Source organism: Rhodohalobacter sp. (genome assembly GCF_041686455.1).
Taxonomy (GTDB): Bacteria; Bacteroidota; Rhodothermia; order Balneolales; family Balneolaceae; genus Rhodohalobacter.
This window is the reverse complement of the sequence record NZ_JAWLDW010000002.1, coordinates 7,359-65,029: the sequence shown is the minus strand read 5'-3', so window position 1 is coordinate 65,029 and position 57,671 is coordinate 7,359. Positions and strand designations below refer to the sequence as shown.

The 57,671-nt window shown below is 41.2% G+C and carries 47 protein-coding genes and 1 pseudogene (1 of these 48 only partly in view); 27 read left to right on the top strand and 21 right to left on the bottom strand.

All coding sequences use genetic code 11. The annotated features are described in order from the left end of the window. Positions 1 to 1,530, top strand: partial view of a glutamine-hydrolyzing GMP synthase gene (gene guaA / locus ACESM0_RS00590; protein ID WP_372902591.1) — the 3' portion only. It extends 21 nt beyond the left edge of the window; 1,530 of the gene's 1,551 nt are visible here — the last part of the coding sequence; its start codon lies beyond the left edge, outside the window; its stop codon occupies positions 1,528 to 1,530. A 66-nt stretch (positions 1,531 to 1,596) separates the two neighbouring features. Then, on the top strand, positions 1,597 to 3,330 hold the full coding sequence (locus ACESM0_RS00585; RefSeq protein ID WP_372902589.1) for an ABC transporter substrate-binding protein: 1,734 nt from the start codon (positions 1,597 to 1,599) through the stop codon (positions 3,328 to 3,330). 15 nt (positions 3,331 to 3,345) lie between these two features. On the opposite strand, the gene mltG is transcribed toward ACESM0_RS00585, so the two are convergent. From mltG to ACESM0_RS00550, 7 genes are all read right to left on the bottom strand, one after another. Then, the gene (gene mltG / locus ACESM0_RS00580; RefSeq protein WP_372902587.1) at positions 3,346 to 4,410 is read right to left on the bottom strand and encodes an endolytic transglycosylase MltG; all 1,065 of its coding nucleotides are present in this window, start codon (positions 4,408 to 4,410) and stop codon (positions 3,346 to 3,348) included. 286 nt (positions 4,411 to 4,696) lie between these two features. Then, positions 4,697 to 6,100 (bottom strand): hypothetical protein, encoded by a 1,404-nt coding sequence (locus tag ACESM0_RS00575; protein ID WP_372902585.1) that lies wholly within the window; start codon positions 6,098 to 6,100, stop codon positions 4,697 to 4,699. Between the two features lie 32 nt (positions 6,101 to 6,132). Further along, positions 6,133 to 8,214, bottom strand: a complete 2,082-nt coding sequence (locus ACESM0_RS00570) for a PP2C family protein-serine/threonine phosphatase (protein WP_372902584.1) — start codon at positions 8,212 to 8,214, stop codon at positions 6,133 to 6,135. 4 nt (positions 8,215 to 8,218) lie between these two features. After that, complete coding sequence (locus ACESM0_RS00565) at positions 8,219 to 9,160, bottom strand: DUF4097 family beta strand repeat-containing protein (RefSeq protein ID WP_372902582.1); 942 nt, start codon at positions 9,158 to 9,160, stop codon at positions 8,219 to 8,221. A gap of 124 nt (positions 9,161 to 9,284) precedes the next feature. Beyond that, complete coding sequence (locus ACESM0_RS00560) at positions 9,285 to 9,833, bottom strand: HD domain-containing protein (protein WP_372902580.1); 549 nt, start codon at positions 9,831 to 9,833, stop codon at positions 9,285 to 9,287. Next, positions 9,830 to 10,174, bottom strand: a complete 345-nt coding sequence (locus ACESM0_RS00555; RefSeq protein ID WP_372902578.1) for a TM2 domain-containing protein — start codon at positions 10,172 to 10,174, stop codon at positions 9,830 to 9,832. The genes ACESM0_RS00560 and ACESM0_RS00555 overlap by 4 nt, the downstream gene beginning before the upstream one ends. Beyond that, positions 10,171 to 10,401, bottom strand: coding sequence for a DUF2752 domain-containing protein (locus ACESM0_RS00550; protein ID WP_372902613.1), 231 nt, complete (start codon positions 10,399 to 10,401; stop codon positions 10,171 to 10,173). The genes ACESM0_RS00555 and ACESM0_RS00550 overlap by 4 nt, the downstream gene beginning before the upstream one ends. A 149-nt stretch (positions 10,402 to 10,550) precedes the next feature. Between ACESM0_RS00550 and ACESM0_RS00545 the strand changes: the two genes are divergently transcribed. From ACESM0_RS00545 to ACESM0_RS00500, 10 genes and pseudogenes are all read left to right on the top strand, one after another. Next, positions 10,551 to 12,584 carry a TonB-dependent receptor family protein gene (locus ACESM0_RS00545; protein WP_372902576.1) on the top strand — a complete coding sequence of 678 codons (2,034 nt, stop codon included), beginning with the start codon at positions 10,551 to 10,553 and terminating at the stop codon, positions 12,582 to 12,584. Positions 12,585 to 12,839: 255 nt separating this feature from the next. Beyond that, positions 12,840 to 13,427 (top strand): hypothetical protein, encoded by a 588-nt coding sequence (locus ACESM0_RS00540; protein WP_372902574.1) that lies wholly within the window; start codon positions 12,840 to 12,842, stop codon positions 13,425 to 13,427. A gap of 127 nt (positions 13,428 to 13,554) precedes the next feature. After that, a complete protein-coding gene (locus tag ACESM0_RS00535; RefSeq protein ID WP_322572228.1) occupies positions 13,555 to 13,767 on the top strand; it encodes a cold-shock protein in 213 nt (70 codons plus the stop codon). Between the two features lie 54 nt (positions 13,768 to 13,821). After that, positions 13,822 to 14,148 (top strand): hypothetical protein, encoded by a 327-nt coding sequence (locus ACESM0_RS00530; protein ID WP_372902572.1) that lies wholly within the window; start codon positions 13,822 to 13,824, stop codon positions 14,146 to 14,148. Positions 14,149 to 14,162: 14 nt separating this feature from the next. Beyond that, positions 14,163 to 14,780, top strand: a complete 618-nt coding sequence (locus ACESM0_RS00525) for an acyloxyacyl hydrolase (protein WP_372902570.1) — start codon at positions 14,163 to 14,165, stop codon at positions 14,778 to 14,780. A gap of 42 nt (positions 14,781 to 14,822) precedes the next feature. After that, a pseudogene (locus ACESM0_RS00520) lies at positions 14,823 to 14,957 on the top strand (DUF3095 family protein); the annotation flags it as partial. 50 nt (positions 14,958 to 15,007) lie between these two features. Next, positions 15,008 to 15,334: a DUF3095 family protein gene (locus tag ACESM0_RS00515; protein ID WP_372902611.1), complete on the top strand. Its 327-nt coding sequence runs from the start codon at positions 15,008 to 15,010 to the stop codon at positions 15,332 to 15,334. Further along, positions 15,316 to 15,456: a DUF3095 family protein gene (locus ACESM0_RS00510; protein ID WP_372902609.1), complete on the top strand. Its 141-nt coding sequence runs from the start codon at positions 15,316 to 15,318 to the stop codon at positions 15,454 to 15,456. The genes ACESM0_RS00515 and ACESM0_RS00510 overlap by 19 nt, the downstream gene beginning before the upstream one ends. Positions 15,457 to 15,499: 43 nt before the next feature. Then, positions 15,500 to 16,060 carry a peptide-methionine (R)-S-oxide reductase MsrB gene (gene msrB / locus ACESM0_RS00505; RefSeq protein ID WP_372902568.1) on the top strand — a complete coding sequence of 187 codons (561 nt, stop codon included), beginning with the start codon at positions 15,500 to 15,502 and terminating at the stop codon, positions 16,058 to 16,060. Between the two features lie 95 nt (positions 16,061 to 16,155). After that, positions 16,156 to 16,722: a PH domain-containing protein gene (locus ACESM0_RS00500; RefSeq protein WP_372902566.1), complete on the top strand. Its 567-nt coding sequence runs from the start codon at positions 16,156 to 16,158 to the stop codon at positions 16,720 to 16,722. Positions 16,723 to 16,775: 53 nt separating this feature from the next. On the opposite strand, the gene ACESM0_RS00495 is transcribed toward ACESM0_RS00500, so the two are convergent. Beyond that, positions 16,776 to 18,272 (bottom strand): sodium-dependent transporter, encoded by a 1,497-nt coding sequence (locus tag ACESM0_RS00495; RefSeq protein WP_372902564.1) that lies wholly within the window; start codon positions 18,270 to 18,272, stop codon positions 16,776 to 16,778. Between the two features lie 398 nt (positions 18,273 to 18,670). Here ACESM0_RS00495 and ACESM0_RS00490 point away from each other — a divergent pair, with 398 nt between their 5' ends. The 5 genes from ACESM0_RS00490 to ACESM0_RS00470 all read left to right on the top strand — a co-directional run bounded on the left by ACESM0_RS00490 (position 18,671) and on the right by ACESM0_RS00470 (position 25,246). Next, the gene (locus tag ACESM0_RS00490; protein ID WP_372902562.1) at positions 18,671 to 21,700 is read left to right on the top strand and encodes a DUF2723 domain-containing protein; all 3,030 of its coding nucleotides are present in this window, start codon (positions 18,671 to 18,673) and stop codon (positions 21,698 to 21,700) included. 84 nt (positions 21,701 to 21,784) lie between these two features. Continuing rightward, positions 21,785 to 22,252: a hypothetical protein gene (locus tag ACESM0_RS00485; RefSeq protein ID WP_372902560.1), complete on the top strand. Its 468-nt coding sequence runs from the start codon at positions 21,785 to 21,787 to the stop codon at positions 22,250 to 22,252. After that, complete coding sequence (ybeY, locus tag ACESM0_RS00480) at positions 22,233 to 22,700, top strand: rRNA maturation RNase YbeY (RefSeq protein WP_372902559.1); 468 nt, start codon at positions 22,233 to 22,235, stop codon at positions 22,698 to 22,700. Before ACESM0_RS00485 ends, ybeY begins: the two co-directional genes overlap by 20 nt. Beyond that, positions 22,697 to 24,061, top strand: a complete 1,365-nt coding sequence (locus ACESM0_RS00475) for a toprim domain-containing protein (RefSeq protein WP_372902557.1) — start codon at positions 22,697 to 22,699, stop codon at positions 24,059 to 24,061. Before ybeY ends, ACESM0_RS00475 begins: the two co-directional genes overlap by 4 nt. A gap of 45 nt (positions 24,062 to 24,106) precedes the next feature. Further along, entirely contained in the window at positions 24,107 to 25,246 is a 1,140-nt protein-coding gene (locus ACESM0_RS00470; RefSeq protein ID WP_372902555.1) for a DUF445 domain-containing protein, read from the top strand. On the opposite strand, the gene ACESM0_RS00465 is transcribed toward ACESM0_RS00470, so the two are convergent. Continuing rightward, positions 25,233 to 26,318 (bottom strand): WD40/YVTN/BNR-like repeat-containing protein, encoded by a 1,086-nt coding sequence (locus ACESM0_RS00465; protein ID WP_372902553.1) that lies wholly within the window; start codon positions 26,316 to 26,318, stop codon positions 25,233 to 25,235. The genes ACESM0_RS00470 and ACESM0_RS00465 overlap by 14 nt on opposite strands. 185 nt (positions 26,319 to 26,503) lie before the next feature. Here ACESM0_RS00465 and ACESM0_RS00460 point away from each other — a divergent pair, with 185 nt between their 5' ends. Beyond that, a complete protein-coding gene (locus ACESM0_RS00460; protein WP_372902607.1) occupies positions 26,504 to 28,006 on the top strand; it encodes a S8 family serine peptidase in 1,503 nt (500 codons plus the stop codon). A 470-nt stretch (positions 28,007 to 28,476) separates the two neighbouring features. Here ACESM0_RS00460 and speE read toward each other — a convergent pair whose 3' ends face one another. From speE to speD, 3 genes are all read right to left on the bottom strand, one after another. Continuing rightward, positions 28,477 to 29,325 (bottom strand): polyamine aminopropyltransferase, encoded by an 849-nt coding sequence (speE, locus tag ACESM0_RS00455; protein WP_372902552.1) that lies wholly within the window; start codon positions 29,323 to 29,325, stop codon positions 28,477 to 28,479. Positions 29,326 to 29,483: 158 nt separating this feature from the next. Continuing rightward, positions 29,484 to 29,960 carry a pyruvoyl-dependent arginine decarboxylase gene (locus ACESM0_RS00450; protein WP_372902551.1) on the bottom strand — a complete coding sequence of 159 codons (477 nt, stop codon included), beginning with the start codon at positions 29,958 to 29,960 and terminating at the stop codon, positions 29,484 to 29,486. 225 nt (positions 29,961 to 30,185) lie between these two features. Continuing rightward, on the bottom strand, positions 30,186 to 30,590 hold the full coding sequence (gene speD, locus ACESM0_RS00445) for an adenosylmethionine decarboxylase (RefSeq protein WP_372902549.1): 405 nt from the start codon (positions 30,588 to 30,590) through the stop codon (positions 30,186 to 30,188). A 158-nt stretch (positions 30,591 to 30,748) separates the two neighbouring features. Between speD and ACESM0_RS00440 the strand changes: the two genes are divergently transcribed. After that, positions 30,749 to 32,734 (top strand): thiamine pyrophosphate-dependent enzyme, encoded by a 1,986-nt coding sequence (locus ACESM0_RS00440; protein WP_372902547.1) that lies wholly within the window; start codon positions 30,749 to 30,751, stop codon positions 32,732 to 32,734. Between the two features lie 228 nt (positions 32,735 to 32,962). Here the strand turns inward: ACESM0_RS00440 and ACESM0_RS00435 are convergent, their stop codons facing one another. The 6 genes from ACESM0_RS00435 to ACESM0_RS00410 all read right to left on the bottom strand — a co-directional run bounded on the left by ACESM0_RS00435 (position 32,963) and on the right by ACESM0_RS00410 (position 37,719). Then, complete coding sequence (locus tag ACESM0_RS00435; RefSeq protein WP_372902545.1) at positions 32,963 to 33,154, bottom strand: hypothetical protein; 192 nt, start codon at positions 33,152 to 33,154, stop codon at positions 32,963 to 32,965. A gap of 488 nt (positions 33,155 to 33,642) precedes the next feature. Beyond that, the gene (locus ACESM0_RS00430; RefSeq protein ID WP_372902543.1) at positions 33,643 to 34,644 is read right to left on the bottom strand and encodes an LD-carboxypeptidase; all 1,002 of its coding nucleotides are present in this window, start codon (positions 34,642 to 34,644) and stop codon (positions 33,643 to 33,645) included. Beyond that, the gene (nadD, locus tag ACESM0_RS00425; protein ID WP_372902542.1) at positions 34,641 to 35,225 is read right to left on the bottom strand and encodes a nicotinate (nicotinamide) nucleotide adenylyltransferase; all 585 of its coding nucleotides are present in this window, start codon (positions 35,223 to 35,225) and stop codon (positions 34,641 to 34,643) included. Before nadD ends, ACESM0_RS00430 begins: the two co-directional genes overlap by 4 nt. 12 nt (positions 35,226 to 35,237) lie before the next feature. Further along, complete coding sequence (locus ACESM0_RS00420; RefSeq protein ID WP_372902540.1) at positions 35,238 to 36,053, bottom strand: outer membrane protein assembly factor BamD; 816 nt, start codon at positions 36,051 to 36,053, stop codon at positions 35,238 to 35,240. 4 nt (positions 36,054 to 36,057) lie between these two features. After that, complete coding sequence (locus tag ACESM0_RS00415) at positions 36,058 to 37,029, bottom strand: polyprenyl synthetase family protein (RefSeq protein WP_372902538.1); 972 nt, start codon at positions 37,027 to 37,029, stop codon at positions 36,058 to 36,060. Between the two features lie 108 nt (positions 37,030 to 37,137). Further along, a complete protein-coding gene (locus ACESM0_RS00410; protein WP_372902536.1) occupies positions 37,138 to 37,719 on the bottom strand; it encodes an RNA polymerase sigma factor in 582 nt (193 codons plus the stop codon). Between the two features lie 235 nt (positions 37,720 to 37,954). On the opposite strand from ACESM0_RS00410, the gene ACESM0_RS00405 reads away from it, so the two are divergent. The 7 genes from ACESM0_RS00405 (at position 37,955) to ACESM0_RS00375 (ending at position 49,413) form a co-directional block, all read left to right on the top strand. After that, entirely contained in the window at positions 37,955 to 39,268 is a 1,314-nt protein-coding gene (locus ACESM0_RS00405; RefSeq protein ID WP_372902534.1) for a glycerate kinase, read from the top strand. 93 nt (positions 39,269 to 39,361) lie between these two features. After that, a complete protein-coding gene (locus tag ACESM0_RS00400) occupies positions 39,362 to 41,650 on the top strand; it encodes an ATP-dependent helicase (protein ID WP_372902532.1) in 2,289 nt (762 codons plus the stop codon). Between the two features lie 14 nt (positions 41,651 to 41,664). Then, positions 41,665 to 43,188, top strand: coding sequence for a DUF5723 family protein (locus ACESM0_RS00395; protein ID WP_372902531.1), 1,524 nt, complete (start codon positions 41,665 to 41,667; stop codon positions 43,186 to 43,188). A 199-nt stretch (positions 43,189 to 43,387) separates the two neighbouring features. Further along, on the top strand, positions 43,388 to 45,928 hold the full coding sequence (lon, locus tag ACESM0_RS00390) for an endopeptidase La (protein ID WP_372902529.1): 2,541 nt from the start codon (positions 43,388 to 43,390) through the stop codon (positions 45,926 to 45,928). A 389-nt stretch (positions 45,929 to 46,317) separates the two neighbouring features. After that, on the top strand, positions 46,318 to 47,226 hold the full coding sequence (rsgA, locus tag ACESM0_RS00385; protein ID WP_372902527.1) for a ribosome small subunit-dependent GTPase A: 909 nt from the start codon (positions 46,318 to 46,320) through the stop codon (positions 47,224 to 47,226). A gap of 198 nt (positions 47,227 to 47,424) precedes the next feature. After that, the gene (locus tag ACESM0_RS00380; protein ID WP_372902525.1) at positions 47,425 to 48,552 is read left to right on the top strand and encodes a DUF6588 family protein; all 1,128 of its coding nucleotides are present in this window, start codon (positions 47,425 to 47,427) and stop codon (positions 48,550 to 48,552) included. 222 nt (positions 48,553 to 48,774) lie between these two features. Next, positions 48,775 to 49,413, top strand: a complete 639-nt coding sequence (locus ACESM0_RS00375) for a hypothetical protein (RefSeq protein ID WP_372902523.1) — start codon at positions 48,775 to 48,777, stop codon at positions 49,411 to 49,413. A 176-nt stretch (positions 49,414 to 49,589) separates the two neighbouring features. Here the strand turns inward: ACESM0_RS00375 and polA are convergent, their stop codons facing one another. Further along, positions 49,590 to 52,325, bottom strand: a complete 2,736-nt coding sequence (polA, locus tag ACESM0_RS00370; protein ID WP_372902521.1) for a DNA polymerase I — start codon at positions 52,323 to 52,325, stop codon at positions 49,590 to 49,592. Between the two features lie 100 nt (positions 52,326 to 52,425). On the opposite strand from polA, the gene ACESM0_RS00365 reads away from it, so the two are divergent. After that, positions 52,426 to 53,256: a universal stress protein gene (locus tag ACESM0_RS00365; protein ID WP_372902519.1), complete on the top strand. Its 831-nt coding sequence runs from the start codon at positions 52,426 to 52,428 to the stop codon at positions 53,254 to 53,256. A gap of 90 nt (positions 53,257 to 53,346) precedes the next feature. On the opposite strand, the gene ACESM0_RS00360 is transcribed toward ACESM0_RS00365, so the two are convergent. Together ACESM0_RS00360 and nfo are read right to left on the bottom strand one after the other, a co-directional pair. Beyond that, on the bottom strand, positions 53,347 to 56,028 hold the full coding sequence (locus ACESM0_RS00360; protein ID WP_372902517.1) for a BspA family leucine-rich repeat surface protein: 2,682 nt from the start codon (positions 56,026 to 56,028) through the stop codon (positions 53,347 to 53,349). Positions 56,029 to 56,367: 339 nt separating this feature from the next. Then, a complete protein-coding gene (gene nfo / locus ACESM0_RS00355) occupies positions 56,368 to 57,213 on the bottom strand; it encodes a deoxyribonuclease IV (RefSeq protein ID WP_372902515.1) in 846 nt (281 codons plus the stop codon). Between the last annotated feature and the right edge of the window lie 458 nt (positions 57,214 to 57,671).

The following is a 57,671-nucleotide window of genomic DNA, read 5'->3' as shown; positions in this document are numbered from 1 at the left end:
TGGATTCTCATCTTAGACTTTGGCTCACAATACACACAGCTCATTGCCAGAAGGCTCAGAGAACTCAATGTTTATTGCGAAATACATCCCTATAACTCTCCAAAATCAGAATTTGAGAATCATCCGCCTAAAGGTTTAATCCTTTCCGGTGGACCAAAAAGCGTGTATGATGAGGATGCTCCGGTTTTGAATCTGGAGTACTTCAAATTTGATGTTCCAGTTTTGGGAATTTGTTATGGACTTCAGTCCCTGGCTCACATTATTAAGCCCGGTAGTGTAGAAAAAGCTCACAAACGCGAATTTGGACGTGCAGAACTTTTAATCAATGATCACTCCAATATTTTTAAAGGAATTGATGACGGTTCAATTGTATGGATGAGTCACGGGGATCACATTAAAAAACTTCCCTCCCCCTACGAAGTTATTGCGCACACAAAAAATGCACCGGTTGCTGCCGTAAAACACAGTGATAAACCGATTTTTGGCGTTCAGTTTCATCCTGAGGTAGTCCACACGGAAGACGGTGCTAAAATGCTGGAGAACTTTGTCATCAACATTGCAGGGTGCTCCGGAGACTGGACGGCCGCTTCTTTTATTGAAACTGAAATTGAAGCAATAAGAGAAAAAGTTGGGAATGACAAAGTGATATGCGGCCTCTCAGGCGGGGTTGATTCTACCGTAGTTGCAACACTTTTGCATAAAGCTATCGGAGATCAGCTGCTCTGTATTTTTGTGGATAACGGTCTTTTGCGAAAAAATGAATTCGAAACGGTTCTGCAAACGTATAAAGATAACCTGCATCTTCCTGTTAAAGGAATTGATGCATCAGAACTTTTCCTGGATAAGCTGGAAGGAGTATCCGATCCTGAGGAAAAAAGAAAAATTATAGGAAATACGTTTATTGAGGTATTCGATAAAGCCATCGAAGATGAATCTGAGTACAAATATTTAGCTCAGGGCACCCTCTATCCTGATGTTATTGAAAGTGTCTCTTTCAAAGGCCCTTCTGCAACCATTAAGTCTCATCACAATGTTGGCGGATTACCCGAAAAGATGAATCTTGAACTTATCGAACCGGTCAGAGAACTTTTTAAGGATGAAGTTCGCAACGTTGGGCGTGAGCTGGAAATTCCTGAGAACTTACTCGGTCGTCACCCCTTTCCAGGTCCGGGAATGGGAATTCGCGTACTGGGTAAAATAAGCAGAGACAAACTAAGACTTTTACGCGACGCCGACGACATTTTCATTCAGTCACTCAGAGATCACAATCTGTACGATGACGTTTGGCAAGCACTTGCGGTACTCCTGCCCGTACAGTCTGTTGGGGTAATGGGGGATGAAAGAACATATGAATTTACGGTGGCACTACGTGCTGTTACAAGTCTGGACGGCATGACTGCCGACTGGGTACATCTTCCTTACAAATTTCTTGCAATGGTCAGTAACAGGATTATCAATGAAGTGCCCGGTGTAAATCGAGTGGTTTATGATATTAGTTCTAAACCGCCGGCAACCATTGAGTGGGAATAGAGAGGAACATTTTTATATCAAATCTCTTTATTTCAGTGACTTTAATTTGTACGACTATCAACCGATATGAAAAAATATTTAGTTTTACTCATCACTCTTCTTTTTTTAACTGAATATGCATCTGCTCAATCATTTCAGGATGGAGTTCAGCTCTATGAAAATGAACAGTATGAAGAGGCAATTGATATATTACGGGATGTAAACTCTGATGAGGCCTTACTGTTTATTGGTAAAAGCTATCTGGCTCTTGGCAACTATCCCCTAACCCGAAACTACCTGAATCAGCTGCAAAACAGTGAGAGAACAAGTATTCAACAAGAGGCTGAATACACAAAGGCAGTTCTCTATTTCAGAACTAAAGATTATTCATCGAGTCTTAATACACTTAGTAATCTTATAGAAAGCAATAACAGATCCGGTATTCAAATCGATGCAAGACGGCTTTATAATCAGATTATTCGATATCTGGATACCAGTGAACAATTTGAAGTTTTACAAAATGCCGATAGCCGTTCACTTCGAATGGACATTGCCCGGCAATCCAAAAGACAAATGGATGAGCCACTCTTTCGCTCTGTAGTAAACGAGCTTTTACGGCTTGAACCGGACACATCACTGCACGACCAAATTTTAGAAACACTTGACCTCAATCAAGTCAGCCAAAGCACAACATTCAGTTATCCAACAGCTCCGGAAGGTACCGTTTACCATATAGGAGTTGTATTACCAACGTTTGACGAGGAAGATCCCGATTTTACCATACCCAGAAACCTGTATTATGGGTTTATGCTTGCAGCTGAGGAGTTCAACAGCCGGAATCCGGACAAGAAAGTGCAGCTTATTTTTAAAAACTCTGCAGAAAGCCCTGATACAACCGCAATGGTTATTACAGAGCTTGCCTGGGGTCACCATGCCGACGCCGTGATTGGGCCTCTATTTTCAGATACAGCTCAACGAATGGCTGAACTGGCTGAGGAGTACCAAGTTCCAATGCTTGCGCCTCTGGCCAACTCCGACGAGCTGAATCTTGATTATAACTATACATTCCAGTTCAATCCAACTTTCGAAGTTCACGGGAAAAATATGGCCCAATACGCTGTTCAGGAACTGGGACTAGACACACTAGCCGTTATCACAGAAGTAAATTCGCTGGGTCGTGAATCGGCCCTTGCTTTTCGCAAAGAGGCTGAACGGCTTGGAGCATTTGTCTCCTATTATATTGAAGATGATTTTGCATCCAAAGGCTACGATTTGAGTGAATACACAGAAGTATTTACACCTGATGAAGCATTGATTGATTCCCTCGGGTATACCCCCACACAGGCTATCTACGCTCCTTTTACGGGTCAGGCATCAACCACCATGGCAAGTCTGCTGATGAACGATCTGGAGGCAATGAGAAGCCGACAGGTTATATTAGGATCAGAAGAGTGGCAAAACGTGGATCTGTCTGCCTATCAACGCAGAACATTCGAAATTTTTCATACTCAGGCAAGCGGGACTGCAGCCGACTCTACTACTGTGGCTTATTTTGAGGAGGATTTCTCAACCCGGTTCAGTACCTCACCGGATCGTTTTGCTCGGATGGGCTACGATACAGCTACATTTCTGTTTCAGAGTTTAGAAACTGCCGGAAATCCTTCATATCTAGGGCGTGTTCTGAGAAACAAGGAAATTTACAACGGTCTGGCACTTCAAATTCACTTTGATGGTCGTAGAATAAACCAGAAAGTATACGTAAAACCATTGACTACCCCGGCTCAGGCAAGGCTTGAGGATGAGCCGAACCCGGAAGATTAAGTTTTATGAAATAAGCTACTCTTGATTTTCCGATTCTAGTCGTTCTCTTTGATCGCGCAGTCTGTACTGCTCCCGGATCCATCTTCTCCACTCGGCACTCGCTTGTATGTGCTCTTCAAATGTTCGCGAAAAACGGTGCGAACCGTCAGGCGCAGCGACCATAAATATATAGTCGTGATTATCAGGATTCAGAACAGCCCTGATTGAGGCCTCATCCGGATTTGTGATTGGACCCGGTGGCAAGCCTGTATGAATGTATGTGTTATATGGGTGATCAAGCCTGTAATCTTCAAATAGCAGCCTCCGGCGTTCACCCAATGCATATATTACGGTAGGATCAGCCTGAAGCAGCATGTTTCTATTTAATCGATTTAAATAGAGCCCGGCAATTCTGGATTTTTCTTCAGCATCTTTCGCTTCCATTTCAACTATTGATGCAAGTGTAATAATCTCGCTAAGTGAGTAGGGACTCTCCGAAATTTCGTCTCTGTAGCGATCTGCAATCATTCTGTTAAATTCGTTGTAAACCCTTTGTACAGCACTTTCTGGAGATGAAGTCCAATATATTTGATAGGTATTGGGTAACATTCTGGAAAACAACTCCTCCCCAGTAAGATTTAGCTCCTGTGCCATATCAGAGCTGTCTGAAAAGATTTTGGAGAACTCTTCAGGATCCGCTTCCAGTTGATTGCCAAGAGTAAGAGCAATCCGTTCCGGGTCACTTCCTGATAGAATGATAACGGAAGCAGGGCTTTGTATACCCCTGGCCATGTTTGATAAAAACTCATCATAAGAGTGTGAACCATCAACAATATATAAACCTGGCCTGAAGTTTTTCCAACCCAAAACTCTTCCTGCCCATCGCAGTTCGTTGCTATCCACATTTACTCCAAGACTGTCCATTTTTTCAGATAACGAATCAAGCCCGGTTTGATCGTGCAAATATATCTCTATAGGTATATCTGATTGGATAGCTGACGGATTATGAAGGCGGTAGTTGCGCCAACCTCCTAGAATTACGGTAACTGCTGTCAGGAGTATGAACAGCGCGATAAGCTCTTTTTTATTGAAAGGATTCATTTACTGTAATCGTTGTGACCATCATAGCTTAAAACGAGATAAATATAAGATTTATTTAAATGAATCTCTGTTTCAGTAAAACAAAGCATCAGAAAAGAGAATATATACTCAATTAACACAATTTAACAGGCAATCTGTATTGAGTATGCCATTGGGTGGCAACATTTTCAATAGATCTTCGTATATTTAAAGTGATATTTGGTTCTGAAAGGAATCAAATGCCCTAAAGAACAGCCTCAGGTTTTGGTCGACCTGGGGCTCTTTTTATTTTAGGACGGCAGAGTATTTAAAATGTTGGGTTGAACCGTATCCAAAGTGCAGGCTCGGTGTCGAATTCTTTCAGTGGCCATGCTATCTCAAACCTGAAAGCGCCAGTTCCAAGACCAAATCCGGCATCATGGTGTAAATCTGAGAATTTGAAGGATGAGAAGCCTGAAGTTGCATTTTCATCCGGACCATTCAATAATTCCGGGTCGCTTACGAATTCGGGATCCTTCGTCCAGCCGGAATCTAAAAATAACAGGATATGCATGTTGTAATCTCTCATCCAGACCCCGGGCCGGTTTGAAGATCTTCCAAACTGAATTTCCAGATTACTAAGCAGCATGTTATCTCCCCGGAAATATTTATATGGTGATCCTCTGAGAGTTCCGATACCTCCAAGATAAAACTGTTTGAAATCCGGTGCATCCCCGGATATACCTCCGGCTTTAATTCTCCATCTTAGTACAGAACCCGGTTCAAAATTGTAAAAGAATTTTAGTTGAGACCAATACTTGTTGTAGCGATAATTTTCATCACTTGAAGAGTTGTCAGCCAATTCGGCACCCACAGATGCTGCAAATGTAAACCGATCAGCCAGCAATACATTTTTTGGATTGAATGAAAAAGAGAAACTGTAGCGGTCAAGATCTATTTCATCAGAAAAACGGTCAACCGGTGGATTCAAACGGTAAGGGCTTGCTTTCCCAAACAGTGAGTAGGTCGTATTTCTTTCCAGAGATCGAAATGTGTCACGATTATAAGAGAAAGCCGCTTCATACCACCTTTGTGTACGATATACGGTGTAGAGCCCAAATCCTTCCATCTCGTGATAGTCCAGAAAATCATAGGAAGCAAAAAATGAGGTCAGTGAATTTTCAATCAGACCTGTTCTATGATAGTCTTCTGTAGAAGTAGCATGATGAAATTCACCGCCAACCATTAATCTTTTATTTATACCAATCAGCTTTTCAACGCCAAGTGCGTACTCCCACTCTTTTGAAGCCGTTCCATAACCAATAAATCCATGCGGACGGATCTGCTCAATATTTAAAAAACTGGATGACCTGTACCACTGCATTCTCTCTTTTCTGATGCCGAGAAAAAGTCCGTTTACCCGGTTGAAATGAATCATTGGTAAATTTGGATATTGACTATACAGTTCGTTGCTGTAATATGGTCCCGCTTCAATATCACCGCCTAAATCCAGCCCGGAGTAAGACAGTCTTCGCACCGCACGCTGTGCCTCCTCGGCTCCGGAAGTATCTGATTCTCCTTCCATTTTAGCCTGATCCGAGCCAAACAGTTCTTCAAGTGATTTGCTGAAAATTGGATCTCGCTTAAAAGGATCCTCCCCTGTTTGCTGGCCAAAGCCAATTACAGGCGTTAAAAGTGAAAGAGCTATTATTATGAAAATTGATCGTCCCATATCTTCGATTACGTTTAAAATATGCTGAAGTTTCAGTTTTCAGGAATTTTTAAAACCATGAGTGTAATGTCATCCTCAGGATCCTTTCCGCCCGACCAGGTTTCAGCCAAATGATTTATTTGTTGAATAATATCTGCCGCACTATATTCAACTGAGTTAAGGAGCACCTGCTCAATTTTTTCTACACCTAAAATATCTCTGTCCTGATTAAAAAGCTCCATCAATCCATCACTCATTAACATCAGTACGTCTCCCTGTTCCATTTGCAACTCCTTTGTCTGGTAGGGATAGTTGACATTTCCTCCCAAAGGTAATCCCTTCAAAAGTATTTGCTCTACACTATTACTCTTTTTTGAATAGTAAAGTGCCGGTGGCATACCGGCTATCGTAATCTCTACTTTACTGCCCTGACATTTCGCAAGAATAAACCCCATGTACATCAAGTGCATATTCAGGTTTCTCAATCCGGAGGAGATTCTCTTTAACATTGTACACAAATCTACCTCGTGCACCAGAGTGTGAAAATAACTTTTAGCAGCGGCCACCATTATTCCTGCTTTTAAGCCATGCCCCGTTGCGTCTCCTAAAGCCAATACAATAGTACCGTCCTGTTCTGTACTATAATCGTAATAATCTCCCCCTACTTCGGTTGCAGTATCCATGTAAACAGCTAAATCATAATCATTTATAGACGGCATTTTTTTAGGAAGCATGGATAGCTGAAGTGCACGAGCCTCTTCCAATTCAGCAGTTTTCCGCCTGTTTTCTGCCTCCAGCAATCTTGTTTCAATTTCTCGCTCTTTGCCAATTCGTTCTTGTTCTAACGCACGTTCAGAAAGATCCTGAACTTCCGTCAGCTTTTGTTGCAAGTTTCTTCGAGTGACTGCAAAGTCTCTCGACAGGAATATGGACATGGATAAAATCAATAATCCGGAGCCGGCCATGTTTATAATCCTCACATCACCGTTCAGAAATTGAAAGTTGATCAATATACTTGTGATTAAGCCAAGCACGAAAAAGAGCATTCCGGCCCCGATAATCCATGCTCCTTCTTTCCTTGATCTGTACATCAGATAAAGAGTTCGCAAAAGTTCGGCTACAAATATTAGAATGATAAGCTCCCTTAGCCAGATCAGGTCGGTTGAATAGAAGTAGATAAATATTGCTGAAATTAATCCGACTATGAGAACAAGATTAGCATAGATGGTTTTCTGTTTTTCGTTTATGCTGTACATCAGCCTTACTGCAAATACCAAAACAATAATTTCAAAGAAAAGGGCGAATTTTAACAAAGATATCGTTGCAATGGTATAGCTTGCAAGCTCAAGCCTGTAGATGAGATAAGTTATAAGCAATAAACAGCCTGCAAACAGTGAAAAGTAGAGATTGCGTTTTTCTCTGGGGTAGAAAATAAAAAGCAGCAGATGAATGACCGCAAAAGTGAGGAGAACACCCGCATAAAACATACTGATCCCTGTCCAGCGGCTAATAAAAGATAAAACCTCCTCCTGATGCGATTTCCAATCTGCAAGCAGGAAACGAAAACCGCTATTTCCAAAGATTTGGGTCGATTCAACTTCGTTAGGGTTAATAAAGCGTACCGCGAGCGTTTGAACAGTGGTGTCAGGGAAAACAATAACAGGCATTTCATTACCGCTATGAGGCTCAACACGGTTCGGATTTGTGGAAAACCGGCCAAGTTCATAAACCTTTTCTCCATTCAGATAAATTTCTGAAGCCCCAAGATGTCTGTCAATAACAAGAGCAAGTGGCTTGCCGGCTAATTCCCGACTTACCTTTAACTTTTTTCGAAACCAGCCAATCCCTTCCCAATCAACAAAAGAGAGGTCAGCGACTGTTAAATTTGTGCTGATCACGTTCCAGTCACTGTCTTCAAAATCTGGCTTTGACCACTCCGGATTGTCTCCTGACATAAACTTCCATCGATCGCTGATGTAGATTAACCTATCGCCGCCTGTCATGCTGTCTAAGGAGAGTTCTTCAACATCTAGATCATCAAACTGAAAAAATGTCTCCTGACCTGCTGCAGTTTGAACAGTAAAACTGAACCACAGCAAACCAATGATCAAATATTTTATTTTTATCCTCTCCACCCTACTACTCTTGAGTTTCACGAACCCGAATGGAACCGGCAACGGTTTTCAGATTGACCGGTATTCCGCCTTCTCGAATTTGAACAGTTGCATTGCGAAAACCGACATCTTTTGTGATTTTCTCGCCTGTCAACTCATCAAAATTGAAACTGAGGCCTCTTGCATCAATTTCATATCCGGCTAATTTCGGTAGTTGCAGATCAATATTTCCGGTGCTGGTTTCCAGATACACGCCAACAGAAACCTCATTAAATTCGGAGTGAATATTTCCACTTGTAGTAGCAGCAACCAATGTACCGGACAGGGCTGTAGTTGTTATATTTCCGGTTGTTGTACGAAGCCTGACCTCACCTCTGTTTTGATCTGTCATAACATCTCCGCTCACGGTTTTGGCAAAAATATTTCCACTCAGATTTTCCAGCCTAATATCTCCGGCCGTTGAAATCACACGCACCTCACCCGTCAAATTTTTTATTTCTAAGTTTCCCGCATGATTTTGGATGTAGTGCTGCCCCTCAACTCCATCAGCATTAATTTCCCCACTAATCGTTCTAAGATTCAGTGAGGCCCTCGAAGGTACTTGAACGATGAATGTAAATTTCACATCCCCTGAAGAGTATTGCCTGCTGCCCGAGCGCCGATCCTCTACTGAAGCGATAACTGAGTTCCCCTGTTTTTGAATAATAATTCTAAAATTATCCAGATTTCGGGTGCCCGACCACAGAGAAAACTCTCTCTTAACAAATAGATCGACTTGAACTCCTTCAATTCCCGGATTTTGAACAACTTCGATATCACCGGAAATTGTATTGATATTAATTGTGGGGTTGCTGTCTACCCTGAAAAACTCAGATCGATAAGGGTCGCTTTGCAGAGAAGACTCTTTGTCTAGGTGAGCCACAGACATTACGGTCTGGGCATGCCCGTTTACATAAATAGTTGACATTGCTATAAGAAAGACAAGGAGCAATCGACAATCTGTGGATGAAATGAGGTTTTTGATCTTCATTTTACACTCTTAACTGTTAATACCTGAGCTTCTCTACGGAAAGTTCTCACAGTGGTTTCAGCTAAAACAATGTTTTAAAAATATTGATCATAAATTGAATATGATCAGCCAGATCTTTTTCAATTAATTCTGCACCCTTTTTTATATCCTCTCTTGGTACATTTTCCGCAAACTTCTTGTCTTTTAGTTTCTTGCGAACAGATTTTATCTTCATGTCAGAGAATCCGTTTGGCCGCATTAAAGAAACCGCGTTCATGAATCCTGATAGTTCATCACACGCAAATAGATAGCGCTCTATTTCTGTTTCAGGTTCTTTTCCGGTTCTTTCCGGTGCATGAGCTTTTATTGCAGAAATCACATCATCAGGATAACCGGCTTCAGGTAAAATCTCCTTCACTGCTTTATTTGGGTGTTCTTCGGGATATTTCTCCCAATCCAAGTCATGCAAGAGCCCGGCTGTCCACCATTTGTCAACCTCATCTTCCGGTTTGTTCAAATGTTCTGCATACCCTTCCATTGCAATAGCCACCATGTTTGAATGATGGCGTAAATTATCGTTTTCAATAAATTCTTCCAGTAGCTCTTGTGATTTTTCTCTTGATGGCATCATAAACCCAGTTCTCCTTTTACTTCCAGTGCAATTTTTCGATTGTACTCAAATGCAAAGTTTTTATAGTTAATCATATCTACAATGGTACCTATAAAGCAGAGTCCTGCTGTTAGAAAGTATAATATTCCCATTCCGATGTGGCCGATAAAAAATCGATGAATTCCAGCAACTCCAAAGAATCCGATCAAAGCAAGTACAAGCAGTAACATTGGATCCTTACGACGTGCCTCATAGACCCTTACGAAGGTCTCAATTTTGTCCTCAGGTATATCATTAAGCAGCCTGTTTATATACTGCATTTCATCGCCTTCCAATTCAGGCATGTGTTCAAATACTTTCATGAGTCTATTTTTTCTTTATTGATATTTAAGTTCCGGTGGAAAATGGAAATTATGCGTCCTGTAATAATTAGAATGGCAGCAATACCTGCCGGATGAGAATAAAAAGAGGCCTTTAAGTCTCCACTAAAGGCATGAGAAACAGACCTTCCCAGCCCTTCTCCCGGGCAGTACGAAAATCCGAGTCTTTCAATTGGGCAAAGTGTCTGAGCTTGACTCAGGGGATCCATCAAAGCCAGCAAGATGAGACCTGTTGCAAGTGCCAACCACTCAAAATGTAAAAAAAATTGTTTTTTGAACGATCTGAAAAGATACATACTTATTTTATTGATACGTTATTCGCTGTCAATTGTTTAAGCTTACATATTTAAAAGTTCACATGAAAACCATATATCGCTACGTAATTCTATCTTTTTTGTTACCCATTCCATATTTATTTGGTTTAAATACTTCCTTAAATGCACAACAGGTTCCGGATTCTCTGCAGGTTGATTTGGATGAAATCATCGTAGAGTCAACCTATTCAAATATTTCGATTGGTCGTGCCCCACTTTCTGTAAGCTATAAGCTTAGAAATCCACACGAAATTGCATCAAGACCGGCAGCTACAATGGACGAACTCACTTTTGAACTGCCCGGACTGTTTATCAGCAACCGTGAAAATTATGCTTTAGGTGAAAGGTTAACGATTCGCGGGCTTGGCTGGCGCTCTCAATTTGGAGTGCGTGGAATACAGGTAATCTTGGATGACATTCCGTTAACCGTGGCCGATGGTCAAACCATCATGAGTATGATTGATCCGGCTATGGTGAACAGAATTGAACTGCTAAGAGGCCCCTCAGCCACTTTTTGGGGGAACTCCAGCGGGGGTGTTCTTCATCTTTCTACAAAACCTCGAGTGGACGCCCCGACAGTTCAGTATAGAGGTTACGGTGGTTCATATAATACCATCAAACAAGAGTTGCGGCTGAATACCACAGTCGGCAATGCCCGTGTATATGGTTACGGAACGTACTTTGAAACCGATGGTTTTCGTGATCATAGTGCTGCAAGACTATTTCGTGCCGGATTGAACTATGAGCGACAAGTGGGGATAAGAAGCAGAATGATTGTAAGAACGGCATTTACTTCCATGCCAAAAGCTCAACACCCTGGCTCATTAACCCGTGAAGATGCTGCTGATAATCCAACTGCAGCAACGCCAAGTTTTGTAAACAGTTATGCGGGTAAGACATTTGACCAGGGAATGGTTTCGGCTTCATTCATCCAGGAGCAAACAAAAGGGATATGGGACATTACAGCTCATACCGTTTACAGAGATGTAGACAATCCACTTCCTTTTGGATACATCGGAGTAGATCGCGTTGCGGGAGGTACACGTACAACATATCAATTTACAACTCTCCCGTTTGATCTCAACATTGGAGCCGAAATAAAATTTCAGCAGGATGACAGGCTGGAAACTGATAACATAAATGGAAATAGAGGAGACAATATTGATGTTCAGCAAACAGAGACCGTCTCCAATGGTGCGATTTTTAGTCAAGTGTCTATTCCACTATCAAACAGATTGACGGCCAGTACGGGTTTGAGAGCTGATTGGTTAAATTTTGAAACAGATGATGAAATCGGAGTAGAACAAGAAGGTTCCAGAACATTCTTTTCCTTAAATCCCAGTGCCGGTCTCTCCTACCGTTTTGATAATGCAAGATGGTTCGTCAATTTCAGCACCAGCTTCGAATCGCCAACCACTACGGAACTTGTTAACAGGCCCGAAGGAGGAAACGGATTTAATCAAAATGTAGATCCCGAAAGAACGATTGGGCTTGAAACAGGAATTCAAGGTAACGCAGATCGAGTAGACTATGAATTAACCCTGTTCGCAATGCAGGTGGAAGATCTGTTGTTCCCTTTCCAAACAGAACAGGATGGGCCTACTTATTTCAGAAACGAAGGGAACACTCGTCATTATGGAGTCGAATCTACATTGGGTTTTCGTATCCATCAGAACCTGCAATTTAACGGGATGTTCACGCTTTTAAGTGCAAAATTTGATTCCGGGGATTTAGAAGGTAACGACTTACCCGGTGTGGCTCCCATCAGGTTTGGTTCAGTTCTCACATATACTCCGGGGCAACACAGTTTAAGTATCGACAGTGAGTGGGTAGGAAGCTACTACACTAATAATCAAAATAGTGCTGAAAACGACTCTTACGCGCTCCTTAACTTCCGTTGGTCAGCAAGTGTAAATCAGCTTTTTCAGAATGTATCCGTTCGGCCGTTTCTGGCTGTTCAAAATATCTTGAATACCCGATACAACTCATCTGTTGCTATTAATGGATTTGGCGGACGATTCTTTGAACCCGGAGCCGACAGAAATTTCAAAGTCGGAATTCAGGTAAATTTCCAATAATGTAAAATTATTAAAAGTCTGGAAAATCCTAAAGGAACTATATTTTTTACCCTCTGTATAACAAATTTCGTTGTTGCATTATTAGATTTACCAAATTGAATACTTTTTCTATAGTCGATCTAGCTCTAACTGCTTGATTTATTATAGTATATTTTAATAATCATGGTAATTTTTTCCGGATCGATTATCTTTTTTGTAACAAAGACATTGTACATACCTCTTGAGTACAGTAAGACGAAATTTAATTAAACGACCATGTTAAAGCACCTATTCCTTATTCTCGTCCTTGCGGGATCCTACTATCTGTGGGACCAAAGACCTATAAAACATGGAGTTGGCGTTACGGCTCCGGATGCACCTGTTGTGGAAAGAGGTTTTCAACTCGCTGAGCACAATAGAAAACATTACACACTACAACCAAAATTCAGGTTGAATACAACTGCCAGGGTTATTTCAAACAAAAGATATTGGTTTGATGAAAAATCTGAATTAGCTCCGGTCGATTTTGTTTTGGGATGGGGAGACCTTTCTGATGAGCGGGTTTTAGACCAAGTAAAAACTCCAATTAGCCGGAGAGATTTTAAAATTGATGTAATCCGGCCGCCGATGACTTTTAGTGAAATTCGAAACAAGCTTCTCTACATGCATGCTATTCCCGCAAACGATTCAGTAGCGGATCAACTAAAATCGATTAAATCAGGTCATATTATTTCTGTTCGGGGATATATTGTTGATGTCCATGATCGGGCAGATGTTCTCTGGACATCCTCAAAACAAGGTAAAAAGGCCAAATTAGACAACGCTCAGTATGTTCTAATAGAATCTCTGAATGTTCTTGATTAACAGTTTTTATAAAGTTAATTGCTAAATAGGTTCTAACAAACTATTTTAGCACACGAAACAAGTTCATCTCCTCCCCAGGTTATGAACTGAATTAAATTTACAATGGGAACTAAGTTGGGATTCTATTATGGAAAATCGTGAAGTTGGAACTGTTAAATGGTTTCATAATGGCAAAGGTTACGGGTTTATCACGAGAGAAGGTGGTGAAGACGTATTTGTACACTATTCAGAAATTCAGACAGACGGTTTTAAAAAACTAGCTGAAGGTCAAAAAGTTGAATTTACTATTGCTGAAGGAGATAAAGGTCTTCAGGCTAAAGAAGTAATTGAACTTGCGTAATTCCTAAAAGGCACCTTTAAAGGTGCCTTTTTCATTCTATTCTTTCCTCTATAAATGCAGTGGCTTAAACAAATTGTAGTCGATATTCTGGCAACATTAGTCATTGCACTTGTTGTTTTCTTCGACTCATCCCCTGTATTGGAGTATGTTGTTTATATCTATACAGGTCTGATGGTTTTAGCAAGGTCTTTTACACTGTTTAGTCAGAACTTCAGAGCTATCACTAAAAAAAAGGTCGCTGAAGCCCCTGTCTGGATCTACCATCTGCTGTATTTTTTAAATACTGCAATTTTGATTTTCGGTGCATACTATATAGTGTCCGCAGGATGGGCGTTTATTTGGTTTGTTGCCGCTTATGTACATAAAAGCCAAAATTTATAATTGTAAGTTTTCATATGTACATAAAGAAAACTCTGGTCGGAGTTACTCTTCTCATATTTTTTATCAGTATTCTGTCCATTCAATCCACAAAAGCTCAAACAGATACATCTGATCCCGTATTTCAGCCATCCTTTTCGGTATCCGGTTCCTACGCCCCGTTTTCATTTCGAGCCTGGGGCAAAATGCTCAATTCAAGACATCTATTTTTTAAGCTTGGTTACACCCATTCAGAGATTGATCTTTTCTCTTTTCGAACTCAATTAAGTTCTGATCTGATTCTAACCGGTTGGTTAAAGTTTCCGATTGACGGTAATAATGGAGACAGAGAGTCACTATACGGTTTCGGGATGATACCTCTGATAGCCACAATGCCACTGCGAAACGGAAACAACTACCCCTTTTTAACCAGTTCTGTTGGTTTCCTTGTCACCCAAAATCATTTTCCAAATAAGAACGGTGCCAGATTTAATTTCCTGCTTGGTACAGGCGCTGGATATCATTTCAGTACTGGACGAGAAAACTCTTTCCAGATTGGCTATAAAGTTCATCATTTATCTAACGGGTATATGGCAACGGAAAATCCCGGAATAGACTCAATTATTCTTTTTGTGAATTTTTTCTTCAACCCCTAGATAATTTAAGTACCGTTAACGAGTGTTCATTATTATAAAGACTTAAAAAGTACTGACAACTTTAAAACACTTGCCGATCCCACACTCTACACGCAACTACAGGATGATTGGTGTCTCGCTGTTTCAAACGTCAGAAATTCAACCAATCAGATAGAAAAGCCACTACAAGGATGCTAACTTAATTGGTGCTTCAATAATAGCAGCTATTTGTATTTCTGTAAAAAGAAATCGACCTCCCTTTCCCGTTTGGCGGCGACGGTGCAGTAACTGTATTTCCCAATAAATATCGGAAACAAGCTGAACAAATCTCAAAAGGATGTCGTGAGCACGCTACAGAGAACTTCAACCTTAATTTAGCTGCCGGTGTCATCCCGGTTTCTGAACTTTATGAAGCAGGACACAACGTTCTATTGGCAAAATTTCAAACCTTAGAACACGTATCTCAAGCTTCTTTTATGGGTGATGGTGTTTTAGTTGCTGAAAAGTGGGTTAAAAAAAGGTCTGAAGATGATACGGATTTTCTAACTCGTCTAATATCGGTTTATCCGGACTGAAATGTCGTTGGAGTCCTATTCCGGCATGTGAATTAACTATATCCTTGATTATTGATGTAGCTGAAACTCCAATTGAGAATCAATTCCAGATCTACCAATCTGTTTTAGATTGTATTGAATAATTTTTTTCAGAATGATTTTGAGTTTTTATGCGTTGAAAACTGCATGAAAACATTAATAACTATTTTACAACTCTTACTGTTACTTACTCTGGTCAACTGTTCACAAAGCAACGGGCAGAGTGATGTAAACCAAGAAGAATCTCATGGTACACACAGTCATCTTGAACATTTAACCTATTCTATCGCCATGTCTGATTCTACAAACAATGAAAAAGTTACAAGGACAGAAGAAGAGTGGAAAGAACTCTTATCTTCAGGTGAATACAGAGTTTTGCGCAACAAGGGTACAGAAATGCCGTGGGTAAACGAATATAACAGCCTGTATGATGAGGGTGTTTATGTGTGTAAAGGCTGCGGGCAACCTCTTTTCAGTTCCGAAACGAAGTACAACAGCCGAACTGGCTGGCCAAGTTACTGGGCTCCCATTGAAGAGGATGCTGTTGAAGAACGTGAAGACAACAGCATGTTTATGACTCGAACCGAAATTATTTGCAGCAGGTGTGAATCTCACATCGGTCATGTTTTTGAAGACGGCCCTGATCCCACCGGCTTGAGATACTGTATGAATTCTGCTGCACTAAAATTTCTACCCAAAGAAGAATAGTATTGTACACTTGAAGCTTACGCAAGCTGTAACTAATGAGTAGGTTTCCCGTATATTCCTGAGTGTTGACACAATCAAAAATCTAACTTTATCTCATGTCTAATACGGGTAACTCATCAAAAGCTACTTCCATACATAAAGCTGAATTTGATCCAATACTTAAGAAATATGTCTACATCGGCACAGCATTGGTTTTGGCTGTGACCATTGTAGGGCTAATTATTCTCCCATTCTGGCTCATTCTTGGTAAAATTTATATCGACAGATATTTCAATAATCTCTACTGTGAATTAACAACAAGAGCTCTTCATTTTAAAAAAGGTATCTGGTTCCAAACCGAACGGTCTATTCCTCTTGACAAAATTCAGGATCTAACTTTTCACGAAGGGCCTATTCTGCGCTGGCTGGGATTAAGTAAACTAATGGTTGAAACGGCGGGTCAAAGTGCACAGGGAACCTCTGATATGTCATTGACAGGAATCGTCAACGCACGTAAATTCAGAGAAATGGTCATGGATCAAAGGGATAATATCACAGACCGTGGACATTACACTACACCTTCTTTTGATCAGAAGAGCTCTTCCCTGAACGAATTAGCTCCTATTTTAACGGAGATACATAAGACGCTTCAAAGTATCGACAAGAAATTGGATAACAGCTGATCCATTAACTAAGTGAAATCAAGCCCGCTTTTTACTGCTCCTGAGCTGGGATGTTAATTTAACATAGTCTTTTTGGCGATTTTTCTGTTATAAATCTTGAAGAGTACAATAGCTATTCCCCACTGAAGGAGAACCGTAGCGACTGAAAAAGGACTCAGCGGATTATACCATGTATCCGGTGCAAAGCTTGTGACACTTAAATAGATCCACCATGTCAGCAAACTGATCACTTCAACCGGAATTACATAGCGAACAATAAACGACCACCACTTTCCAAGTTTAAATCTACTGTGCTCGTTGTTGACAAGTGTAGTTCTGAATTTTTCAGTACCAAACTTCATGACCGCAAAGGAGATTAAACCACCGGAAGCCATAAGGCCCACACCCCACACAAAATCCTGGTTTGCAAAAAAATCAAGCGAAATGGCTGATGGAAGTCCAAAAACAAAACCGGCACTGCAAACGGCTACTGTGGCTTTTGTCCGGGTAACACCCATATCCACAAATACTTTGGTGGCCAGCTCGATCATAGAAATAAGAGAGCTAAATGCAGCAAACGTTAAACCAAGAAAAAATATGATGGCAAAAAACTTCCCTCCTACCATTACTTCAAAAAGCTGCGGCATCCACATAAATGTTAGACCGGTTGATGCCGGACCAGAATCACGCATAATATCTAATACCTGACTATCGGTTAGGTCCCCACCCAATGTGCCAAAAACTGTGGAAAAGATGATGATAGCAGCTGTTAAAGAGACCAGGTTATTTCCAATACCGGTCTGGAAAGCACTGATTGTTATATCATCCTTCGTACGCATGTAGGCTCCATAGGTAAGAATAAGTCCCCATGCTGCCCCGGTATCCCATGCGTTTTGTGTAAGTGCTTCAAGCCAAATTTTCGGCTCTTTCAGCGTAGCCCAGTCTGGCGTAAAAAGATATTTAATGCCTGCTCCACTTCCTTCAAGAGTAAGCGCTTTAATCAATGAAATAACGAGAACAAGCAACAGGGAAGGAATCAGGATTTTGTTCATTCGTTCAATGCTTTTCACTCCTTTTAATATCACCAGACCACCTAACCCAATCATTATGGCGTGAAAAACCGAGGGCATTATAGAAGACTGGAAACCTTCCCAAACCATGTTCGCTTCATCAACATTTTGAGGAAGGGGAGCAATAATTGATTCTACCAGGTAGTAAAGAGACCACCCTGCTACAACACTATAGTAGAACATAATAGCCGTGGCAACAAAACCGACAAAAGCCCCGAGCCAGGCAAATTGCTCACCGGCCATTTTTATGTATGAACCAATAACTCCTTTTCGCCCATTTCGGCCAATGCCGTATTCAGCAATGATTAATGGGATAGACCAGATAAACAAAAAGGTTGCCCAGGCAATTAAAAATGCTCCCGCGCCCGTTTCTCCGCCATTTTCTGCCGCAATACGGGGAAATCGCCAGATATTACCGGTACCTACCGCTATTCCAAGCACACTAAGAATGAGCCCCCATTTTGTTGCAAATCGTTCTTTGCCTGTATCTGTGTCTGCCATTATGTAGTTATTTGGTTTAGTATGGGCTTGATCTTAAAAAGAACTTCTAAAAATTTTCAAAAGATTTTGATGACATTAGATATCAAGCCTTCACAATCAAAATTATATTTTCAAGTCTGTTGATAACCATTTTTACCCTTTATGGCAAGAATATTTTGATGTTCAACTTCGTATTAACTGTTGTTTGCAGTTTAGAATAAGAGATATATATGTTCATTTACTCTCAATTCTAAATTGTGGTTCTTTTTACATTGTGCATTCAGACTGTGATTCGGTATCTTTTTCATTTCCATTTTATCGGATGGTATCTTTACTCCATGCACTATGGTAGCCTTTTCTGAAAATAACCGGTCAGACTGTCTGCCTTTATGCATTAAATTGAAACATTCTACGACTCTATGAATTTATCATCAATTTTTGCTGAGCACCGATTACGTAATCGGTTTTTTGCATTTATCAGTTTTCTCTACGCATTTGTAATCTATTCACTCTCAGTAGCTCCAACAACATCTTTTTGGGATCCTGCTGAGTATATAGCGACCTCTCATACATTACAGATTGCCCATCCGCCGGGGTCCCCTTTCTTTGCAATTTTTGCAAGAGTTGTGTCCATGTTTATCCCGGCTGATTACGTTGCCCTGAGTATCAATATGATTAGTGTAACGGCGTCAGCACTTACAATTATGCTACTTTACCTGATTGTGGTTCATCTGGTTGAGGAGTGGCGCGGCAGTGCCGATAATATGGATTTTGGTGATCAGATTGGCCTATACGGTGGCGGACTTTTTGCGGCGTTTACCTTTACAGTTACTCACACACAGTGGTTCAACGCTGTTGAAGCCGAGATGTACGCCTCGTCTATGTTTTTTACTGCTTTAGTAGTTTGGATGGCTCTGCGATGGTCTGCCAACCATGATCGGCCTTATTCCGAAAGATGGTTAATTCTTATCGCATATATGTTTGGGATAGGAATAGGCGTTCACTTGCTCAATCTACTGGCACTCTTTTTTGTAGCATTGATCATCTATTTCAAAAAACGAAAATTTACTATCCCTTCCTTTTTAGCCATGGGTGGGATTACAGTTATTGGATTTCTTGCCATCTATCCGGTTACAATTATTCACATGCCCAATATTGCAGGTCGAATTGGGAACGTAACGTATGGCTTAATCGGACCAATGACTTTCATTATCCTGGTTATTGCAGCTGTTGTTTTCGGGATCTACTATACGCAGAAAAAGGGATATCGAATTGCCAACATGGTGCTCGTTGCCTATTCAATGATCATTATTGGGTATTCGAGTTATGCACTGATTATGATTCGCTCACAGGCTGAGCCGCCAATAGATCAAAACGATCCTTCTGAAGTACAAGCATTCGTAAACTATCTGAACCGTGATCAATATGGTACTGCACCACTATTGAGAGGAAATACTTACGATAACCAAACAGAGAGTATTGATCGGTCTACAGAAACACTATTCCCCCGCCGGCACTCCAGCATGCCACAGCATTTAGAATACTATGGCAATTTCAACTCCGATTTAGCTTATTTCTGGCAGTACCAAGTTAATCATATGTATCTGCGCTATTTAAATTGGAATTATATTGGGCGTGAGGCCGATATTCAGGATACAGGCTGGTATGCCGGCTTTTCCGATACTCGTCATCATAATAATCCGGCAAATACACCCTACTTTTTCCTTCCGTTTTTATTTGGATTGTTCGGAATCTTATACCATTTCAAAAATGACTGGAAGCGGGCATTATCCGTTACCGCTCTATTTTTCCTGACAGGTCTGGCAATTATATTCTATCTCAATCAGACGCCCTTCGAGCCGCGCGAGCGAGATTACGCGTATGTAGGATCATTTTTTGCCTACGCAATCTGGGTTGGGATCGGCCTGACGGGAATCATGGAATTGGTAAAACAGTTTGTAGGCAATAATAAAGCGGTCTCTTACGGAATTATCGCCCTTTCATTTGTTGCCGTTCCCTTTTGGATGCTTTATCAAAACTGGTACAGTCACGACCGCAGCGATAGATATGTGCCCAGGGATTACGCCTATAATTTACTCAACTCCGTAGAAGAGAATGCCATTCTGTTCACCAACGGAGATAACGACACCTTTCCACTTTGGTATCTGCAGGAGGTTGAAGGTGTTCGAATGGACGTACGAGTTGTTAATCTGAGTCTGTTAAATACGGAGTGGTACATCAAACAACTTCGTGACCGAAGTACACACGAAGCTTTACCGCTTCCAATTCGTTTAACAGATGAAGAAATTGACCAAATGACGTCGCAGCTTGAGCTTCACAATCCTCGGGAAATTGTGATACCTGTTGATAAACAGCTCTTAAGCACTGTCTTTGAGACAGATTCGCAACAAATCGAATCCGATCCGGAAAATTTCTGGCAAACTGTATCAACTGAGAGTGACGTAGATCAGGCACTCATTAACCAGATGCTGATGGCAACTCCATATTCCCTCCCTGTTGAAGAGCTGGATGACGAAGTACGCTTCTATCTGGAAGGCAGATCTGCAGGACGCGACCAGCAGGGCAACATGAGGTATTATCTGCAGACTCAAGATCGAATAATTCTGGAACTACTGCAGGAAAATCAATGGGTAAGGCCAATATACTTTGCCAATACCGTATCCAGGTCGGGCTTGTTAAATCTCGAGCCCTACTTTCAATTCGAAGGTAAAGCTTTTCGTGTGATGCCTAAAAGAAGGCAGGTGGGTGCGTTTGGTCATGTAGAACCTGAAGTACATGCAGACCGATTGGGACAATTTCAGTTTAATGGATGGAATTCCCCGGATGTCTATTTTGATGAAAATATCCGCAGAATGTTAGGCAATTACCGGTATGGATTCACACAGTTAGCAGATGCTTATCTGGAAAGAGGTGATACTGAAAGCGCTGCATACTGGCTCAAATACGGTGAGGATAAAATTCCGTTTCGAAATATCGAAAACGACTGGACTGTTGCTGCACTCTACGCGTATCGCTATATGCGGGTTGACGAAGATGAGCGGGCCATTGACCTGGCAGAGTTCATTCAGGAAAGACTGATGCACGATCTCAGATACGACATGAGAGATCTCGATAGATTAGAAATCAGAATAGAAAACTTAGAAGAAGAGATACAGCGTGCTCGGTCACAAGCCAATACCGGGAAAGCTCAATCTCTCAACAGAGAACGTCAACGTCTTTCACAGCAACGTAATAATGTAATTGAAGACGTTAGTTTTACGGTAAGCAGGTTGTCAATCCTTCAGAATATCTATTTTGAAACAGATCGCATTGAAAAAGCTGAAGAACTTTCTATTGAAGTAAATATCATGACGGATGGTCGCCTTCCAGTACCGGAAAGTATTGAGGAGAGCCGAGAACAGATCGAGCGTTTTGGGTTGGGAATCTAATTTAGACCAAAATAAACCGCTTATTTAATCTTAGGCAACCAGATTGTATATTGATGGAAGCCAACGAAGACATATTGCTGAATTATGATCCACGAGTTTACAAAAGATAACATCACAACCATCGGTGAAATCCTGAATGCTAAGCCTAAACCTTTGGGCGATGATGTTTTCAGGTTTGAGGTGCTTAATAAAGAAGCCGGAAATAAACTGGCTCTCGAAATTCACCTCGGACTTCAGGTAGACGACGAACGCATGAATATGGTCAGTGTCTACTCGGGAAGTACTTTTCTGCAGCTTCACAACTGTACGGCTTTCATTGCCAGTGATATCCTGAAACAGGTCACCTTTTTCGGCAAAAACGGATCCAATACCACCGGACTGATTATTGAAGAGAGCGCCGGATGCAGTTTATATGCAAACGTTAACGAAGCCGTTTTGAAAGGTGATTTCACCAAACTTCCTGAAGATCTAATGATGTGCGGTATTGCTATGTCTCTTACCGATACCGCCGATCTGGATAACTTCTCCTTTGATGATGACGAACTTTCCTGACATCCCCATCAAACCTGAGAAAAAACTCATTATCAATAATGAGTCGGGAGAAAGTGTGCCTGTACAAGAGCAGGAACTCCTGAAACTTATAGAAATTACTGAAAAGAACGAGCAGATTCGTTTCAAAGAGATTGAGTTGGTCTACGTGGATGAGGATGAAATTGTGCGGATCAACCACGAATTCCTCGATCGGGATTACATTACCGATATCATAACGTTCAGATATGACGAGAATGATCAGGCTATAGAGGGCACGCTCTACTGTTGTGCACCGCGTATTGTCGAACAAAGTGCAGAGTTTAAGGATGACCCAAAGACAGAATTTCTTCGTGTTTTTGTTCACGGTTTAATCCACCTGGCGGGGCACGAAGATCAGACGTCCGATGATAAAAAGCAGATGACAGATCTTGAAGATCAATACCTGAATGCTCTCAAAAAGTCGTTGTGAGTGCCGATTCCACCTATACCCTCCTGATCGTAGAATCTCCGGTCATTGCCCGAATAATTCAGCGAAATGCCCCCTCCTCCGTGTACGTAATATCTACAAACGGCTACGCCTGGAAACCCATTTACGATGCCGAAAAGCATCACTTAAAAGCGATCGCTGATCCTGATCAAATCGGATTTAGAAAAGAGCTGAAACAGCAGGCAAGCTGGGCGGGAAATATCATTATCGCTACAGACCCCGATCCATCAGGTGATTTCATTGCCTGGTCCGTACATAAATTTTTAAAAGATCCATCAGTCAAACGCTCCTACGTACACCATCTTGGCATTCGAGGCATTGAACGTCTGATAAGCACAGCAGAGGTAATGAAGCCCAATTTGTTGGAACAGAGACTTAAAAACCGATCTTTGATCCGCCACCAGTGGAAACAGAGCGGGAACCGTCCCTCAATGGAAGTTGCCGCGCTTGCTTCTATCTTTTCCGATCACTTTCAATTCCGTAATTTTCTAGATCAATCCGGCAGATTATGGAAATCAAACCGGGCGATTCGCTGTAATCCGGATGAGTGGATACCTTTGAAGGATCAGATCGATGAGTCGGAATATCATACGCCCGAACCACTATCTACTTTTGATTTGCTTCAGCTGGCGGTTGAAAAAGATCTCTACTCCTCCCTTGGAAATGCTCAGGAAACACTACAGCAGCTTTTTACTCACACTCTCGACTTCAGCCAGAACTCTTTAATCAGCTATCCAAGGACCGCGGCCAATTCCTTCTTCAGTGAAACCTGGAGTGAACTTCAAAAACAGTTTTATAAAATCCAGACTCAGGATGAATTCAAACCGGTGTTCATCCGGAATATTGCAGGAAGTGATGTTGCCCATGAGAGCATCTACCCACTGGATTTAGGGCTTACACCCGATAAAGTATCAGGAGAGCTTCTGAGCACTCTGCGCGACCTCTACAAACTCATTCACGAGCAGACAGTAAAGGCAATATCTGTCCCGAAGGAGAAATTTAACGCCTACCAGTCCCCATTTCATCCCGATATCAATTTCTACTGTCCTGACTCAGACTCTGATTCTCCATCAGCGGAACTGATGCCGGTCCGCACCATCGCAGAAACAGGTTCTATTTTAAATTCACTGGGTGTTCAATCTCCTTCATCCTTTGGTAAAAATATGGATCGCAGGCAGGATAAAAATTATCTGCAAATTGAAGGACGCATTGTAAAACCGGGCAAATATCTGACACCGTATCTGAATAACGGCCCCGTTTATGCAAAAGAGATCAGTACATTAAATAAGCTTTCAGAAAGTCCTGATTTAACTTCTGAAACTATCCATGCGACTCTCTCGTGAAAGCAGAGTAAGACGCACTACCCTTTTTTGAATGTTTAAATGACTATGAGTAAAGAAAATAATCAGGACTTGAACGGTTTGAATACGGATCAGGAAAAGAAGGATCTGAAGTCCATTCTATCACGGCATATTACACTTGATTTTCCCACCTCAGAGCAGAAGGACTCCCCCGAACTCCCTAAGATTAACCGTCCTGTAAGGCTTCTCCTATTTCTGAAACCCATTCCTTACCTACTCGTTCTGCTATTTGGATTCTCTTTTTATTGGGACTTCCCAAACAGTGAAATTAGCTTTTTGGGATATGAGTTTGCGCTCAATGGACTGCTTCGGATTATAAGCGTGAGCGGTATGATTGGGTTTCTGACCAACTGGATCGCCATTACGATGCTTTTTCGCCCCCTAAACAAACGTCCCCTGCTTGGACAGGGTCTTATTCCGGCTCAAAAAGATCGCATAGCCTGGCGACTCTCTACAGCTGTTGCTGAGGATTTAATCAACCCGGATCTGATCAAATCGAAAATTGAAGATTCCAATGTGATTCAAAACTACCGGAGTCAACTTCAGGATCGACTACTTACATCAGTCGGGAAAGAATCTTTTAGAGAGGAGTTCAAAGAGTGGATCGTGGATTATGTTCATTCGGTTGTGCATGATAGTTCGTTTCGAGAGCGCGTCAGTTTCTATCTTGCCAAAGAGATTGATACCGGTCTGAAAGAGAAACCGATTGAGAGAACAGCCCTGAAAACCTACACTCTTTTGAAAGGCCAAACGCTTCAAAATTTGATTGAAGAATCGGTCGTGGATTTGCCCATAACCGTGGAGAGAAACTTCGGTTTCATCGATGAATTTTTTGATGAATTACCGGAGCGAATGGATGAGGTTTCGGAGGAGCTTGACCGCCTTATTACAGAGATGATATACAAGCTGATTAACCGGCTCGATATCCGAAAATTTGTAGAAGAAAATCTTCAACAGTATGATGAGAAACGGCTGGAACTGATGATCAAAAATGCCACAAACGAACAACTCAAAACGATTCAGTATTTAGGAGCCATTTTAGGGGTGATTGGGGGCTTTGTAATATGGGAACCGGTGCTTAGCCTATGTTTACTTTTTTTAATTTCCACAATTTGGTGGTTAACAGACTTTATCATTTTTAGAACAAATGAAACTACTGAAGTCTAAATTCAACTGAATAAATACCCTTATTTGTAGATAAATATACTTTTTCAGAATCATTTTCAGGTTTAACAATTATATCATTTACTTTAAAATCATTTGAATTATCTTCGTATGATATAAGTGACCAGTTGTTACCAAAATCGTCAGATATAACAATAAAAAGCTCACCATTGTCAGAAATTCCTGACGCATACACTCTGTCCGTTTTCATTTTACTATTGGCAATTGAACGAATATTTTTACCAGAAAATACACTCTTCCATTCTAAGCCACCATTTTCTGATTTTCTAATCATATTCGCAGAAGAAGTACTTCCTCCTAATCCAATAAGAACTTCATCTTTTTTTTCTGGATGACTCAATACTGAATAAATGGTTGCATCAGAATTAATATCTAACTCTTCATCTGTAAAAACCTTCCATGATAGTCCATCATCAAGTGTTCTAGCTAAATATGGTTTAAAAGTTGATTTCCAGCCACCAACCCAAACTTGTCCTTCCTGATATTCGCTCACATACAAAGATTCAATAAAACCAATTTGCAAACCAGACGACATATTAACCCAAATGTTATCTTCAATATTAAATTTATAAATATATCCAGGTGCAGAGTATAGTGAATTACCTGAAGATGATTTTTTTAATTTATCCAGTATGTACGGTTGTTCCTGATCTTCAATTTGAATATCAACTTCCTCCCATTTATTACCGTTATCTCCACTTTTAAAAAGTGTTGTGAAATTATCAGGTATATCATCTTTTTCCTCAGTGGTAGAAACAACCAAATAAAAAATATCTTTAAAGAATAAAATATCTGAAATAAACTCATGAGGGTAATCAACATCAAAATTAAACTTTTCCCATTCAGAGTTATTATCATCTAAATCTATTTTATTAATTGATTTATTATCTGTTGCATACAGTATATCATCTTGAATTTCAATTGAAGTAACATCATTTACATTAAGGCCAATATTCGACCATTCAACATCGCTTTTTCCATTATTATTATCGGTGCTACATGACAAGGAAAACAAGGCAATGATTAAACTAAGTAAGAGATAAATGGGCTTCATTGTGATTAAATTGTAACAATTTGTAATTATAGTTCTCTTGTTATTAACACGCACATAATGTGTTTTATTTTAACAAGTTACCCATAACAATATCAATTAATTATGAATAATAAGATAATTAACATAATTGCTATAGCATTTTTTTTTACTGTTGACAATGAATAACTGTAGTGATGTAACAAACAATCAATATACCCCCCCAATCTCATAATCAAATATCAACCCAAAACGGGTCAAACAGCCAACTTGAAAAAGTAATAGATCGCTATATTATCATACTTAAAGATCAACAGAATAAAATAATTTCTAATGAAGCAGCCTTACGTACTGAAGAAATTATTCAATCTATCAAGAAAGATTTGTCAATAAGTGAAGAGCAAATAATTCATCAGTATAAATATGCATTAAAAGGATTTGCAGTTAGGCTTAATTCAGATAAACTCGAACTATTAAAAAAGGATGACAGAATAGATAAAATTATACCAGATTTTAAATATAAAGCTATTCAAATTTCATCTAGCAGTAATTCTAAACCCGAGCAATTATATTTACAATCTCAAAATACACCTTGGGGTGTTGCCAGAGTAGGAGGTCCCTTAGACGGAACCGGTAAAAAAGCTTGGATATTAGATACTGGAATCGATTTGGATCATCCTGACTTAAATGTAGATATTAGTAATAGTGCGTCTTTCGTTGCTGAATTAAATGCAGACGATGGAAATGGGCATGGCACTCATGTAGCAGGAATCATCGCAGCAAAAAATAATTCAATTGGAGTTGTTGGAGTCGCGTCTAATGCTGAGGTTGTTTCTGTTAAAGTTTGTGATGATGGCGGATACTGTTACACAAGTGATGTAAAGGCTGGAATTGACCATATAGCATCTAACGCTTCCAGCGGTGACGTAGCAAACATAAGCTTGGGGTGGCCAGTATCAGTGCCTGGGCATCCATATATTGATTTGTCTCTCTCCATATTAGAAGGTGCAATTGAGAATGCAGCTGACAATGGTATTTTATTTACGATTGCAGCAGGCAATGAATTTCAACATTCTAATAATAAGTCACCTGCACGCATGTCATATAATAATGTTTATGTTGTATCTGCGCATGATGAATACGATACATTCGCATCTTTTTCCAATTATGGTAATCCACCAATTAACTTTTCTAATCCCGGTGTTGACATATACTCATTATGGAAAGATGGAGGGTTATATACAGAAAGTGGCACATCAATGGCTGCTCCTCACCTTGCTGGATTACTATTAGCTTCGCAAAATGGAATTACTGTGGATGGTTATGTAAATAATGACCCCGATAGCAATCCGGACCCAATTGCAATAGCAGATAAACCACTAGCAGTAGAAATAGGTGGCCCTGGAATTATTAATGACGGTGATACGGCATACTTTAATGCACACATTCAACATGCAGAAGGACCAGTATCGTACCAGTGGTATTATCGAATTTCTGAAAATCATTCTTGGATTCTAGAGTCTGGTGAAAATCAATCTTCGTATAGTAGAACTTTTTATAATCCAGGTAATTATGAAACACAATATGTAAAGGTTGAAATTCAAAGTAACGGTGAATCCGCAACAGATATACACCAAATAAATGTTATTTCATGTGATACCAATACACCTAAATCAAATGACATCACACCAAGTGATATCAAGCCTTGTTAATTAGTTAAATTCATACGACAGATATGTTCTGTCGTATGAATTAATATATATTCTTTTCCACAAACTAACTTTTTTAACCCTATTTGGAGTCACTGTCGTTCTGACAGACCGTGTATTGTATCAGTAGGATGCGCTATTATATTTTTTCTACAATAATTCTATTATTCAATTGAACTTCATTATTTTAGAACTGTTCATCTATATTTTTTATACAATCAGATCTGCGGATGAGATTTCTATTAAACCGGGCTTGGTCGCATTCATCCGGGTTCGTTACTTAAATAATTTAGGCGTTCAGGGTTTTTGTAGAATCGCCGCTCTTTATGATGAGTATTTAGAGCCAAATCCCCTTTATTTTGTGACAGTTTTCTACAAGAAAAAAAGGGGAACCGGCCGATGCCGACTCCCCTTTGATTTTGGGAATATTTTATGAAAAACTACACCGTAAAATCAGTAACCGACTTCACTGTTTATTCCACAATTCTCTTCACAAAATTGGGCAGTGCAAACGCTCCAAAATGCACCTCTTTATTGTAGTAGTTGAGTGTCTTTAAAAGATCGGGATTGGATCGAATCCGTTTCGTCACATCGGAGCTCAGCGGGTCCTCCCCTTTCGTGGCGCAAGCCATCGACCACATGCCTGCAGGGTAGAGCGGAATGTAGCTGAGATACATCTTGGAAATTTCGAACAGTTCGTCTAAAGCTGTGAACACTTTCTTCATACTCGGATAGTACGACTCCACCCACGGGCTCTCGGTCTGAGCCGTCAGAACTCCATCTTCGGTCAGGGCATCCAGGCAGAACTGATAGAAATCTTTTTCAAACAGACCTTCCGCCGGACCCACCGGATCTGAACCGTCAATGATAATTACGTCATAAGGATCTTTGACATTTTTCACGAATGCGATGCCATCTTCATAGAGAACGTTAAGGTTGGGATTGTCAAAATCACCCACACTCGGAAAATGGAGCTTAGAAGCCTCAACCACGGTTTGGTCGATCTCTACCATGTCAACATGCTCAACGGAGCTGTGCTTCAAAACCTCACGTGCTGTACCGCCATCTCCCCCGCCAATGATCAAGACTCTTTTGGGATTTGGATGGGTAAACATAGCCACGTGTGAGATCATCTCGTGATAGACAAATTCATCACGTTCACTCAGCATTACCATCCCGTCGATGGTCATCAGGTTACCCCAGGTGTCGGTTTCATAAACCTCCACCAGCTGATAGTCTGACCGTTTTGCAAATAGAAGCTTCCTAAGGCCAATCGTCAGCCCCGTCTGCTCGTTGTAGTACTCGTTGTATTGTAAAGGCATTTTTTCAAATTTCAGGTTTCATGTTATCCCGAACCTTCGGAACTGTGGAAAAACGCGGCAGGTCTCAGGCGGCAAGCTTCAAAAATTACTTTAATCCTCCTACTTAATACCTGCTACCCAATTCTCATGACTCAAGACTCACATCTCAAGACTATTTTCTACTTATACCAGAGAACCGCAGCAGCAAAGACCGACCCGCATCGCTCCACTTTGTGCTCAATTCCCAGAGATTTGATCTCTTTCAGCTTACGATTCCGGTACTCAAATCCATCTACAACCATCTGGCGCACAATCTCCTCCACGTTTGTCAGAGGCGCATGATCTTCAAACTCCATAATCACACCCGGTTCGCGTTCATCTTCAGGAATGCCCACGGCAATAGATGCTGAAATAAGCTGCCCCGGGGTTGAGCTGTCAATCGTTGCATAAGCAAGCGGAATCAGTCCGCCTTTAGGAAGACTGATTTCTTGAACATCAACCTGCTCGGCTGCAGGAGGCAATATGCTGCTCATCCGCATCAGATTCGTATCACCCACACCGGCATTGAGCAGTGCTTTATCAAATGCATTAAGTGATGTTCTGCCTTCGCTGGCACCTTTTACAAGGGTGTAAATGTTTGGTGTTTTTACCATCATTACTTAAAAAGTATTAGTTAAATTATTGATAATTATTACCTTAAAATAAAAATAAGAAAAGAAAAGCTAATCATAGCTCTTCAGAAAATTATAGCGGGAGCAAATTTCTTAACAAATAGTAAGTGGCCAAGTTAATGGTTACTCAGCTCCAATCTTTTACCAAGCTTATTCAATCCTGGCCAGTTTTTGGAACGTACATCCATAGGCTACCTTCTCACCCATAAACTAGTTTGGCTGTAAATTTTGATCGGGTTTAAAGAGTAATTTCTGTCCTTCAGGCATACGAAACATGCCTCTCTTCATCTCCATACTGGAAACATTTTTAGACTCTAAATACCCTTTTAGGTGCTCTTGGATCACCCAGGGGTCAATCGTGTCGCCACATGTAAAAATATCAACAGCACAATAGTTATATTCCGGCCAGGTATGGATCGCCACGTGAGATTCGGCAATCACAACCACACCACTTACACCGTATGGACTGAACTTGTGAAAATTGTGGGAGATTATTGTCGCTTTTGATGCTTTTGTTGCTTGAATGAGAGAGTTTTCAATGTAAGAGACGTCATTTATTTTTGATTCGTCACAGTCGTAAAACTCAACCAGAATTTGTCTACCAAGTGCTTCCATGTCACCGTGTAAGTTAAATTGTTAAAAGCTATATTTTGGATAAATAGTGTTTGACAAAGTGCCGTTTTTTCCTGTCCATAAGGGTCAGTGGTTTTTATTTTCCAGGTTCAATGTTTGACCATCAGTAAACAAATAAATTACACATAATTTTATTATTAATGATAGCCCCATCAAAAAAAATTAATCAAAAAAAAGCAATCCAAATCTATAAGGATCTACTGCTTCCCCGTCTTATCGAGGAACGAATGCTCACCCTTCTTCGCCAAAATAAAATCAGTAAGTGGTTTTCCGGAATTGGTCAGGAAGCCATCTGCGTTGGGGCAACTTTAAGCCTGAAAGGTGACGACTATATTTTACCCATGCACCGGAACCTCGGGGTTTTTACCACCAGAGGCGTTCCTCTCTATACACTGTTTACACAACTATTTGGAAAGCAAGATGGTTTCACCGGCGGACGCGACCGCTCTTTTCACTTTGGCTCAACCGAACACCGAATTTTTGGAATGATCTCTCATCTAGGATCAACCATGCCGGTTGCAGACGGTATTGCTTTAGCTGCTAAATTGAGAAGTCAGGATCGCGTTGCACTCAGCTTTTGTGGAGATGGAGCTACAAGTGAGGGTGATTTTCATGAAGCGCTTAATTTGGCCGCTGTCTGGAATTTGCCGGTTATCTTTATGATCGAAAACAACGGATATGGCCTCTCCACACCCAGTTCTGAACAGTTTGCATGTGAGAATATTGCGGATCGAGCTGTTGGATATGGAATGGAGAGCATGATCATAGACGGCAATAACTTTTTTGAAGTTCAGGAAGCGGTTACAAAAGCGCGAAAGTTAGCAACATCCGGTAAACCTGTGCTTATTGAAGCCCAAACATTCAGAATGCGAGGCCATGAAGAGGCCTCCGGTACATTTTATGTTCCTGATTTACTTTTTAAAAAATGGGCTGAAAGAGATCCCATTAAACGGTATGAGGAGTGGTTGTTAAATGAAAACAAGCTCTCCTACGACGAGATGATATCAATTCGTAAAGGGTTGAAATCTTCCTTCAATGAGGTTCTGGAGCGTGCACTTGAGGCCAATGAACCTGAATTTGATGAACAAAATGAATTAAAACGCGCCGGTCTCGAACCTCAGCCACAGCCTAAAAGTAACGGGCAAAAACACAAATCATCAGAAAAACGGATTATTGACGCCGTTCATATGGCTCAAAAACAGGCCTTTACCGAAGATGATTTCTTTGTAATGATGGGGCAGGATATCGCCGAATATGGAGGTGTATTCAAAGCATCGGAAGGTTTTGTGGATCTGTTTGGGAAAGAGAGGATCCGCAACACTCCAATTATTGAATCTGGTGCTATCGGAGCAGCTATAGGTCTGGCGGTTGAAGGATTTAAACCGATCGTAGAGATGCAGTTTGCAGATTTTATTTCCTGCGGCTACAATCAAATTGTCAACAATCTATCTAAAGGTCGGTATCGATGGATGCCCGACTTGAATGTCACTATACGGGCACCACATGGCGGAGGTGTGGGAGCCGGACCGTTTCATTCCCAATGCAACGAAAACTGGTTCATGCAGTTGTCTGGTCTGCGCGTGCTTGTACCCTCCAATGTGCAAGATGCTCAAAACATGCTCTACACAGCATTATATGACGAAAATCCGGTACTCTTCTTTGAGCATAAAAAACTGTACCGAAGCATCAAAGAGGTTACACCAGATCACTGTGAAATCACCGATCTGGAAAAAGCATCTGTTGTTCGTGAAGGAAAGGATGCAACCATTGTCACGTTTGGTTACGGCGTAGTGTGGGCAAAGGAGATTGCCGAAGAGTATGAAAAGCAGGGCGTTAGTCTCGAGATTGTAGACTTGCGTTCGCTTGCCCCCATCGACTGGGATACGATAATTGAGTCGATCCGAAAAACCGGACGGGTACTTTTACTGCAGGAAAATTCGGAGATTCTCGGACCAATGAGCGAACTTTCTGCAGGAATTACAGAACGTGCCTTTGAACTGCTTGATGCACCGGTCTTTCGATGTTCGTCCCTGAACACGCCTGTTCCTTTTAATAAAAATCTGGAAAGAGGATACCTGGCAAATCACAGGTTGAAAGAAACGTTGGAGAAGCTGCTGAAATTTTGAGCTCCCCCTCGACGGTCGAGTGGAGTTACTTCCAGACTTTGCCCTCCTAATGAGTATTCTACTGTCGAATTCAAATCGAGCCGGGGAGTACCAAAGCATAACGTGCAATTAGTCACAAAACTCGTCAGATGACTGAAAGTTTGGAGTTCATAGGCTGTCTTTTACAAAGTCGTCAGACGAGGTTCGTCTCTCGACGGTCGAGTGGTATTACTTCCGAACTTTACCCTGCTAATGAATACTCGACTGTCGAGTTGTATCATGGCAGGTTTCATATTGCAGAAGTGTGAGCGCATAGACACCGTTGAACAGACAAAATGGTTCGAAGTGACGAACAGAGATGATGCGGTTGAATTCATGGTCTGTAGCATTAATAGAGAGATGTCTCGACTTCGGCCCAAAAGACAGGCCTTTGCTCGACATGACAGCTTACCGTTGTTCCAATAGAGGCGGATCCGGTTTTCAAATAAAGCATCACTCATCAAACCGCCGCAATCAACTCTTTTGGCCTCTGCAATTCTCTTATGCTGCGTAAATCAGAGTTAATTTAGTGCATCCAAGCGTTATACGCCGCGCCCTGACCCCACCACCTTGTCATATTGAGCGCAGGAAAGAACGAAGAGACGACCGGAGTCGAGATATCTCCCGATTTGAGAGAAGGCAAGTGAAACCCGGTACTCCTCAGACGATGCCCCCTCGACGGTCGAGTGGATTTCCTTCCAGACTTTACCCTGCTGATGAATACTCGACTGTCGAGTTAAGTCAAGCCGGAGAGAACCAATGCATTGCGTGTACTTAGCCACAAAACTCGTCCGACGACTGAGTGTTTGGAGTTCATAGCTCAGTCCTTCTTAAAGTCGTCAGACGAGTATTCCATCCGTCTGACCGCAGAAAGCGGTCTGACGGAGAACTTATTCCTCTACAGCAGATTCCAGAAGCTTCAGAGATTTTTGGTCAGCGTCAAACCGCGCCATGACTCCCTGTGGAATGGTGAAATTGTCGGGATCGTGGCTGATATCCATGCCCATCACGGCGGGAATTCCAAGTGGACGTATATGATGCTGTAATATCTGCCTTAAAGTAAAATGCGATTCTGAGGGATCAGGACAGATGGTGCATCTACCAAATATAAATCCATTTAAATTATCCAGCGCGCCGGCCTGTTTGAGATGTACCAACATGCGATCAATTTTATAAACGGGCTCACCGATATCTTCCACAAATAGAATTGCTCCGGCTGTATCGGGCTGAATATCTGTGCCCAGGGTTGTTGTTAAAATGGATAGATTTCCGCCAATCAATCGCCCCTCGTTAATTCCTGGAAAAACAAGCTCCACTTCGCTTTCAGAATAAAATTCACTCCACTCCCCCTCCATCAGAACACTTCGAAAGCTGTTTTTTGTCAGCTCGGTCCATTCAGAAGTGCCGTTCGGTCCGTGAAACGAAATTAAATTTGACCGGTGTAAAAAGGCCATGTGAAGCGTGGTATTGTCACTAAACCCGCAGTAAACTTTTGGATTATTCCTGATCATCTCAAAATCAAGGTGCGGCAATATCCGGGCGCAACCCCAACCACCACGTACAGCAACAATCCCATCAATATCAGGGTTTTTAAAAAAGCTATTCAAATCCCTGGCACGCTGTTGGTCAGTCCCGGCCAGGTACCCATATTGCTCCTTAACATATTCACCAAAAACCACCTCAAACCCGAATGACTCAAGCTCCATTTTCATCCGTTCAAATTCTGAATCTTCATAGACAATTCCGGCCGGTGCCGTTAGTGCTACGCGGTCTCCCTTTTTTAGTCGCTTGGGTTTGCTAAGGGAATCGTAATCCTTTTTTCGGGAACCGCTAAATACAGACAGTCCCGCCATCCCCATACCGGCTGTTTTGATAAAATCCTTTCGTTTCATCTGGAATCAGTGTAAAGGTTATTTTTCTGAATATAGTTTTGAACTTCATCCGGCAAATTCATTAGTGCAAAAGAATCCGGGGCCTCCCGAATTTCGGTTGATGAAATATTCATTGGCTTATGATCTACAAATATGGTTTTTTCCAGAATCTCTGAACCAACACCACTGTGATCAGACCCCGGCCGGTCTACCACCATTAATGTGCACTCTTCAAGAATTTGATCGTATTTATGCCATTTATGAAAAGACTGAAGACTATCCTCACCCAGACAAAGAAAGAAAGTATAATCCGGATATTGATTTTTTAGGTGATGAATTGTCTGGAGTGTATAGGATGGCTTTGGCAAATCTTTTTCAATATCACTGATTTTGGTGTTATCACTCTCTTGAAAAGCAAGTTTTAACATGTTGTAGCGATGTTCAAAATCTGTCTTTCTTTGATCCGTCTTATGTGGAGGAACAGGTGTAAGAAGAATCCATATCTCATCGATTAAGCCGCTGTCCAGAAATGAGTTTACGGCTTCTAGATGTCCGTTATGAACCGGATCAAAAGACCCACCAAAAAGTCCAATCCGTTTCACAACAGGATCTGATTAGTTTTGAGCAACAGATTCATCGCCGGTAGCTTCACGTAAACCACTTTGGGCTCTGTCATAAAGATCTTCTACCCGGCTTCTGTTCTCTCCTCTCGGAAAAAGCTGCAGATAGGTTTCATAAGATTCGAGAGCCTTTTCAAATCGCTCAGCTTGGCGGTCAGCAACACTGTTTTCCGCATATAGAATATACGACTCCATCTGGTCTACCAGAGCCTTCTCAGCCCATGACGTTTCCGGGTAATCATCAATTACAATATCAAAATAGACGGCAGCAGCCTCATACCTGCTGGTTCGTTTATAAAATTCTCCGGCACTGTATGATTTACGGGCTAGTTTACTCCTCAATTCAGAAATATATTCTGATGCATCATCGCCATATTCAGAATTTGGAAATCGAGATAAGAGTAGCCTGAAATTCTCTATAGCCTGATATGTATACGATTGATCAAGGCGATACCTTGGGCTTAAATTGTAGTAACTGAGAGCTTTCTTAAAATCAGCTTCTTCCCGTTTTGGAGAGTTTGGGTGAAACTGGGCATATCTTTCATATTCAGATGCAGCCAACAGATATCTGCGATTGTTAAAATAGCTTTCAGCGAGATAAAACTGTGCTTCCTGTCCTATATCTGTTCCTCGACCTATAGATATCACGGATTCAAAAGCGCGGGCTGCTTCTGCATAATTCTCCTCTTCATATTGGTTTAGAGCCTTTTCATAAGCTACCTCGAGGGAATCGCCCTGTCGAATCAACTCATTGCTTTGGCATGAGGCAAAAAGAAGCACTGTTGCAAATAGAAATAATAGATTACGCATGTATTTAACTTTCACGATTTTTCAAAAATTTAATCAGATGTTGAAGATCTTGTTTATAGTTGGAATCACCAAATTCCTGAAGAGCATTTTCTGCCCGGCTGTAGTGCTGTAGATAATTATCTCTGGTTTCACCTTCTATTTCTTGTGTTTCAAAAATCTGAATCACCTCATCCACTTCAGGTTGTGACAGCGGTTTATTTTCGATATATCCAAGAATTTTATGCTGTTCTGCATCGCTGCATCGTTCTAACGCACTGAGCATCAATAATGTTTTCTTGCCCTCACGAATATCCCCGGCTTTCTTTTTGCCAAATTTTTCAGGATCACCATAAACATCAAGCCAGTCGTCCTGTATCTGAAAAGCAAGCCCGAGTGAATGCCCGATTATAGAGAGCTTTTCCAGCTGTTCCCGGTTAGCATTGCCGCACATACCCCCCATTTGCATAGACGCTCCGATCAATGCTCCTGTTTTTCCATCAATCATTTGATGGTACTCTTCGATGGAGACATCACTACGGGATTCAAATTCCATATCCATCGCCTGCCCTTCGCAAACTTTGTTAACTGCATTCAAAAACAGATTGCTGATTTTTTTGTGATCTACACTTTCAGAAATATTCTGTAATTGAAGCAGAGAATAAGTAAACATACTGTCTCCCGAAAGAATTGCCGTAGCTTCGTTCCATTTTTTATGAACGGAAGGTTCACCTCTTCGGCTGTCGGCCTGATCCATAATATCATCGTGGATCAGCGTAAAATTATGAAGGAGTTCAACGGCCAGTGCTGCAGGCATTGCTTTCTCTGGATCCGATCCGCAAATGCCACAGCTGATAAGAGATAAAATTGGCCGAATACGTTTACCGCCGTTATTCAATATATAACGTTGAGGACGATAAAGCGTTTCAGGTTTTGAAGGAAAATCCAGGTTTTGCAACTGTTTTTCAACTATTGTTGCATATGGTGCTAAAAAATCCAAAGGAGTCGTTTTATTACTGATTTAAAGGTTGCAAATATACAAAATACACAACTCATTATTTCAGATATCTCAAAATCAATAAAACAGATGGATTGTCGTATTCTTATCCTAGCAATCCAATCCGCTGGCTCTAATTTTATAAAGTGAATGCAACTGGTGGGTTATTCTGTATTTTTTTGTTCTTACGTTTGCCTCAGACATATCAAAATAATCACTTGCTTCCCTGGTGGTTGCATCCGGATGATTAATAAAGTAAAGGATGAAAATCTGTGAATCGTCGTCCAGTTCCTTAATGCATTCAAACAGCAACTCTTTTCTCTCCTGATCTACCAGACGATCAATTTGATTGGCGGGTTCAGACTCAGATCCTGTGATATATTCACTATCAACGTAGCGCTTATTTTTTTTGTACTGATTGAAATATTCATTTCGTGCAGTCGTCATCATATATGAAAGAAGAGACTTTGGATCCTTAAGCTTTCCGTCGACAATCCTTTCATAAACATTCAAAAAAGCTTGCTGTACACACTCCTTGGCAGCTTCTTCAGTTGCGGCCAGTGTCACTTGCAAATACTCTACCAATTTTGGAATAAGCTCTTCCAGAAGTTGATTTACCTGCCTTACATTTTCTTGTTGTATATAATTTACTAAAGCTGAATAATCTACCCTTTGACTTGCCTGAACACTCATATCACTTCCTCTTTGTTACATTTATTACTAAAGTTTTCTAAATCTTGATTTGAGAACTTCTACTTGAACTTATCGTCCAACCAATATATAGAATTAATTAATATTAGAATATTTTAATTGATGAAATTAATCTTTGTTAAATGACTCCTCTAAAATGATCAAATCGATTCTTTATCTTAAGATGTGACTTTATAAGACATACCAACTGAATTATCTGTTCACATCAAGTCCACCCATGAGAATTGATCCATCTACTGCTGTTAGGTTTTTTCTAGATACCTTAGACCGCTCCTCACCGGAACAGCTCATCCCCTCTTTTTTAAAATTTAACTCTCAGTTGAATACGCTTCACGTTTTTGGCCACGATATTAAGCTGACCGAAAATCAACATATATTCGTCATTGGTTCAGGTAAAGCATCCGTTGAAATGGCAAAAGCTGCAAGTGATATTTTAGGCCGAAAACTATCCGTTGGCATGCTCATTACGGATTCTGATCATAAAATTAACCTGCCTAAAAATATTGAAGTTCTGACTTCATCCCATCCAGTTCCTAATAAAGAGTCAGTTCATGCTGCCAACCGTTTGGTGGATTTTGTAGAATCTATACCCAAACACTCGATTGTGTTGAACCTTTTGTCGGGTGGTACCTCCTCTCTTCTCTGCAAACCGACTTCATCCATTCCATTTGAAGACATCGTTAAACTCTATCGAATACTGTTTAACAGCGGTATCGAGATTCATGAAATGAACTTAGTCAGAAAATCTGTCTCCGAAATTAAAGCGGGCCGACTTCTTCAATACTTAAATGATGTTCAGCTTTTTGATCTCATCATATCAGATGTTCCCAATAATAATATGAAGGATATTGGCAGCGGCCCGTCAATACATCAGAGTTTACGTTTTTCTCAAGTCATCGCACTTTTGAAAGATAGTGAGCTATGGCAGAGAATCCCTGAATCCATAAAATCTTATCTTTCAACCAGATCCCGCGAAAATGATCTTTTCGAAACCAATGAGATATTAAATCATCATAGTCGAATTATACTCTCTTCAGATAAAGTGGCAAGCCTTGCCAAAAATTTGATGGAACAAAAAGATATCAGGGTCACAAAAGATGAACAGCCCTGGACAGGATCCATCGAAGATTTTGAACAGCATATTGTTTCTAAAATTCCAACCGGTAAATCATCAGAAGAAGAACCGACAGCGTTTATATTTTTTGGCGAGTGCAGCATTGAAGTTACTGGAAGTGGAAAAGGCGGCAGAAATCAGGAGCTCGCTCTTCGGATGGCTAAACATTTAGACAAAATCGAACAAGAGATCATATTTTTGAGTGCCGGCACTGACGGTATTGACGGCCCTACGGACGTAGCCGGGGCTGTTGTCAACCAAAATAGTCTGAAAGAGGCAAGGAAGCTTGGCCTTGATGTGGATGATTTTTTAGGAAGAAATGATAGTTACTCATTTTTTGATAAACTTGGCGGACATATTAAAACGGGGCCAACCGGGAACAATGTGATGGATCTTCAGTTTCTGATTGTCCACTGAACAGGCATTTTTTTCAGATTTCCCTCCACTCCCTTGCTCAATTATTCGTATTTTAACCGATTCGAAGTTATTCTAACCTGAAAGTGTTTTTTAATGAAGCAGTTTACCCTTCAGCCCGATTCAAACTCAAAAAAATCATCCGACTTTCTCAACGATTTAAATGAACAGCAAAGAAAAGCTGCATCTCATGTAAACGGACCACTTTTAATTATTGCAGGTGCAGGTAGTGGTAAAACAAGAGTGCTCACCTATCGCATCGCGCATTTGCTCCAGAAGCAGTATGCCCTGCCAAAAAATATTCTTTCTCTTACATTCACAAATAAGGCCGCCCGCGAAATGCAGGAGCGTATTCAGGGGCTGATCGGTGAACAAGCGTCCGGGCTATGGATGGGTACATTCCACTCTATATTTTCAAAAATACTTCGTTTCGAGGCTGACAAGATCGGTTTTAACAGCCAGTATTCAATTTATGACACAACAGATGCAGAGAACGCCATCAAGCTGATTCTCAAAGAGCTGAATTACGATCCCCGTGAGATTCGTCCAAGAACCATTCAGTACAAAATCAGTGATGCTAAAAACCAGTTAATCTCCCCTGAACAGTATCAACACAGGTTTGTGCAAAGTACACTGGACGATATCACTGCGAGGGTTTATCAGATTTATGCCAAGCGGTTAAAACAGGCAAACGCTATGGACTTTGATGACCTGCTCATCAAACCCATCGAACTTTTCGAGGAACACCCTGACGTTCTGGAAAAGTACCAGGACCGATTCCGCTACATCATGATTGATGAGTACCAGGATACAAACCACGCTCAGTACAAAGTAACCCGAATGCTGGCCGATAAATACCAAAATATTTGTGTGGTAGGCGATGATGCACAAAGTATCTACTCCTTCAGGGGAGCGGATATCAGTAATATTCTGAATTTTAAGAATGATTACGACGATGCACTGGAAGTTCCTCTTGAACAAAATTATCGATCTACCAAGTTCATCCTTCAATGCGCCGACTCCATCATCAAGAAAAATGAAAAACAGCTCGAAAAAACACTTTGGACCGATAATGAAGAGGGTGAAACCGTTACGTTACTGGAAAATTTTGATGAGCGGGACGAAGCAAATCGTATAGCGAACTATATCCAAAATCTTAAGCTGCGTCACGGATATCAAAATAACGATTTCGCGATTTTGTACCGGACAAACTATCAGAGCAGGATATTTGAGGAGGCATTCAGACGAAAAGATATTACCTATCAGTTAGTGGGCGGGCTTTCTTTTTATCAACGAAAAGAGATTAAAGATGTGCTGGCATACTTAACGCTGCTCATCAACCCGGAGGATGAACAGGCTCTGCTTCGAATCATAAACGAACCCAGTCGCGGCATTGGCAATAAAACGCTGAATGAACTTCTCAAAAAAGCCCGCGCTACCGGACAGAGTGTCTGGAGAATTTTACACGATGTTGACTCTGCAGATATATATAAACCTGCAAAAGCCAAAATTGCAGATTTCATTCACATGATTGAAAGTTTGAAGGATCTGCTGGATTCCGGATCTCCAATACTGGACGTAACCAAGAAGATGCTGGAGAAAAGCGGCTACCTGAAGGCGTTGGTTGAGCAAAACGATGCGAAAGCTTTGACACGGCGAGACAACGTTCTGGAACTTCAAAATGCCATTGCGTACTATCAGCAAAACACGAAGAATCCGAAGCTTTCCAATTTTTTACAGGAGATCAACCTGATTACCGATTCGGACAAGTATGACGAAGATAAGCCTGCGGTAACCCTGATGACGGTTCACGCGTCGAAAGGCCTCGAATTTCCGGTCATCTTTATTGTCGGCCTGGAAGAAAACCTCTTTCCTATGGGGCCCAGAGAAGGTGAAGAAGCCAACACCGAAGAAGAGAGACGCCTCTTCTACGTAGCCATCACCCGTGCCGAGAAACAGCTCTTTTTCAGTTACAGTAAACTAAGGTACAAATATGGAGAAGAGCAGCGGCAGGCCCGATCCAGATTTTTAGATGAAGTAGATTCAGGAGTCGTCCGGAATGAAACTGGTTCAACAATACAGCAAAAACACAACCGTTTCGGGGAATCAAATAAAAACTCTGATAATACAACCATAGAATACGAGCACGACTGGAAATCTCCGATTCAATCCAAAAAACCGTCATCAACTTCCTCAACCTATGAATATGAGTATGATGATGATCCTTTTAGAACAGGAGTGCAGGTCATACATCCAAAGTTCGGACCCGGGAAAATAATTAAGCGGGCAGGATCAGGCAAAGATTCCAGAGTTGTTGTATTTTTTAAGAGTCGCGGACAAAAAACATTAATGCTTAGGGCCGCAAAGTTAAAAGTTCTCAGTTAATCGAGGAAAATCCCTTGTTAAAATCTTTACGTACTGCCACTCTGGGAGTGGTTCTATCTTTATGTATGTCGGTTAGTGCTTTTGCCCAGATATCACTATCGGCCGAAAATATGGCTTTGGGTGGTGGTGGAACTGCGTACCTTACCGGTTACGAAGCGCTGTTTGTTAATCCCGCAAATCTGCACATACAAGAGAAAAATTATTCGCTTCAAATTTCTTTACTACAGGGCGGAGTTTACAACGAGTATCTTTTGCCGGAGACTGATTTCTCCGTAAGGTCACAACATTTTCGATCTGCGTTTCTACCCTACAAAAGCCTGAACAGTGATTATGAACTGATCGAAGCGGACAGAAGCTCTATTTTGAGAAGAAACTATCCCGGTTCTCGCAGGGTTGCACCATTTCAGTCAATGGCCGATCTGCACTGGTTTGGAGTAAAATGGCAGGGAGACAGAAAATCATACGCTTTATCTCTTCGCAGCAGAGTATTCAGTAAATATGAGCTGGGCAAAGGATATTTCTCATCTACAGCTGTAAAAGATGGCGATAACCTTTACTTCGATCGATCCTTCCGCCATCAATATCAGACAATGCATGAACTCTCTTTTGGATATGCTGAAACCTTTGATTTTTTAAGCGGGTTATCTCCTCAACTTTCGGAGTTCATAGTCGGAATTGCTCCAAAAATTGTTGTTGCAGGCTCACGCATTGATGCCCGCTACGACAATGTATACGAGTATCACGATGGTGATGAAAATTGGATAAGATCTGCCCAATATCAACAGGGCAGCACAGGATCTTTTACTGACAATCAGTCCCTCTTCAATCAAAATGATACGTTTTCATTTCTGGATGGTTCTTTCTCAGAACTTTCTAAACCGGCCGGCGTCGGTTTTGGCCTGGATGTTGGGATCACATACATGATCACATTCGGTGGAGATCTCTCCCTCCTTCAGCGAGAGAAGGCCACTACACGAAAGTCACTTCGGCTAAGCTTTTCAATTACAGATTTAGGTGCGATCTACCAGTTTGACAAGCCATACAAAATGGATTCGCAAGAGATTGAAGAAGAACTCACAGAACTCCCTGGAGTATCTGATATTAGATTTTCCGGTGCTCCAAATGAACATTGGTTCTTTCTAAATGATCAGGACGACACACCTTTTGAACTCAATTCTGACCGATCTGAGGATACATTCTACAGCATGATGCCGACATCCATTCAGGCCGGAGCTCTGTTTCAAATTAATAGGATTAAGCTGATGAGTGATGTACGTCTGCCTGTCATAAATCATGAATTTGCATCAAAAGCTCCTGTCGTATACTTAGGCACAGAGCTGAAACTCCTACCTTTTTTACCATTGCGCTTTGGTACACGCATTGCTCCGCATCTGCCCGGTTATTACACATTAGGTATAGGCTTCGAAAGCAAGTATTTTGAATTAAATATGGCATTAAAGGTTAAGAGTAGTCAGATTGGCCCCACGAATGAGATTGTTGGAGCATCTATGGCCGGAATCAAGATTTACATTCCATAGATCGTGTATCTACACTAATTTTTATTCGCTCTGCACGCGAGCGATAAGATGACTGACCAAGTGTCATGTAATATCTCGCTCCACTCAATATGGCAGAACAGAAAAAGAAGATATGACGTTATGGTACCAACCATATTTTTGGCTTCGAATTTGCGACTTATTAGAGAAACAGCTAAAAAAATTAATTTAAGTCATATACATGTTTGACCAACGGTTTAAAATACAGACGACATTTGACGATCAGGGCGAAAACTTCGATGATTTTGAACAAGCCATCCCCTTGATGAGTGAAGAGGAGGAAAAAAGGCTGACAGAATCAGAAGTACCTGATAATCTACCCATCCTACCCCTGAAAAATACAGTACTTTTCCCGGGTGTCGTTGTTCCAATTACGGTAGGCAGAGACCGTTCACTCGCACTGGTAAAAGAAGCTTATGAAAGTGATAAAACCATCGGTGTAGTCACGCAAAAAGATGAATCCGTTGAGGATCCTGAAGCTGCCGACATGTACAAGTACGGAACTGTGGCTCAGATTTTGAAATTGATCAAAATGCCTGATGGCAGTAAGAGTGTAGTCATTCAGGGTAAAAGCGTTATTGAAATTGAAAAGTTTACTCAAACGGATCCCTTCTTTCGGGCTGATGTACAACCCGTTCAGCAGGAAATGGATATAAGCGGAGTGGAGCTTGATGCTTCCATGCGATCCATCAAAGAAACGGCTAGTAAAATTGTAAATCTCTCTCCAAATATTCCGTCTGAAGCATCCATTGCTATCAACAATATTTCAAGCCCGGCATTTCTGCTAAACTTTATTTCTTCAAACCTGCAGGTTTCCATTGCTGAAAAACAGGGGATTCTTGAAATCAAAAAGTTTACCGAAAGACTCGAAAAAGTGATGGAGTTTTTGAATAAAGAACTTCAGGTACTGAATCTTAGCGAAGAGATTCGCTCTAAGGTGAAGACCGATATCGACGATCAGCAGCGCGACTTCTACCTCCGTCAGCAAATGAAGGCGATTCAGGAAGCACTTGGCGAAGATAGCGAGCAGCAGGATATCGAGAAGCTGAGAAATCGACTTGACGAGAAAGAAGGATTAAGCGATGATGCCATAGAAACTGTTGAAAAAGAACTTCAGCGGCTTGAAATGACGCCCAACTCCTCTCCAAATTATGGAATCATACATGCCTACATCGAGTGGATACTGGATCTGCCGTGGGGCGAATTTTCCGACGATAAGCTGGATCTGAAACGAGCCCGGAAAATCCTTGATGAGGATCACTACGGACTGGAGAAGGTCAAAAAAAGAATTGTGGAGTACCTGGCTGTTCTGAAATTGAAGAAAGATATGAAAGCGCCGATCCTCTGCTTTTACGGACCTCCCGGCGTTGGTAAAACATCCCTTGGTAAGTCGATTGCACGTGCATTGAATCGAGAGTTTGAACGATTCAGCCTCGGCGGTATTCATGATGAAGCAGAAATTCGCGGTCACAGACGTACATATATTGGTGCACTTCCCGGTCGTATTCTTCGTTCGATGAAAAAAGCCAGTAAAGGAAACCCGGTAATGATGCTGGACGAGATCGATAAGGTAGGATCTGATTTCCGCGGTGATCCCACATCAGCCCTGCTTGAAGTTCTAGACCCCGAGCAGAATGATTCGTTTATGGATAATTATCTGGAATTGGAGTATGATCTTTCAAAAGTTTTGTTCATCGCTACGGCAAATTCGCTGGATACCATTCCGGCTCCGCTACGCGATCGTATGGAGATCATCAATATCAGCGGTTATACACAGGAAGAAAAAACTGAGATTGCGAAAAAATATCTGATTCCAAAACAGATTGAGGAAAACGGACTTAGTAAAAAACAGTTCAAAATTTCTACCAAAGCGATCGAGAAGATTATTGATGAATACACACGTGAATCAGGCGTGCGTGGTCTTGAGCGACAAATCGGAGCTGTTTGCCGTAATGTAGCAGCACAAATTGCAAGTGACGATATCGAGAAAATGAGTGTTGGCGTAAACGACATTCAGGATATTCTTGGTAAACGTAAATTTTTCTCTGATGTAGCTGAGCGAACAACCGTCCCCGGTGTAGCCACCGGTTTAGCATGGACTCCATACGGAGGAGACATTCTCTTTATTGAAGCGAGCGTATCCAGAGGGTCCGGAAAGCTTCATATCACCGGTCAGTTGGGAGACGTAATGAAAGAGTCGGCCATGCTGGCAATCAGCTATCTGAGAGCTCGCTACGAAGAACTCAATATTCCTGAAGAGGCATTCAAATATTGGGATCTCCATATTCACGTCCCACAGGGCGCGGTTCCAAAAGACGGGCCATCGGCCGGGGTTGCACTGTTAAGTGCCGTGGCGTCAATCTTTACCCAGCGTAAAGTAAAAGGTACCTTGGCCATGACCGGAGAAATTACCCTTCGCGGAATGGTTCTGCCTGTAGGCGGAATCAAAGAGAAAGTATTGGCCGCTAAACGCGCCGGTATTGAGAAGGTATTCCTGCCGAATAAGAATGAGAAAGATGTTGACGAAATTGAGGAAGATGTAATCGGAAATCTTGAGGTTAAATATCTTGAACGAATGGAACCGATACTAGACCTGATACTTGAAGATGAAGTGGTTGAAGATCCAAAAGAGTTCTTTAAAGTTCCCGAATCTCATAAAAATCAGATTTCAGGCAACAACGCCAGTAACGATTCAACTAAAGAAGTAACTGTAATGGATTAATTTCTCAGGGGTCCATTGCCAGACATTTTAAAAGCCGGACAGATCAGCTCTGTTCGGCTTTTCTATTTTCTGCTGTAGAGTTCCTTGTAGTAAATCAGTCCGTAAAACCATGATTTTCCGAAAGGGAAATACCACTTGTTAAACTCTTCCCGACTTATCACTTCTAACTGATAAAATCTCAGGCTTTTTATATAAACACGATACAATCCGAAGTAGATCATTAAATAGAAAATCATCCATCGATTTAATTCTGAAATGAAAGTCCAAATCAAATAAATTAGAATAGGCAGAACAACGAATAAAATATATTTTATTGATGATCGCAGTTCGGTCCTTCCATCTGTAATTTTTAATTATCAAACTGAAGTTTTGTTCTCAGTAAATACTATATGAAAAAAGGCCGCATCATACAGTCCACGGGAAAATGGTACAAAGTCAGCTGTGATGGTGAAATCATCGACAGCCGTCTTCCGGGCAAATTTCGACTTGATAAAAAAGAGGTAACCAATCCTGTTGCCGTGGGTGATTATGTAGACATTATCGTCGGTGACGACGGTACCGGATCCATACAGAAGATTCATGATAGAGAGAACTACATCCCCCGTCAGGCAACTCACGGCCGCAGAGGCGAGCAGATCCTGGTCTCAAATGTGGATCGCGCCTGGATGGTTCAGTCCGTAAAACAACCCAAGCTGAATACCGGATTTATTGACCGTTTTTTAGTGACCTGTGAGGCTTATGAAGTGCCCGGCGGAGTTATCTTCAACAAGATGGATCTTGCCAAATCGGGTGGTAAAGCACATGTTCAGGAGCTTTCAGAGCTTTATCAGTCTCTCGGATATGAAACTGCCATCACTTCTGCGGAAACGGGTGACACCGATGATTTGAAAAGCAAGATTATCGGAAAAACATCTGTTTTCATCGGACCGTCCGGCGTAGGAAAAACCTCACTTCTCAATCAGATTGAACCCGGTTTACAACTCAAGGTTGGCGAAATATCATCCTATTCACAGAAAGGAAAACACACCACCACATTTGCCCGGCTCATTCCTCTCAGCGATGGTGGTTTTGTGGTTGATACACCCGGAATCCGCGAATTTGGATTGGTTGATATCGAAAAGATGGAGCTCTCACTATACTTTCCCGAAATGATCGAACCCCGTCAGAACTGCAAATTCTACAACTGTACGCACTATCACGAGCCAAAGTGCGGTGTGGTGGAGGCTTTTGAAGAAGGGAAAATTGCAGCCAGCAGATACCACTCTTATCTCAATATTCTTGAATCTTTGGAAAAATAAGCTGATAATTTCATTAATAATCCGTTCAAAATCTGTAACAATTGAAGGTTTTATTACTCATTTAATACAAATTGGAATAGGTAAAATACAAGTCAACTAATTTTAGCTGTTCCATTCATACAGATTTTTAATCATCGGTTTGATCTTTCACAATTATTTACAAACTTCTAAAATCGTATAAATAAATACATATCATTTATGAAAACTGTGCTACAGATAAAAAAATCACTATTTCTATTTGCAACTTGCATTTTTATATCCCTGGCAGGTGTAAATACAGCTTCTGCTCAATTTGATGATGCCGGTGAAATACTTCGTTCCGGTACAAATGATGCAAATTTACTTTTACAAGAGTATCTCAAACCATTTGCCAACGGGTTTGGTGCAGACCTTAACTCAGGGTGGATAAACACAGCAAAACCCTACGGCACACTCGGATTCGATCTGCGAATTAGTGCAGGTATAGCGATTGTTCCTACAGGCGACCGAAGTTTTAACGTGGATGAACTGAATTTCGAAAATCTTGAACGGGTAGACGGTCCGTTTGAAGCCCAAACTGCCTTCGGTGAGGATGTGCAGGGACCGGAAATGGGTGTTTTCGGCACAAACCCTTTTACAGGTTTACGAGAAGAGATCACTCGATTCACAATGCCCGAAGGAACAGGATACCCGTATGTGCCAGCTCCTATGATTCAGGGTACTGTTGGAATTATTAAAGATACGGATATCTCGATAAGATATATGCCGACCGTTACCGTAGAGGACATCAACACCAGCCTATTTGGTTTTGGTGTTAAGCATGGATTAAACCAGTGGCTTCCTGGCGGATCTGTTTTACCAGTCGATCTCTCAGTTCAACTCGGATACACTAATTTAAATTCTGATTTTGGGTTCGAGGTAAATCCAGAAGAGGGGCAGGACATTTACAACCCGTATGCAGGAAACCCCAGTTTGTGGGACGATCAGGCGCTTGAGCTTGAAGCCAGCGGATTTACAGGAAATCTCCTGGTAGGCAAAAACCTGCCTATCATTTCAGTGTATGGCGGTATTGGTTTTCAAACTTCAAGTATGACACTCAAGTCACCGGGCTCCTACCCTGTCACTGTTTTCAATGAAGATTTCAATCCCGCAGACAGTTCAGAAGAGACCCGGGAAAAAATAATTGAACGACTTGATGAACCGATCGATCTGAGTTTTGACGGATCAAACAGTATTCATGCTATGGCCGGTTTCAGATTGCGTCTTGCAATACTCACAGTATCCGGCTCTTATACCCTTTCCAACTATCCGGTTGCAAATATTGGTGTTGGCATAAGCTTTAGATAATATTTATCCGACTCTAACAAGCACGATTTGGGAAACTGAATCGTGCTTTTTTTATTCCAGATGATCTCTCAATAATAAATTCGGGTTCCCGACAGGCTATCTTAAGCATATCGCAGTCTAAATGAATCAACCAAAAAGTTATATCTGTTCTAATTACTTGATATATGAAACTAATCTGTTGTACGTTGTAATCGTATAGGTATAAAATAAAATATATATGTTATGAGTGTATTGAAGCCTTTCTTACTTCTAATCTCGCTATTCATTGTAATTGGCTGTGCCAGTACAGAGCCGAAAACTGAGAGCTCAAAATTTGAATTTCAGTTTGAGGATCAAACGTATGAAATTATCGGGTTGATCTCTCCCGATGGTGAGTCATTAAACGATCTTGTACTGCGTGATGACCGTGAAATTGTATTTTGGACCAGGGATGATAATCAGGACGGTACTATGGATCGCGTAATGCGGGGGGAGATCTCTTTAGAACGGGCGAACGAAATTTACAGAACCGGAATTCGTCTTGCAAATGAAGAGGGAAAGTATGAACAAAAACCCCATCCCAGAACTTTTGAGTTTGCCGACGAGCAATATATCTACACTTTGGTCACCGTAATGGGTGATTCTGAAGACAGTTACAATCTATTCTCCGTATATAACGTGGAAACCGAAGTGGAGACCAAATTGAGGGACAGCAACCACAGCGGTCAATTGGATGAAAACCAATTTGAGCATGAAGAGTACATTCGATGGCAGCGTCTCTATGAAAAAGCACTGGAAAAAGGAATAGACGAAAGAAGAATTCAACGAACGGATGAAGGTACTTATATCGTACTCGTGGACCGCGATTTGACATCACAATAAAGTGATTTTAATGATCCCCGAACCAACAGTGCTGCAATGAATTTGCTCAAGGAATTAAGAACTTAAGTGCGAGGTATAATATTTGAATTTGAGCAGTCAAAAAATCCTTTTATAACGTGAGTAAGGAGGGGATTTTTCAATGCCTTTACATTCATTTTATATTGAACTCACGTTAACTAGTGTGCCTCAAGCCAGTTCTCAGCCAAGCCAGTCTCTACATCCAAAGGCACTTTTAGCTCGTAGGCGCTTTCCATCATCTGCTCAATATTTAAAGGAACAGAATCTTTCTCATCATCATGGATTTCGAAAATCAATTCGTCATGAACCTGAAGCAACATTTTTGATTTCAGATTTTCATCCAGCAGATAATCGTGAATACGAATCATTGCCAATTTGATGATATCTGCGGCAGTTCCCTGAATTGGCATATTAATCGCTGTTCGTTCTGCAAATCCACGGACATTCCAATTTTTGGAATTGATATCCGGAATATATCGTCTGCGTCCCATCAGGGTAGATACGTACCCGTTCTCTTTAGCAAATTCAATCGTGTCATCAATATATGTCTTAATGCCGGGAAAGCGTCCAAAATACTGATCGATCATATCCTTTCCTTCAGAGTTGCTGATGCCCAGGCGCGACGCTAAACCGTAAGCACTCACTCCATAGGGAATACCAAAATTCACTTCCTTTGCTTTACGACGCTTATTTGGCGTTACATCCTCAATCGAATCAAGATTAAAAATCTCCTTAGCTGTACGTGCATGGATATCCTCTCCATTCTTGAACGCTTCAATCATATTTTCATCGCCTGACATTGAAGCGATAACCCGCAATTCCACCTGCGAATAGTCGGCAGCCAGAAGCTTAAATCCATCAGCCGGTACAAACGCTTTTCGAATTTCACGCCCTCTTTTTGTTCGTATCGGAATATTCTGAAGATTCGGATTAGACGAAGAGAGTCTGCCGGTTGCGGCTATGGTTTGATTAAAATTGGTGTGTATACGCCCTGTATCCGGATTCACCAGCTTTGGCAGTGCATCCACATAAGTGGATTTTAGTTTCGAAAGACTGCGATAATCGAGAACCATTGCGGGTACCTCATATTCACTTGCAAGCTCCGAAAGCACGGCTTCTGATGTGGAATATTGACCGGTTTTTGTCTTTTTTCCGGCCGGAATCTCCATCTTATCAAAAAGAACCTCACCCAGCTGTTTAGGTGAATTGAGATTGAACTCCTCTCCTGTTATCTCAAATATCTCCTTCTCTATCTTTTCAATATCGTTGTTCAGGTCTTCAGAAAATGCATTCAGCATCTCCACATCAATTTTTACACCCTTCTCTTCCATATCACCTAAAACTTCGATCAGAGGAAATTCCAGTTGATTAGCAATGTTCAGCAGCTCATCATCCTCAAGTTCCTTAATAAACTTCTCAAAGAGGCGATAGGTAATGTCAGCGTCTTCACAAGCATAGTTCACAATTTCTGTATAGGGAATATCGGCCATAGACTTCTGTTTCTTACCTTTGCCGATCAGTGCTTCTATAGCAACCGGTTCATACTTAAGATACTTTTTCGCCAGGGTGTCCATCTTCAGCCTTTGATTGGCATCAATCAGATACGCAGCTACCATCGTATCAAAAATTTCTCCCTCTAAGGTAAAGCCGGCCCTTTTTAAAATCAGGTAGTCAAACTTATAGTTGTGTGCAATTTTACGGCTCTCTGTATTTTCAAAAAGCGGTTTAAGCAGTTCTATTACCTCTTCTTGAGGCAGAGCATCTTCTACATTCACCGGAATGTACCAGGCAACTTCGGGTTTGGCACTTAGAGAAATACCCACCAGATTTGCAACCATCGGATCGGGGCTGTCTGTCTCTGTATCAAAACAGAGCTCTTTCGCATTTTCCAACTGTTTTACAACAGCTATGATCTCCTCTTTGCTTACAGCCAGATTGTATGCTACTGCATCTTCATTCAGAGATCCATTTTCATTGTCTTCTTCGTTTGAACCAAAAAGGGTACCCTGCCCGCCGGGCTCCTCCCCCAGATATTTCCTGGTTAATGTCCGAAACTCCATTCGCTTAAAAAAGAGTCCCAGCTCTTTCTTGTTAGGCCCTTCCCATTCCAGATCTTCCCACGGCTGTACATCCGGCACATCTATTTTGATACTTACCATCTCCTTGGCATGCATTGCCTGCTCGGCATGTTCTGTTAATCCTGTACGGTGCCTTTTGGATTTCATATTTGGGGCTTCCTCAATTGCTTTCTCAAGTGATCCGTATTTATTGATCAGCTTGGGTGCACCCTTTTTTCCAATGCCTTTTACACCGGGTATGTTGTCAGAAGTATCACCGATTATAGCCAGAACGTCGATCACCTTTTCCGGGCCAACTCCAAAATAGTCATGCACGCCATCACGGTCTATCACGATAAAACCACCGTTTTTGTTATCCGGTTTAATCATCGTAATGTGATCATCAACCAACTGCATAAAATCCTTATCAGGGGTTACGAGATACACATCAACGTGCTCAGCCTGAGCGTTGTAGGCAATGGTTCCTATGATATCATCCGCCTCATATCCGTCCTGCTGAATATTGTCTATTCCAAATTTGTCAATCATCTCCTTGATAAGTGGAATACCCACTTTAAGTTCTTCAGGCTGGGGTGGGCGATTCGCTTTGTACTGCTCATCCAGATGATGGCGAAACGTTGGGGCATGAGTATCCCATGCTACAGCAATGTGCGTTGGCTCCTCCTCTTCAAGCAATTTAGCCAGTGTATTTGCAAATCCGAGAATGGGTCCTGTTGCAATTCCTTCTGAATTCTTGAGTCTGCTGTTTATAAATGCGAAATGAGCGCGATACGCCAGTGCCATTCCATCGAGTAGGTATAACTTTTTTTTGGCCATTTTTTAAGCTAACTATTTTACTATTTTTACCTGAAGATATGATTTACGATGGATAACACAGAATATAGATTCTGATCATTCCATAACCCCGGTTTTACCTATGTCTACTATTACATCCATACTTGTTCCAACAGATTTTTCCAGCAAATCCGATACGGCTGTGCGTTACGCTTGCGAAATTGCTTCATATACGGGGGCGAAGGTCATGTTCATGCACGTGATTGAGCAGCCTTACGATTTTCCTTCGCGAGTAGAAAACGTATTAGAAAATAAAAAATCGGATAGTGCTAAAAAATTGTCGGAGCTTATAGATGGTCTTCATTCTACTGATGATTTTCGACACGTAAACATGAAAGGCTCTGTAGAAGTGGGAAGCCCCTCTACTATGTTTTTAAATGCGGCTAAAACCGGTGAGTTTGACATGATTGTTGTTGGTTTAGGGGGAGAACATGATCTAAAAAAAGCGATCTACGGCAGCATAACAAACAACATCTTACTGGAGAGCCCTATCCCTGTGTTTGCCATGTCTAAGCAGGTGGACTACAGACAGCCTAAACATCTGGTGTTTGCCACCGGTCTCCGGAATCAGGACATCAAACCAATCAAGCAGATGAAAAGATTCTCTATTGAGCTGGGAATAAAATTGAGAATTGTACATATCGTAGAGAAAAAGGAAATTCGTGAAGAGAAAGGGAAAAAATTCCAGAAAAAGCTTCGCAAAGAGCTAAAAGATGATACACTTCAAGTGGAATTTTATGAAGACAAATCTTTCCTGGAGGGTATAACCCGGCTAATCGGCGGTGATCAGCATACCATATTGGTTACTACCCGCTATAAAAGACGGTTTATAGAGTGGCTCATCACACGCAGCAACGCGCGGGTTCTTGCCCAGATTGCAGCTGTTCCTCTAATTATGATTCCGAACGATTAGATACCAAAATTTAAAAACCGCTGCTCTATTGAACAGCGGTCTCGTTTCTTTCCTGATATTTAAATTCAGAAGGCTATACGAATTTGATCTTTATTCCCCAGGGCAGGTTCCCCATACAGGTTTATAGCTTTCCTGCAAAATCGCATCCCCTGCTGCAAAACCTACCGGTTCTGAATTAATCAGTTCAACACACCAGTCGGTCAGATCTTGGTCAAAGGAGCTTGCATCAAAAAACATACGGTACATATCGGTCACGCTGTTTACGTCCCAATTGCCAATATCTTGATTAAATGCTCCATTACCATTAAACATGCGACTCATATCCGTCACGTTACTTACATCCCAGTTGCCTATATCCTGATCGAATACATACGCAGCTTCAAACATCTCGCTCATATTGGTCACATTACTTACATCCCAATTTCCAATATATTGGTTAAATTCTTTTGCCACACTAAACATTTGGTACATATTCGTCACGCTGCTTACATCCCAGCTGCCAATATCTTGGTTAAAACTTTCTGCCCAAAAAAACATCGAACTCATATCCGTTACGCTACTTACATTCCAGCTACTAATATCTTGATTGAAAGAAAGTGCACCCCTAAACATCTCATTCATGTCGGTCACACTACTCACATCCCAATGAGTAATATCTTCATTAAAATCCGTTTCATCCATAAACATATCATTCATTTCGGTTATGCTACTAGTACAGCTTGTTGAAGCATTATCCGGTGTAATCATTTCACGGGTACGTTTTGTATAAAGTTCATCATTTACATAGCCTATATCACCCACTTCAGCCTCCTTACAAAGGATAGTGATCTCATTTTCTGCAAGGGAAAACGCATCAGATGGACAGGTTCCCCATACAGGTTTGTAGTTTTCATTGAGGATAGCACTGTTTCTCGCAAAATTATCCGGTTCAGTATCTATAAGTCTGACGCACCAGCCTCGAAGATCCTGGTTGAAGGAAGAAGCGTTCCAAAATAGATTTCTCATGTCTTCCACGTTACTCACATCCCATCCACCAATGTCCTGATTGAATGAATCTGACAAGTAGAACATCCAACTCATATCTATTACATTGCTCACATCCCAATCGCTGATATCCTGATCAAATGACATTTCACGGAACATACTTTGCATTTCTGTCACTCTGCTAACATCCCAGCCACCAATATTCTGATCAAAAGATGTGGCTTTACTGAACATAGAGGACATATTTTCTACATTACTCACATTCCATTCCCCAATATCCTGGTTAAACGCCTCCGCTTGACTAAACATTATACTCATATCCGTCACACTGCTTACATCCCAGCCGCCAATATTCTGATTGAATGAAGAAGCTTTCCAAAACATTTTATCCATGAAAGTCACACTGCTAACATCCCAGCCACCAATATTCTGATCAAAAGATGTGGCTTTATTAAACATAGAGGACATGTTTTCTACATTACTCACATTCCATCCCCCAATGTCCTGATTAAACGCCTCCGCCTGATTAAACATCTTACTCATATCTGTCACACTGCTCACATTCCAGCCACCAATATTCTGATCAAAAGATGTGGCTTTACTGAACATAGAGGACATATTTTCTACATTACTCACATTCCATTCCCCAATATCCTGGTTAAACGCCTCCGCTTGACTAAACATTATACTCATATCCGTCACACTGCTTACATCCCAGCCGCCAATATTCTGATTGAATGAAGAAGCTTTCCAAAACATTTTATCCATGAAAGTCACACTGCTAACATCCCAGCCACCAATATTCTGATCAAAAGATGTGGCTTTATTAAACATAGAGGACATGTTTTCTACATTACTCACATTCCATCCCCCAATGTCCTGATTAAACGCCTCCGCCTGATTAAACATCTTACTCATATCTGTCACACTGCTCACATTCCAGCTGCCAATATCCTGATTAAACGAAGTTGCATTGGAAAACATTATGCTCATATACGTCACACTACTTACATCCCAGCCGCCAATATTCTGATTGAATGATGATGCCCCTGCAAACATTCTATCCATGAAAGTCACTCTATTCACATCCCAGCTATCAAGATTTTGGTTAAAGCTTTCAGCACCAACAAACATAGCGCCCATGTCAGTAACTTGACTTACATCCCAGTTGCTGAGGTCTTGATTGAAAGATTCTGCATTGTTAAACAAACTGCGCATCTTTGTCACACTACTCACATCCCAATGGCTGATATCTTCATTAAAACCAGTCTCACTTCTAAACATTTCATTCATATCAACTATACCGCTTGTACACGTTGTGGATGCATTTTCAGGGGAAATCATTTCACGGCTACGCTTGGTGTACTCTACCCCGTTTACTGTACCTGTATCACCGACTTCAGCATCCGCACACTTAATCGTGACTTCATTATCAGCCAAAAAGAATGGATCCATCTCTTCAAAATTGGCCGTCAGAGAGTAGTTCTTGTCTGCCGTAAAGGTCAGAGGATTCTCCGAACTCTCCAGGTCGCCCGTCCAGCCAGTAAAGTTATATCCGTCTTCAGCTTGAGCCTGCAGCTCCACTGTGTCTCCCTCTTCGTAAGTTTCACTGTCTGACGGGGTAATTTTACCGGCACCTGACGGGTTCAAATCGACCGATACGTTAAAGATTTCAGGTTCCGGCTCCTGCTCTCCGTTTTCCGGGCCGGATGGACCCGAATCTCCGCAGGAGATTAGATAAAGTGTAGCTATGAATAATATGATGAATAGTTTTAGTGATCGTTTCATAAATGAAGTAATTTCCCATTTGATTTTAATTTACACATAATTATATGCGTAATGTCTTGGGAAAAACTGTCATTAAATGATTAGCGATCACTTCATAGTCACACTTTACGTGCAAATTTTAGGGCATTTACTTACTATATTTCAACCGGAATCACTTTCAGTAAATCCGGTAATTAATTACAATTAAACCACAGGTTTAATCACGTATTCTTTTTGATAAATACCGCTGATAAAACAAAAAAGCCGATTAACAAAGTACAATGTGATCAGGTATACCAGATTTTCTATCTATTATATTTTCTACAAATTGATCCACAGTCAGGTTTAAGAGAGATTTTTTTACCTGCCTGCAAGCTCTTTAAGCCTAGCAATCTCTTCTGACCATCTTTCCGTATTTGGAGTTTCCAAAATCATAGGGATTCCGTTAAAGCGATCATCTTTCATAATCAGCTCAAAGGGAGTCCACCCAATAAAACCGTCGCCAAGGCTGTCATGCCTGTCAACCTGAGTTCCCAGCTCTTTTTTGGAATCGTTGAGATGCATTCCCATCAGTTTTTCAAAGCCAAGTATTTTCTCAAACTGCTCAAATGTGTCCTTAAACCCCTCTTCGGTAGAAATTTCATACCCGCCGGCAAACGCGTGTGCCGTATCAATACAAACGCCTACTCGGTCCTGATTATCTACCTGTTCCATAATCTCCGCTAGGTGCTCAAACCGAAACCCCATGTTTGTACCCTGACCTGCTGTGTTTTCAATGACGGCTTTGGTGAATTCGGTCTGATCCAGTGCAATATTGATGGATTCCGCAATACGTGATAAACACTCTGTTTCTGAAATCTTTTTAAGATGACTGCCGGGATGGAAGTTCAGAAGCTTAATTCCCAGCTGTTCACACCGTTGAAGCTCTATTAAAAAAGCATCTCTTGATTTTTGAAGTTTCGCCTCTTCGGGGTGACCCAAATTAATCAGGTAGCTGTCGTGAGGAATAACAGCATCCATGCTGTAGCCATACTTTTCGCATTCACTTTTAAACCCTTCAATATTTTCATTTGAAAGTGGCTTTGCTTTCCACTGACGCTGATTTTTAGTAAATAATGCGAATCCGGTCGCCCCGATTTCGTGAGCTCTTTGAGGTACATTTTCAACACCGCCTGCCGCACTTACATGTGCTCCAATAAACTTCATTTTCTATGATTTTTTTAGTTTTACTATTACCGCCTGAAGATAATGATGTAAGCAGTCAGAGTACAGAAATGAGATTATTGAATTCTATGGGTTTGCTGTTTTTATGTTTTCTCTCGATTCATCTCACTGAAACAGCCAAAGTTTCAGCGGAACTCAGCGATTTCATCTGCGTAAGTCTACGAGAAAATGAAAAAGTTTGATCGATGATATTCAAATGATCGCCTCTATCTTAATCATTTTTTTTAAACGAGCCCTCTGTTCGGCGATGATAATTATGATGCTCCAAACCCCGGGTTCCGTTTCACTTTACCAGGGGCTATTGTTGTAGCACCCCTACCGGGGTTTTATTCAACCAAAACTCGATCTAATAAACTACAGTTTTCTTATTCTTCAACATTTTTGGGCTCTAATCCACTCTAATTAATAACAGGCCTTTCTGTTCAGCATTGACAAACGAT

Excerpts from the sequence above, each read along its gene's own strand:
- ACESM0_RS00585 (WP_372902589.1), top strand. The coding sequence starts at position 1,597 with ATGAAAAAATATTTAGTTTTACTCATCACTCTTCTTTTTTTAACTGAA.
- mltG (WP_372902587.1), bottom strand. The coding sequence starts at position 4,410 with ATGAATCCTTTCAATAAAAAAGAGCTTATCGCGCTGTTCATACTCCTG.
- ACESM0_RS00575 (WP_372902585.1), bottom strand. The coding sequence starts at position 6,100 with ATGGGACGATCAATTTTCATAATAATAGCTCTTTCACTTTTAACGCCT.
- ACESM0_RS00565 (WP_372902582.1), bottom strand. The coding sequence starts at position 9,160 with ATGTCAACTATTTATGTAAACGGGCATGCCCAGACCGTAATGTCTGTG.
- ACESM0_RS00560 (WP_372902580.1), bottom strand. The coding sequence starts at position 9,833 with ATGATGCCATCAAGAGAAAAATCACAAGAGCTACTGGAAGAATTTATT.
- ACESM0_RS00555 (WP_372902578.1), bottom strand. The coding sequence starts at position 10,174 with ATGAAAGTATTTGAACACATGCCTGAATTGGAAGGCGATGAAATGCAG.
- ACESM0_RS00550 (WP_372902613.1), bottom strand. The coding sequence starts at position 10,401 with ATGGATCCCCTGAGTCAAGCTCAGACACTTTGCCCAATTGAAAGACTC.
- ACESM0_RS00545 (WP_372902576.1), top strand. The coding sequence starts at position 10,551 with ATGAAAACCATATATCGCTACGTAATTCTATCTTTTTTGTTACCCATT.
- ACESM0_RS00540 (WP_372902574.1), top strand. The coding sequence starts at position 12,840 with ATGTTAAAGCACCTATTCCTTATTCTCGTCCTTGCGGGATCCTACTAT.
- ACESM0_RS00535 (WP_322572228.1), top strand. The coding sequence starts at position 13,555 with ATGGAAAATCGTGAAGTTGGAACTGTTAAATGGTTTCATAATGGCAAA.
- ACESM0_RS00530 (WP_372902572.1), top strand. The coding sequence starts at position 13,822 with ATGCAGTGGCTTAAACAAATTGTAGTCGATATTCTGGCAACATTAGTC.
- ACESM0_RS00525 (WP_372902570.1), top strand. The coding sequence starts at position 14,163 with ATGTACATAAAGAAAACTCTGGTCGGAGTTACTCTTCTCATATTTTTT.
- msrB (WP_372902568.1), top strand. The coding sequence starts at position 15,500 with ATGAAAACATTAATAACTATTTTACAACTCTTACTGTTACTTACTCTG.
- ACESM0_RS00500 (WP_372902566.1), top strand. The coding sequence starts at position 16,156 with ATGTCTAATACGGGTAACTCATCAAAAGCTACTTCCATACATAAAGCT.
- ACESM0_RS00495 (WP_372902564.1), bottom strand. The coding sequence starts at position 18,272 with ATGGCAGACACAGATACAGGCAAAGAACGATTTGCAACAAAATGGGGG.
- ACESM0_RS00490 (WP_372902562.1), top strand. The coding sequence starts at position 18,671 with ATGAATTTATCATCAATTTTTGCTGAGCACCGATTACGTAATCGGTTT.
- ACESM0_RS00485 (WP_372902560.1), top strand. The coding sequence starts at position 21,785 with ATGATCCACGAGTTTACAAAAGATAACATCACAACCATCGGTGAAATC.
- ybeY (WP_372902559.1), top strand. The coding sequence starts at position 22,233 with ATGATGACGAACTTTCCTGACATCCCCATCAAACCTGAGAAAAAACTC.
- ACESM0_RS00470 (WP_372902555.1), top strand. The coding sequence starts at position 24,107 with ATGAGTAAAGAAAATAATCAGGACTTGAACGGTTTGAATACGGATCAG.
- ACESM0_RS00465 (WP_372902553.1), bottom strand. The coding sequence starts at position 26,318 with ATGAAGCCCATTTATCTCTTACTTAGTTTAATCATTGCCTTGTTTTCC.
- speE (WP_372902552.1), bottom strand. The coding sequence starts at position 29,325 with ATGCCTTTACAATACAACGAGTACTACAACGAGCAGACGGGGCTGACG.
- ACESM0_RS00450 (WP_372902551.1), bottom strand. The coding sequence starts at position 29,960 with ATGATGGTAAAAACACCAAACATTTACACCCTTGTAAAAGGTGCCAGC.
- speD (WP_372902549.1), bottom strand. The coding sequence starts at position 30,590 with ATGGAAGCACTTGGTAGACAAATTCTGGTTGAGTTTTACGACTGTGAC.
- ACESM0_RS00440 (WP_372902547.1), top strand. The coding sequence starts at position 30,749 with ATGATAGCCCCATCAAAAAAAATTAATCAAAAAAAAGCAATCCAAATC.
- ACESM0_RS00435 (WP_372902545.1), bottom strand. The coding sequence starts at position 33,154 with ATGTCGAGCAAAGGCCTGTCTTTTGGGCCGAAGTCGAGACATCTCTCT.
- ACESM0_RS00430 (WP_372902543.1), bottom strand. The coding sequence starts at position 34,644 with ATGAAACGAAAGGATTTTATCAAAACAGCCGGTATGGGGATGGCGGGA.
- ACESM0_RS00420 (WP_372902540.1), bottom strand. The coding sequence starts at position 36,053 with ATGCGTAATCTATTATTTCTATTTGCAACAGTGCTTCTTTTTGCCTCA.
- ACESM0_RS00410 (WP_372902536.1), bottom strand. The coding sequence starts at position 37,719 with ATGAGTGTTCAGGCAAGTCAAAGGGTAGATTATTCAGCTTTAGTAAAT.
- ACESM0_RS00405 (WP_372902534.1), top strand. The coding sequence starts at position 37,955 with ATGAGAATTGATCCATCTACTGCTGTTAGGTTTTTTCTAGATACCTTA.
- ACESM0_RS00400 (WP_372902532.1), top strand. The coding sequence starts at position 39,362 with ATGAAGCAGTTTACCCTTCAGCCCGATTCAAACTCAAAAAAATCATCC.
- lon (WP_372902529.1), top strand. The coding sequence starts at position 43,388 with ATGTTTGACCAACGGTTTAAAATACAGACGACATTTGACGATCAGGGC.
- rsgA (WP_372902527.1), top strand. The coding sequence starts at position 46,318 with ATGAAAAAAGGCCGCATCATACAGTCCACGGGAAAATGGTACAAAGTC.
- ACESM0_RS00380 (WP_372902525.1), top strand. The coding sequence starts at position 47,425 with ATGAAAACTGTGCTACAGATAAAAAAATCACTATTTCTATTTGCAACT.
- ACESM0_RS00375 (WP_372902523.1), top strand. The coding sequence starts at position 48,775 with ATGAGTGTATTGAAGCCTTTCTTACTTCTAATCTCGCTATTCATTGTA.
- polA (WP_372902521.1), bottom strand. The coding sequence starts at position 52,325 with ATGGCCAAAAAAAAGTTATACCTACTCGATGGAATGGCACTGGCGTAT.
- ACESM0_RS00365 (WP_372902519.1), top strand. The coding sequence starts at position 52,426 with ATGTCTACTATTACATCCATACTTGTTCCAACAGATTTTTCCAGCAAA.
- ACESM0_RS00360 (WP_372902517.1), bottom strand. The coding sequence starts at position 56,028 with ATGAAACGATCACTAAAACTATTCATCATATTATTCATAGCTACACTT.
- nfo (WP_372902515.1), bottom strand. The coding sequence starts at position 57,213 with ATGAAGTTTATTGGAGCACATGTAAGTGCGGCAGGCGGTGTTGAAAAT.